This window comes from Kitasatospora sp. GAS1066B (assembly GCF_041262605.1).
Lineage (GTDB): Bacteria > Actinomycetota > Actinomycetes > Streptomycetales > Streptomycetaceae > Kitasatospora.
Genome location: NZ_JBGCCO010000011.1, coordinates 171,501 through 228,642, shown reverse-complemented (window position 1 = coordinate 228,642; position 57,142 = coordinate 171,501). Strand labels below are relative to the sequence as shown.

Annotated in this window: 53 protein-coding genes and 1 tRNA gene (1 of these 54 running past the window's edge); 13 read left to right on the top strand and 41 right to left on the bottom strand. The window is 71.9% G+C overall.

From position 1 onward, the window contains the following. Positions 1-309: 309 nt before the first annotated feature. Entirely contained in the window at positions 310-963 is a 654-nt protein-coding gene (locus ABH937_RS15245) for a TetR/AcrR family transcriptional regulator (protein ID WP_280687390.1), read from the top strand. 91 nt (positions 964-1,054) lie between these two features. On the opposite strand, the gene ABH937_RS15240 is transcribed toward ABH937_RS15245, so the two are convergent. From ABH937_RS15240 to ABH937_RS15225, 4 genes are all read right to left on the bottom strand, one after another. Next, positions 1,055-2,740, bottom strand: a complete 1,686-nt coding sequence (locus ABH937_RS15240; RefSeq protein WP_280687391.1) for a methylmalonyl-CoA mutase — start codon at positions 2,738-2,740, stop codon at positions 1,055-1,057. Between the two features lie 163 nt (positions 2,741-2,903). Further along, complete coding sequence (locus ABH937_RS15235; protein ID WP_280687392.1) at positions 2,904-3,245, bottom strand: DUF3817 domain-containing protein; 342 nt, start codon at positions 3,243-3,245, stop codon at positions 2,904-2,906. Positions 3,246-3,308: 63 nt separating this feature from the next. Next, positions 3,309-3,833 carry a MarR family transcriptional regulator gene (locus tag ABH937_RS15230; protein ID WP_280687393.1) on the bottom strand — a complete coding sequence of 175 codons (525 nt, stop codon included), beginning with the start codon at positions 3,831-3,833 and terminating at the stop codon, positions 3,309-3,311. 66 nt (positions 3,834-3,899) lie between these two features. Then, entirely contained in the window at positions 3,900-4,211 is a 312-nt protein-coding gene (locus tag ABH937_RS15225; protein WP_280687394.1) for a DUF3817 domain-containing protein, read from the bottom strand. A 225-nt stretch (positions 4,212-4,436) separates the two neighbouring features. Between ABH937_RS15225 and ABH937_RS15220 the strand changes: the two genes are divergently transcribed. Together ABH937_RS15220 and ABH937_RS15215 are read left to right on the top strand one after the other, a co-directional pair. After that, entirely contained in the window at positions 4,437-5,246 is an 810-nt protein-coding gene (locus ABH937_RS15220) for a DUF2127 domain-containing protein (protein ID WP_280687395.1), read from the top strand. Between the two features lie 32 nt (positions 5,247-5,278). Beyond that, on the top strand, positions 5,279-5,794 hold the full coding sequence (locus ABH937_RS15215; RefSeq protein WP_280687396.1) for a MarR family winged helix-turn-helix transcriptional regulator: 516 nt from the start codon (positions 5,279-5,281) through the stop codon (positions 5,792-5,794). Between the two features lie 8 nt (positions 5,795-5,802). Here ABH937_RS15215 and meaB read toward each other — a convergent pair whose 3' ends face one another. Continuing rightward, positions 5,803-6,768, bottom strand: a complete 966-nt coding sequence (meaB, locus tag ABH937_RS15210) for a methylmalonyl Co-A mutase-associated GTPase MeaB (protein WP_280687397.1) — start codon at positions 6,766-6,768, stop codon at positions 5,803-5,805. Positions 6,769-6,840: 72 nt separating this feature from the next. Then, the gene (locus ABH937_RS15205; RefSeq protein ID WP_280687398.1) at positions 6,841-8,046 is read right to left on the bottom strand and encodes an acetyl-CoA C-acetyltransferase; all 1,206 of its coding nucleotides are present in this window, start codon (positions 8,044-8,046) and stop codon (positions 6,841-6,843) included. Between the two features lie 209 nt (positions 8,047-8,255). Here ABH937_RS15205 and mce point away from each other — a divergent pair, with 209 nt between their 5' ends. The 3 genes from mce to ABH937_RS15190 all read left to right on the top strand — a co-directional run bounded on the left by mce (position 8,256) and on the right by ABH937_RS15190 (position 14,722). Then, a complete protein-coding gene (gene mce / locus ABH937_RS15200; protein ID WP_280687399.1) occupies positions 8,256-8,693 on the top strand; it encodes a methylmalonyl-CoA epimerase in 438 nt (145 codons plus the stop codon). A gap of 387 nt (positions 8,694-9,080) precedes the next feature. Beyond that, complete coding sequence (locus ABH937_RS15195; RefSeq protein WP_370218440.1) at positions 9,081-13,685, top strand: hypothetical protein; 4,605 nt, start codon at positions 9,081-9,083, stop codon at positions 13,683-13,685. 107 nt (positions 13,686-13,792) lie between these two features. Next, the gene (locus tag ABH937_RS15190) at positions 13,793-14,722 is read left to right on the top strand and encodes a cellulose-binding protein (RefSeq protein ID WP_280687401.1); all 930 of its coding nucleotides are present in this window, start codon (positions 13,793-13,795) and stop codon (positions 14,720-14,722) included. 81 nt (positions 14,723-14,803) lie between these two features. On the opposite strand, the gene ABH937_RS15185 is transcribed toward ABH937_RS15190, so the two are convergent. Beyond that, a complete protein-coding gene (locus ABH937_RS15185; protein ID WP_370218438.1) occupies positions 14,804-15,571 on the bottom strand; it encodes an alpha/beta fold hydrolase in 768 nt (255 codons plus the stop codon). Between the two features lie 104 nt (positions 15,572-15,675). Between ABH937_RS15185 and ABH937_RS15180 the strand changes: the two genes are divergently transcribed. Then, on the top strand, positions 15,676-16,689 hold the full coding sequence (locus ABH937_RS15180; RefSeq protein ID WP_370218436.1) for an ABC transporter ATP-binding protein: 1,014 nt from the start codon (positions 15,676-15,678) through the stop codon (positions 16,687-16,689). Position 16,690: 1 nt separating this feature from the next. Then, positions 16,691-17,458 carry an ABC transporter permease subunit gene (locus tag ABH937_RS15175; protein ID WP_280687993.1) on the top strand — a complete coding sequence of 256 codons (768 nt, stop codon included), beginning with the start codon at positions 16,691-16,693 and terminating at the stop codon, positions 17,456-17,458. Between the two features lie 7 nt (positions 17,459-17,465). Here the strand turns inward: ABH937_RS15175 and ABH937_RS15170 are convergent, their stop codons facing one another. Then, positions 17,466-17,786, bottom strand: a complete 321-nt coding sequence (locus ABH937_RS15170) for an ATP/GTP-binding protein (RefSeq protein WP_280687404.1) — start codon at positions 17,784-17,786, stop codon at positions 17,466-17,468. Positions 17,787-18,218: 432 nt separating this feature from the next. Here ABH937_RS15170 and ABH937_RS15165 point away from each other — a divergent pair, with 432 nt between their 5' ends. After that, entirely contained in the window at positions 18,219-19,361 is a 1,143-nt protein-coding gene (locus tag ABH937_RS15165; protein WP_370218453.1) for an LLM class flavin-dependent oxidoreductase, read from the top strand. A gap of 73 nt (positions 19,362-19,434) precedes the next feature. Here the strand turns inward: ABH937_RS15165 and ABH937_RS15160 are convergent, their stop codons facing one another. After that, positions 19,435-19,827 carry an SCO5389 family protein gene (locus ABH937_RS15160; RefSeq protein WP_280687405.1) on the bottom strand — a complete coding sequence of 131 codons (393 nt, stop codon included), beginning with the start codon at positions 19,825-19,827 and terminating at the stop codon, positions 19,435-19,437. A 708-nt stretch (positions 19,828-20,535) separates the two neighbouring features. On the opposite strand from ABH937_RS15160, the gene nucS reads away from it, so the two are divergent. Beyond that, positions 20,536-21,195 (top strand): endonuclease NucS, encoded by a 660-nt coding sequence (nucS, locus tag ABH937_RS15155; protein ID WP_280687406.1) that lies wholly within the window; start codon positions 20,536-20,538, stop codon positions 21,193-21,195. 7 nt (positions 21,196-21,202) lie between these two features. Here nucS and ABH937_RS15150 read toward each other — a convergent pair whose 3' ends face one another. From ABH937_RS15150 to ABH937_RS15000, 31 genes are all read right to left on the bottom strand, one after another. Beyond that, positions 21,203-23,542, bottom strand: coding sequence for an ATP-binding protein (locus ABH937_RS15150; RefSeq protein WP_370218434.1), 2,340 nt, complete (start codon positions 23,540-23,542; stop codon positions 21,203-21,205). Between the two features lie 234 nt (positions 23,543-23,776). Continuing rightward, positions 23,777-24,163, bottom strand: coding sequence for an STAS domain-containing protein (locus ABH937_RS15145; protein WP_280687997.1), 387 nt, complete (start codon positions 24,161-24,163; stop codon positions 23,777-23,779). 229 nt (positions 24,164-24,392) lie between these two features. Further along, positions 24,393-25,265: a 3-hydroxyacyl-CoA dehydrogenase family protein gene (locus ABH937_RS15140; RefSeq protein WP_280687408.1), complete on the bottom strand. Its 873-nt coding sequence runs from the start codon at positions 25,263-25,265 to the stop codon at positions 24,393-24,395. 160 nt (positions 25,266-25,425) lie between these two features. Then, positions 25,426-26,091: a response regulator gene (locus ABH937_RS15135; RefSeq protein WP_370218432.1), complete on the bottom strand. Its 666-nt coding sequence runs from the start codon at positions 26,089-26,091 to the stop codon at positions 25,426-25,428. Further along, positions 26,088-27,308, bottom strand: coding sequence for a sensor histidine kinase (locus ABH937_RS15130; RefSeq protein WP_370218430.1), 1,221 nt, complete (start codon positions 27,306-27,308; stop codon positions 26,088-26,090). Before ABH937_RS15130 ends, ABH937_RS15135 begins: the two co-directional genes overlap by 4 nt. An 84-nt stretch (positions 27,309-27,392) precedes the next feature. Then, positions 27,393-27,965 (bottom strand): cob(I)yrinic acid a,c-diamide adenosyltransferase, encoded by a 573-nt coding sequence (locus tag ABH937_RS15125; RefSeq protein WP_280687411.1) that lies wholly within the window; start codon positions 27,963-27,965, stop codon positions 27,393-27,395. 32 nt (positions 27,966-27,997) lie between these two features. Then, positions 27,998-28,498, bottom strand: coding sequence for a DUF2550 domain-containing protein (locus ABH937_RS15120; RefSeq protein ID WP_280687412.1), 501 nt, complete (start codon positions 28,496-28,498; stop codon positions 27,998-28,000). 157 nt (positions 28,499-28,655) lie between these two features. Next, positions 28,656-29,033 (bottom strand): F0F1 ATP synthase subunit epsilon, encoded by a 378-nt coding sequence (locus ABH937_RS15115; RefSeq protein ID WP_280687413.1) that lies wholly within the window; start codon positions 29,031-29,033, stop codon positions 28,656-28,658. 183 nt (positions 29,034-29,216) lie between these two features. After that, a complete protein-coding gene (atpD, locus tag ABH937_RS15110; protein WP_280687414.1) occupies positions 29,217-30,671 on the bottom strand; it encodes a F0F1 ATP synthase subunit beta in 1,455 nt (484 codons plus the stop codon). A gap of 2 nt (positions 30,672-30,673) precedes the next feature. Then, positions 30,674-31,588, bottom strand: coding sequence for a F0F1 ATP synthase subunit gamma (locus ABH937_RS15105; protein WP_280687415.1), 915 nt, complete (start codon positions 31,586-31,588; stop codon positions 30,674-30,676). Between the two features lie 32 nt (positions 31,589-31,620). Then, entirely contained in the window at positions 31,621-33,195 is a 1,575-nt protein-coding gene (gene atpA, locus ABH937_RS15100; protein WP_280687416.1) for a F0F1 ATP synthase subunit alpha, read from the bottom strand. A gap of 164 nt (positions 33,196-33,359) precedes the next feature. Then, entirely contained in the window at positions 33,360-34,175 is an 816-nt protein-coding gene (locus tag ABH937_RS15095; RefSeq protein WP_280687417.1) for a F0F1 ATP synthase subunit delta, read from the bottom strand. Next, positions 34,172-34,723 (bottom strand): F0F1 ATP synthase subunit B, encoded by a 552-nt coding sequence (locus ABH937_RS15090; RefSeq protein WP_280687418.1) that lies wholly within the window; start codon positions 34,721-34,723, stop codon positions 34,172-34,174. The genes ABH937_RS15095 and ABH937_RS15090 overlap by 4 nt, the downstream gene beginning before the upstream one ends. Before the next feature lie 35 nt (positions 34,724-34,758). Then, positions 34,759-34,998, bottom strand: a complete 240-nt coding sequence (gene atpE, locus ABH937_RS15085; protein ID WP_280687419.1) for an ATP synthase F0 subunit C — start codon at positions 34,996-34,998, stop codon at positions 34,759-34,761. Positions 34,999-35,086: 88 nt separating this feature from the next. Then, complete coding sequence (gene atpB / locus ABH937_RS15080) at positions 35,087-35,902, bottom strand: F0F1 ATP synthase subunit A (RefSeq protein WP_280687420.1); 816 nt, start codon at positions 35,900-35,902, stop codon at positions 35,087-35,089. Positions 35,903-36,202: 300 nt separating this feature from the next. Beyond that, positions 36,203-36,646, bottom strand: coding sequence for a hypothetical protein (locus ABH937_RS15075; protein ID WP_280687421.1), 444 nt, complete (start codon positions 36,644-36,646; stop codon positions 36,203-36,205). A 362-nt stretch (positions 36,647-37,008) separates the two neighbouring features. Continuing rightward, a complete protein-coding gene (locus ABH937_RS15070; protein WP_280687422.1) occupies positions 37,009-38,364 on the bottom strand; it encodes an MraY family glycosyltransferase in 1,356 nt (451 codons plus the stop codon). Positions 38,365-38,496: 132 nt separating this feature from the next. Continuing rightward, the gene (gene glyA / locus ABH937_RS15065) at positions 38,497-39,780 is read right to left on the bottom strand and encodes a serine hydroxymethyltransferase (protein ID WP_280687423.1); all 1,284 of its coding nucleotides are present in this window, start codon (positions 39,778-39,780) and stop codon (positions 38,497-38,499) included. A gap of 38 nt (positions 39,781-39,818) precedes the next feature. Then, the gene (locus tag ABH937_RS15060; protein WP_280687998.1) at positions 39,819-40,487 is read right to left on the bottom strand and encodes a protein-tyrosine-phosphatase; all 669 of its coding nucleotides are present in this window, start codon (positions 40,485-40,487) and stop codon (positions 39,819-39,821) included. A gap of 20 nt (positions 40,488-40,507) precedes the next feature. After that, positions 40,508-41,155, bottom strand: coding sequence for an L-threonylcarbamoyladenylate synthase (locus ABH937_RS15055; RefSeq protein ID WP_280687424.1), 648 nt, complete (start codon positions 41,153-41,155; stop codon positions 40,508-40,510). A gap of 99 nt (positions 41,156-41,254) precedes the next feature. Continuing rightward, positions 41,255-42,121, bottom strand: coding sequence for a peptide chain release factor N(5)-glutamine methyltransferase (prmC, locus tag ABH937_RS15050; RefSeq protein ID WP_280687425.1), 867 nt, complete (start codon positions 42,119-42,121; stop codon positions 41,255-41,257). 23 nt (positions 42,122-42,144) lie between these two features. Next, positions 42,145-43,221: a peptide chain release factor 1 gene (prfA, locus tag ABH937_RS15045; protein WP_280687426.1), complete on the bottom strand. Its 1,077-nt coding sequence runs from the start codon at positions 43,219-43,221 to the stop codon at positions 42,145-42,147. Between the two features lie 172 nt (positions 43,222-43,393). Further along, positions 43,394-43,618, bottom strand: a complete 225-nt coding sequence (rpmE, locus tag ABH937_RS15040; protein ID WP_280687427.1) for a 50S ribosomal protein L31 — start codon at positions 43,616-43,618, stop codon at positions 43,394-43,396. A 134-nt stretch (positions 43,619-43,752) separates the two neighbouring features. After that, positions 43,753-44,880 (bottom strand): LCP family protein, encoded by a 1,128-nt coding sequence (locus ABH937_RS15035; protein ID WP_370218425.1) that lies wholly within the window; start codon positions 44,878-44,880, stop codon positions 43,753-43,755. A gap of 175 nt (positions 44,881-45,055) precedes the next feature. Beyond that, positions 45,056-47,182 (bottom strand): transcription termination factor Rho, encoded by a 2,127-nt coding sequence (rho, locus tag ABH937_RS15030; RefSeq protein WP_370218423.1) that lies wholly within the window; start codon positions 47,180-47,182, stop codon positions 45,056-45,058. 632 nt (positions 47,183-47,814) lie between these two features. Continuing rightward, positions 47,815-48,732, bottom strand: a complete 918-nt coding sequence (gene thrB, locus ABH937_RS15025) for a homoserine kinase (RefSeq protein WP_280687430.1) — start codon at positions 48,730-48,732, stop codon at positions 47,815-47,817. Positions 48,733-49,169: 437 nt separating this feature from the next. Further along, entirely contained in the window at positions 49,170-50,261 is a 1,092-nt protein-coding gene (gene thrC / locus ABH937_RS15020; RefSeq protein ID WP_280687431.1) for a threonine synthase, read from the bottom strand. 7 nt (positions 50,262-50,268) lie between these two features. Continuing rightward, entirely contained in the window at positions 50,269-51,561 is a 1,293-nt protein-coding gene (locus tag ABH937_RS15015) for a homoserine dehydrogenase (protein WP_280687432.1), read from the bottom strand. Between the two features lie 126 nt (positions 51,562-51,687). Then, on the bottom strand, positions 51,688-53,088 hold the full coding sequence (gene lysA / locus ABH937_RS15010) for a diaminopimelate decarboxylase (protein ID WP_280687433.1): 1,401 nt from the start codon (positions 53,086-53,088) through the stop codon (positions 51,688-51,690). 63 nt (positions 53,089-53,151) lie between these two features. Continuing rightward, positions 53,152-54,813, bottom strand: a complete 1,662-nt coding sequence (gene argS / locus ABH937_RS15005; RefSeq protein ID WP_280687434.1) for an arginine--tRNA ligase — start codon at positions 54,811-54,813, stop codon at positions 53,152-53,154. Positions 54,814-54,896: 83 nt separating this feature from the next. Further along, complete coding sequence (locus tag ABH937_RS15000) at positions 54,897-55,328, bottom strand: response regulator (RefSeq protein WP_280687435.1); 432 nt, start codon at positions 55,326-55,328, stop codon at positions 54,897-54,899. Between the two features lie 136 nt (positions 55,329-55,464). On the opposite strand from ABH937_RS15000, the gene ABH937_RS14995 reads away from it, so the two are divergent. Then, positions 55,465-55,536: transfer RNA gene (locus ABH937_RS14995), tRNA-Arg, on the top strand. Positions 55,537-55,647: 111 nt separating this feature from the next. Here ABH937_RS14995 and ABH937_RS14990 read toward each other — a convergent pair. Next, positions 55,648-56,271, bottom strand: a complete 624-nt coding sequence (locus tag ABH937_RS14990) for a hypothetical protein (RefSeq protein ID WP_280687436.1) — start codon at positions 56,269-56,271, stop codon at positions 55,648-55,650. Positions 56,272-56,416: 145 nt separating this feature from the next. Between ABH937_RS14990 and ABH937_RS14985 the strand changes: the two genes are divergently transcribed. Further along, entirely contained in the window at positions 56,417-56,737 is a 321-nt protein-coding gene (locus ABH937_RS14985) for a putative quinol monooxygenase (protein WP_280687437.1), read from the top strand. Continuing rightward, a protein-coding gene (locus tag ABH937_RS14980; RefSeq protein WP_280687438.1) for a helix-turn-helix transcriptional regulator crosses the window boundary here: on the top strand, positions 56,734-57,142 show its start. Its footprint extends 830 nt past the window's final position; only the first 409 of its 1,239 coding nucleotides appear in the window; its start codon is at positions 56,734-56,736; its stop codon lies beyond the right edge, outside the window. Before ABH937_RS14985 ends, ABH937_RS14980 begins: the two co-directional genes overlap by 4 nt.

Genomic DNA, 57,142 nt, shown 5'->3' with positions numbered 1-57,142 from the left:
GCGCCGAGCCCCGGTTGAAGCGCCTTGCGCCGGCTCCGCTCCCCTACAGTGCGGAGCCGGCAGGCCGGTAGTCGATCTCCTCAGCGGCGCGGATCCCCACCCGCGCCCCGCACCCGCCCCTCCCACAGGGCCGGCGCGTGGTCGCCGCTCTATTCGCTACAGGTCGTAGCGTATCTGGCCCACGCCCCCACGATGCAAGCCCCGCTTGCCTGTCAACCACGTGATGTGAGCCACTTTTCTTGTGGTCCAACTGTCGATACGGTTGCAGTCCCCACCCAAGCTACTCGTCAGTACATGCAAGGAGGCCCGGTGGCCCCCACCCAGCAGCCGGCCCAGTCCCCCGTCCCGTCCCGCGTCCCGTCCCGCACCAAAGGCCGCCCGCGCAGCGCCGCCGCGGACCAGGCGATCCTCGACGCGACCCGGGAGGCGCTGGCCGAACTCGGCTGGGGCGGGCTGACCATGGGCCACGTCGCGATCCGGGCCGGCGTCGCCAAGACCACCCTGTACCGCCGCTGGCCGTCCAAGAACGAGCTGGTGGTCGACGCCGTGGCCAGCCTCTTCGACGAGCTGGCGGTGGCCGACCTGGGCAGCCTGCAGGCCGACATCGAGGACGTGGTCGCCCAGTTCGCCGCCGTGCTGGCCCGCCCCGAGAGCCAGGCCGCGCTGCTCGCCGTCTTCGCCGAGGGCAGCCGCGACCCGCAGCTGCGGCAGCGGATCCGCGAGCACATCGTCGACCCGCAGAAGGTCCTGGTGCACCAGGGCCTGGCGCACGCGCTGGCCCGCGGTGAACTGACCGCCGAGGCCGACCCGGTGGCCGGCGCCGAGCAGATCGACGTCATCTTCGACACCATCGCAGGCGCGGTCGAGCACCGGATGCTGGTGATCGGCGAGCCGGTCACCCCGCGGTGGATCCGCCGCTTCAGCGACCTGCTGCTCAACCCCGGCCTGTACCAGAGCTGCTGAGCCCGGGCGGGGCGGACGGCGAAGACGGCGAAGCCGCCGGGTGCATCCCGCACCCGGCGGCTTCGCGGCCGGCCGGTAACAGTCCGGGGGTTCAGAAGCCGGCCGGCTCCCGGTAGACCCCCCACTCGGCGCGCAGCGCGTCGCAGATCTCGCCGAGCGTGGCCTCGGCCCGCACCGCCCGCAGCATCGGCGGGATCATGTTCGACCCCTCGCGCGCTGCCGCCAGCATCGCGTCCAGACCGGCCCGCACCGCCGCCTCGTCCCGCCCGGCCTTGCGCGCGCCCAGCGCCCGCACCTGCTCGCGCTCCACCTCGTGGCTGACCCGGAGGATCTCCAGCTCCCTGGTCACCGACTTCGGGAAGCAGTTGACCCCGACCACCCGCTTCTCGCCCTTCTCCACCGCCTGCTGGTACTGGAAGGCGGCCTCGGCGATCTCGCCGGTGAAGAAGCCGTCCTCGATCCCGCGCAGGATGCCGGCCGTCATCGGGCCGATCTCGTGGTCCGGGCTGCCCTTGGCCAGGATCCTCGCGAAGATCTCCTCGGCCTGTGCCTCGATCCGGTCGGTCAGCGCCTCGACGTACCAGGAACCGCCGAGCGGGTCGGCCACGTTGGCCACCCCGGTCTCCTCCATCAGCACCTGCTGGGTGCGCAGCGCGATCTCGGCGGCCTGCTCGGAGGGCAGCGCGAGGGTCTCGTCCAGCGCGTTGGTGTGCAGCGAGTTGGTGCCGCCGAGCACCGCCGAGAGCGCCTCGACGGCGGTGCGCACCACGTTGTTGTAGGGCTGCTGGGCGGTCAGCGAGACCCCGGCGGTCTGGGTGTGGAAGCGCAACCACTGCGCCTTGTCCGTCTTGGCGCCGTAGGCCTCGCGCAGCCAGCGGGCCCAGATCCGGCGCGCGGCGCGGAACTTGGCGATCTCCTCGAAGAAGTCCAGGTGGGCGTCGAAGAAGAAGGACAGACCGGGGGCGAAGACGTCCACATCCAGGCCGCGGGAGAGGCCCAGCTCGACGTAGGCGAAGCCGTCGGCCAGCGTGTAGGCGAGCTCCTGCGCGGCCGTCGCCCCGGCCTCGCGGATGTGGTAGCCGGAGACCGAGAGCGGCTTGTAGGCGGGGATGCCCTCGGCGCAGTACTCCATCAGGTCGCCGATCAGGCGCAGGTGCGGCTCGGGGGCGAAGAGCCACTCCTTCTGCGCGATGTACTCCTTGAAGATATCCGTCTGCAGGGTGCCGTTGAGCACCGACGGGTCGACGCCCTGCCGCTCGGCGGCCACCAGGTACATGCAGAAGATCGGCACGGCCGGGCCGCTGATCGTCATCGAGGTGGTGACCTCGCCCAGCGGGATGCCCTTGAAGAGCACCTCCATGTCGGCGGCCGAGTCGATCGCGACCCCGCAGTGGCCGACCTCGCCCAGCGAGCGGGCGTCGTCGGAGTCGTAGCCCATCAGGGTCGGCATGTCGAAGGCCACCGAGAGGCCGCCGCCGCCGGCCTCCAGGATCATCCGGTAGCGCTCGTTGGTCTGCTCGGCGTTGCCGAAGCCGGCGAACTGCCGGATGGTCCAGGTCCGGCCGCGGTAGCCGGTGGGGTGCAGGCCACGGGTGTACGGGTACTCGCCCGGCCAGCCGATCCGCTCGAACCCCTCGTAGGCCTGACCGGCCGGCGGGCCGTAGACCGGCTCCACCGCGTCGCCGGACAGGGTGGTGAAGTCGGCGTCCCGCTTGCGGGCGCTGTCGAAGCGCTGCTGCCAACGCTGCCTGCCGCGCTCGATGTCCTCGGCGTCCATGGGGCTCAGCTCCCGCTCGGTTCTCGATGGTAGGACGTTCTGGAAATTTACTCGGACGTCCTACTACTTGTCGATGCCGACCCGACGTGAAGCGGCCGCGAAAACGCCGAAGGCCCCACCGGTGCGGTGGGGCCTTCGGCGACGAGGGGTCGGACGACCGGGGTCAGGCGCTGATCGGCTGCTTGCCCTCGGCCGGCGCGAAGAGCGGCGCGAGCTCGCGCGAGACCTTGCGCTCCACGAAGAAGGCGGCGGTCGGCACGGTGCCGGCCAGCAGCATCCAGGCCAGCTTGCCGAGCGGCATCTTCGCCTTGCTGCCCAGGTCGAAGGCGAAGACCAGGTAGACCACGTACAGCCAGCCGTGCGCGATACCCACGACGGTGACGAACCCGTCCGCCCCGTTGACCTTGAGCAGGTACTTGGCGATCACACCGATGGTCAGCAGGATCAGCAGCACACCGGTCAGATACGCCAGGGCCCGGTAGCGGGTCAGCACACTCTGCTTCATGTTCGGGCCAGCCTTCGTTCTGTCACGGGGGTCGGACGGCTCATCCGAGGGTAGCCGCAGTTTTCACCCGGACTGCGCCGGGGGCTCGGCGAAGTCGCCCGCCGCCACCCGCAACGGCCTGAGCAGCTCGAACACCTGTCGGCACTGCTCCTCGTCGTAGGACTCCAGACCGAAATCGATCGCCATCAGCTCCCGGGTGGCCTGCTCGACCACCTCGCGACCGCGCGCGGTGATCGCGGCCAGCACGCCGCGGCCGTCCAGCGGGTTGGGACGACGGGAGACCAGGCCGGCCTTCTCCAGCCGGTCCACCGTGTTGGTCACGCTGGTCGGGTGCACCATCAGCCGCTCGCCGATCTTGGACAGCGACAGCTCGCCGGTGCGGCTGAAGGTGAGCAGCACCAGCGCCTCATAGCGGGCGAAGGTCAGCCCGTACGGCTTGACCACCGCGTCGACCCGGCCGAGCAGGATCTGCTGAGCCCGCATCACCGAGGTGATCGCGGCCATCGCGGGCACCTCGCCCCAGCGACGGGCCCACAGTTCGTCGGCACGGGCGATCGGGTCGAAGTCGAGCGCGAGGGGTTTGGCCACGTCCCACACCGTACCGGCGGGCCGCCCGGTGCTCGCCGGACGGCCCGCATCGTGGGATCAGTGGGATCAGGCGACGGCGGGCGCCAGTTCGCCGCGCTCCTCCTTGGCCAGCATCCGCTCGGCGAAGAAGCCGCCGGTGGGCAGCACCGACAGGACGAAGAGCAGCGCCACCCGCTTGAGGTCCCAGCGCTGCTTCTGCCAGGCCAGGCCCAGGAAGGCCACGTAGGCGAGGAAGAGCATCCCGTGGATCATGCCGAGCACCGGCACCGGGTTGAAGCTGGTGTTGTACTTGAAGATCATTCCGACCAGCAGAAGTATGAAGGACAGGCCCTCGGGGCCGGAGACGAGACGCAGGCGGTGGGCGGCGCTGTGCTGCATGACGGAGTACCTCACGGGTGACGGTGTCGCTTGTGAACGGGGGCACAAGCCGACGCCCATTATGTGCGCAGGACGCGCCGCGAACGGGACCGGGGTGCCCGAGCTCACACCCGACCCGGCACCCGACCCGACACCCCTGACGGACCGTCGGCGCCGCTCGCTATCCTGCTGCCGCGCGACCCGGCGGCCGGGCGCGCCCGTACCGATCGGGGGAGCTCCACCACCATGGCGAAGCGGGACTGGAACCGGCGCACCTGCGCCAAGCGTGGCCACATCACCTACGCGCCGAGCGAACCGGCCCTGCGCGGGCGGCTGCACGCCGCCACCGCGGCCGGCGAGGCCTGGCGCTGCCTGCGCTGCGGCGACTTCACGCTCGGCGCGCCACACGGCTCGGGGCCGGCCACCGGCGCACCGCTGGTGATGCGCGGCAAGGCGCTGCGCGACCTGTTCGTGCTGCGACTGCTGGCCGTCGAGCGGGGCGTGCGCGGCGTGCTGGGCATCCTGATCGCCTGGGCGGTGTGGAAGTTCTCCAACAGCCAGGACGCCCTGCACCAGCTCTTCGACCAGGACCTCACGATCTTCAAGCCGGTGGCCGACCACTTCCACTGGGACCTGGAGCACGCCTCGGTGGTCGACACCATCCGCAAGACCTTCGACTACAAGCACAACACGCTGGTCTACGTGGCCGGCGGCGTGCTGGCGTACTCGCTGATCGAGGCGGTGGAGGGCGTGGGCCTGTGGCTCGGCAAGCGCTGGGCGGAGTACCTCGCGGTGATCGCCACCGCCGCCTTCCTCCCGCTGGAGGGGTACGAGCTGCACGAGCACGCCAGTGCGATCAAGATCGCCACCACCGTGGTCAACGTGCTCGCGGTGCTCTGGATCCTGCTCTCCAAGCGCCTGTTCGGGCTGCGCGGCGGAGTCGAGGCCTTCGAGGCGGAGCGGCACTCGGCCTCGCTGCTCGAGGTCGAGCAGGCGGCTGGAGTGCAGCCCGCCCACGCCCAGTCGGTCCCGCTGGCCGGTCCTACAATATTGTAGAAAGTTGAACAATATCGGGTACCATGGTCGGTATGGACACCAACGCCACCGAGCCGACCGAGGTCCCGGCCGAGCCCACCACCGCGGACGCTCCCTGGCTGACGGCCCGGGAGCAACGGCTCTGGCGTGCCCATCTGGAGGTCAGCCGGCTGCTGGAGTACCAGCTCAGCCGCGAGTTGCAGCAGCACGACCTGGCGATCAACGACTACGAGATCCTGGTCGTGCTCTCCGAGGCCCCCGACCACCGGATGCGGATGACCGACCTGGCCACCGCCACCCTGCAGTCCAAGAGCCGGCTCTCCCACCAGATCACCCGGATGGAGAGCGCCGGCCTGGTGCTACGCCAGGAGTGCCCGGGCGACCGCCGGGGCCTGTACGCCCACCTCACCGAGGCGGGTTGGCAGACGCTGCGCCGGGCCGCGCCGGACCACGTGCGCAGCGTCCGCGCCCACTTCATCGACCGCCTCGACGAGCAGCAGCTCGACGCCATGTTCCAGGCACTGGGCCCGATCGCCGACCACCTGCGGGCGCTGCGCGGCCGGGTCTGACCTTCGGGTCAGCCGCCCTGGCGGTCGGTCAGCCCGGCCACCAGCTCGTCGGCCGCGCCGTACGGGTCCAGCCGGCCGGCCGCGACCTGCTCGGCCAGCGCACCCAGGTGACGGTCGCCGCTCAGGTCCCCGATCCGGGCCCGCAGCCGGGCCAGCGCGATCGCCTCGATCTCCTGGGCCGCCCGGCGCTGCCGGCGGGCCGTCAGCTCGCCGTGCTCCTCCAGCCAGGCGCGGTGCTTCTCCAGCGCCTCGACCACCTCGTCGACGCCCTCGCCACGGGCCGCCACCGTCTTGACGATCGGCGGGCGCCAGTCCCCCGGTTCGCGCGCCTCGCCGAGCCCGAGCATGTGGCTCAGCTCCCGGGCGGTGGCGTCCGCGCCGTCCCGGTCGGCCTTGTTGACCACGAAGAGGTCGCCGATCTCCAGGATCCCCGCCTTGGCGGCCTGGATCCCGTCACCCATCCCGGGCGCCAGCAGCACCACCGTGGTGTCCGCCTGCGCGGCCACCTCCACCTCGGACTGCCCGACCCCGACGGTCTCCACCAGGATCACCTCGCAGCCCGCCGCGTCCAGCACCCGCAGCGCCTGCGGGGCCGCCCAGGAGAGCCCGCCCAGGTGCCCGCGGGTGGCCATCGAGCGGATGAAGACCTCGGGATCGGTGGCGTGGTCCTGCATCCGCACCCGGTCGCCGAGCAGCGCGCCGCCGGAGAACGGCGAGGAGGGGTCCACCGCGAGCACCGCGACCCGCTTGCCGAGCCGCCGGTAGGCGGCCACCAGCGCCGAGGTGGAGGTCGACTTGCCGACCCCGGGCGAGCCGGTCAGGCCCACCGTGTAGGCCCGCCCGGTGTACGGCGCCAGCGCGGCCATCGCCTCGCGCAGCTCGGGCGCGGCGTTCTCGACCAGCGAGATCAGCCGGGCCACCGCCCGCGGGCGGCCGGCGCGCGCCTGCTCGACCAGGGTCGGCACGTCGATCATGGAGTCTCCTCACTCGAAACCCGAACGACCGGCGCCCCCTGCGTGCAGGGGGCGCCGGTCACTGACGCCTGATCAGGCCTGGGGCACCCGGATGATCAGGGCATCGCCCTGACCGCCGCCGCCGCAGAGCGCGGCCGCACCGATCCCACCGCCGCGCCGGCCCAGCTCCAGCGCCAGGTGCAGCACCACGCGGGCACCGGACATCCCGATCGGGTGGCCGAGCGCGATCGCGCCGCCGTTCACGTTGACCTTCTCCTCGGTGACACCGAGGTCCAGCATCGACTGGTGGGCGACGGCGGCGAAGGCCTCGTTGATCTCGATCAGGTCCAGGTCCTCGACCGCGATGCCCTCCTTGGCCACCGCGTGCTTGATCGCGTTGGACGGCTGCGACTGCAGCGAGTTGTCCGGGCCCGCCACGTTGCCGTGCGCGCCGATCTCGGCGATCCAGCTCAGGCCCAGCTCCTCGGCCTTGGCCCGGCTCATCACGACCACGGCGGCGGCGCCGTCGGAGATCTGCGAGGAGGTGCCGGCGGTGATCGTGCCGTCCTTGCTGAACGCCGGGCGCAGCTTGGCCAGGCCCTCGACCGTGGTGTCGGCCCGGATGCCCTCGTCCTGGCTGAACAGCACCGGCTCGCCCTTGCGCTGCGGGATCGCGACCGGCACGATCTCGGCCTCGAAGACGCCGTTCTTCTGCGCGGCGGCGGCCCGCTGGTGCGAGCGGGCCGCGATCTCGTCCTGCACCTCGCGGCCGATGCCCAAGCGGGTGTTGTGCTTCTCGGTCGACTCGCCCATCGGGATGTTCTCGTACGCGTCGGTCAGGCCGTCGTAGGCCATCGCGTCGAGCAGCTCGATCGCGCCGTACTTGTAGCCCTCACGGGACTTCGGCAGCAGGTGCGGGGCGTTGGTCATCGACTCCTGGCCACCGGCCACCACGATGTCGAACTCGCCGGCCCGGATCAGCTGGTCGGCCAGCGCGATCGCGTCCAGGCCGGAGAGGCAGACCTTGTTGATGGTCAGCGCCGGCACGCTCATCGGGATGCCGGCCTTCACGGCGGCCTGGCGGGCCGGGATCTGGCCGGCGCCGGCCTGCAGCACCTGACCCATGATCACGTACTGCACCTGGTCACCGGTCACGCCGGCCCGCTCGAGCGCGGCCTTGATCGCGAAGCCGCCCAGGTCGGCGCCGGAGAATCCCTTGAGCGAGCCGAGCAGCCGACCCATCGGGGTACGGGCGCCCGCGACGATCACGGAGGTGGAAGCGGTGGAAGCGGTAGGCATGGAACGAGCCCCTTCGCACGTCTTGGCCAGCGAGTCCTGCCGGGATCGAGCACGGCGACAGGGCCCGGGGGGAGGATGCAGCTCAATGTACTGACCCGTAACCCGGGCGTCACCGGAGCAACGGTGTGATCAGGCTCGCACGCGGCCCGGTGGCGCGACGCCCCGCATCTGCGCTGCACTGGTCCGACCCCAGCTTCAGGAGGCTCAGCGTGTTGACCCGGATCGACCACATCGGCATCGCCTGCTTCGACCTCGACAAGACCGTCGAGTTCTACCGTGCCACGTACGGCTTCGAGGTGTTCCACAGCGAGGTGAACGAGGAGCAGGGCGTCCGCGAGGCGATGCTCAAGATCAACGACACCGGTGACGGCGGCGCCTCCTACCTGCAGTTGCTGGAGCCGACCCGGGAGGACTCCACGGTTGCCAAGTGGCTGGCGAAGAACGGCGAGGGCGTGCACCACATCGCCTTCGGCACCGCGGACGTCGACGGTGTGGCGGCGGACGTCCGGAGCAAGGGCGTCCGGGTGCTGTACCCGGAGCCGCGGGTGGGCTCGATGGGCTCGCGGATCACCTTCCTGCACCCCAAGGACTGCGGCGGCGTGCTGACCGAGCTGGTCACTGCGGCCAAGTCGGACGAGGAGCACTGAGCGCCGCCCCGACCGGCCGGTAACCTGCGCCAGTGACGACCTCGGCGGTTACAGGTTCACCCCGGCCCACTACACTGCCCAGGGTCGCGGGGAGTCCATAGCCAGGGCACGGCTGAACAGACGCTGTTCTGATCTGTCACCATTCTCCAGAAGGCAAGAGTTCGCTCAGGAGTCCACCCGGTCGGCGGAGCGCGGTCCACCGCGCGCCCCACCGGACCATGGCTCCGACCGCGGCGGACGGCTCCAGGAACCCCTGGGCCGTCCCCCAGTCCCGGCCCCGTCCGGGACTGGCCGCGGATGTTAGGACCGTTGCTGCCGGCCGACCCGACGGGGTCGGCACGGCCGCTTGGGTCGAGGACGCGACCAGGAGATGGATGGGACCGCGCAGTGCGGGGCAACGACCGCTACGAGGTTGATGATCACCTCTCCCAGTTCGAGGCCGAGATGGAGCGGCTTCGCAAGGAGCGGGACAAGACCGTCGAGCATTCCGAGGACCTCGCCTACCAGGTGGAGGTGCTCCGGGCCAAGCTGCACGAATCCCGTCGGCAGCTGGCTCAGCCGCGCGCTTTCGACGCCGTCTCCGGGCAGGCCGAGCAGCTGCTGCGCACCGCGGAGCTGCAGGCCCAGCAGCTGCGCGCGGACGCCGAGCGGCAACTGCGCGAGTCGCAGGCGGCCACCCAGCGGCTGATGGCCGAGGCCGCCGAGCGCACCGCCCGGCTGGAAGCCGAGCTGCAGGCCCGCCGCCGCCAGCTCGAAGAGGAAATGGTCGAGCTGCGCCGGGCCGCCGAGCAGCACGTCAACGAGAACGTCAACTGGGCCGAGCAGACCCGCGCGGGCACCGAGCAGGAGGCCCAGCGCCTGCTGCAGGAGGCCCGGGCCGAGGCCGAGCGGATGATGGCCGCCACCCGGGCCGAGGCCGAGGCGCTGGCCGACCAGGCCCGCGCGCAGACCGCCGCCGACGTGGACGCCGCCCGCGGCGAGGCCCAGGCCGCCGCCGAGGCCGCGCTGCTGCGGGCCCAGACCGACGCCGAGCGACTGCTGCGCGCCGCCTCCGAGCAGGCCCAGCAGACCGTCGGCCAGGCCGAGGAGCTGCGCGGCAGTGCGGCCACCGAGGCCCAGCAGCAGCTCGCCGGGGCGCAGGCCGCCGCCGCCCAGCTGCAGGCCCAGGCGCTGGCCGCCGCCGAGCAGCGGGTGGCCGCCGCCCAGGCCGAGATCACCGAACTCAAGCAGCGGGCCGAGCAGGACCAGCGGCAGGCCGAGGCCGCCGCCGCCCGGGCCCAGGCCGAGATCGAGCGGCTGCGCACCGAGGCCGAGGCCGAGGCCGAGCGGGCCCGCCAGGAGTCCGCCGAACTGCGCGCGCAGGCCACCCAGGCCGCCGAGCAGTTGCAGGCGGAGGCGGTGGCCACCGCCACGCAGCGGGTCGCGGACGGCGAGGCCGCCAGCGAGCAGCGCTCGCAGACCGCCAAGGCCGAGGTCGCCCGGATGGTCGGCCGGGCCACCGAGGAGGCCGAGCGGGTCAAGGCCGCCGCGGCCGAGCTGCTCGACCGGGCGCAGACCGCGATGGCCCAGGCGACCGCCGCCAAGGCGGCCGCCGACGACGAGAACGACCGGCTGCGCACCGCCGCGGAGACCGTCGCCAACCAGCTGCGGGCCGAGGCCGAGGCCGCCATCGCCGAGCTGCGCGCCGCGGCGCTGGCCGAGGCCGCCGAGCTGCGGGCACAGGCCGAGGGCGCCGCCGAGGCGCTGCGCAACGATGCCCGCGAGCAGGGCCGGGCCGAGGGCGCCAAGGACGCCACCGTGCACCTGGCCAAGGCCGCCAAGAGCGCCGAGGAGGCGCTCGCCCGGGCCACCCAGGACGCGCAGGCCACGCTCGCCGAGGCCGCCGCCGAGGCGGAGCGGGTGCGGACCGAGGCCGCCGCCGAGGCCGAGCGGCTGCGCGAGCAGGCGCAGGCCGCCGTCGAGCAGGCGCAGAACGCCGCGCTGGACGACGCCGCCGGCATCCGGGCCCGGATGGAGGCCATGCAGGACGAGGCGGCCCGGCTGCGCGCCGAGGCCGAGGAGCTGCGCACCGGCGCGGCCACCGAGGCCGAGAAGGTGCGCGGCGAGGCGCGTCGGCAGGCCGTGGCGCAGATAGAGGAATCCGCGAAGAGCGCGGAGGAGCTGCTCACCAAGGCCAAGGCCGATTCGGACGAGCTGCGCGCGGGCGCGGCCGCCGAGGTCGAGCGGCTGCGCACCGAGGCCAAGGAGCAGGCCGCGCAGATGCAGGCGCGGGCCGAGCAGACGCTGGCCCGGGCCCGCGGCGAGGCCGAGAAGCTGGTCACCGGCACCCAGCAGCAGTCCAAGGACACGCTGGCCGCCGCCAAGGCCGCCGCCGCCGAGAACCGGGCCGCCGCCGAGCGGGAGACCGCCGACCTGCGCCGCCAGGCGGTCGAGTACGACCAGCGGGTGCGCGCCGAGGCCGAGGAGCTGGCCGGCGCGATCCAGGCGACCGCCCAGCAGGCCGCCGAGGAGCGCGAGGCGCAGGCCGTCGCCGAGGCCGAGCGGCTGCTGGCCGAGGCCGAGGCGACCGCGAACGCGCTGCGCGAGGAGGCCCACCGGGCCGCCGAGCAGGCGGCCGCGGACCTGCACCGTGAGCGCGAGGAGACCGCCGCCCGGCTGACCGCCGCGCAGCAGGCCCAGGAGCAGGCCCAGGCAGCCGCCGAGGAGCTGACCGAGCGCACCGACGCCGAGCTGGCCGAGCTGCGGGCGCAGGCCGAGCGCGAGACCGGCGAGTTGCGTGAGCGCACCGACGCCGAGGTCGCCGCCCTGCGCGCCGAGGCCGAGCGGGCGAGCGCCGAACTGCACGAGCAGGCCACCGAGTTCGACCAGCGGGTGCGCGCCGAGGCCGCTGCCTTCGACGAGCGGCTGCGGGCCGAGGCCGCCGAGTACGACCAGCGGGTGCGCGCCGCGGCCGAGGAGCAGGCCACCCGGGTGCGGGTCGAGGCCGAGGCCGCCGCCGATGCGCTGCGGACCCAGGCCGCCGAGCAGCTCGAGCAGGCCGGGGCGAGCGCCGAGCTGGCCGTGGCGCAGGCCGCCGAGGAGGCGACCGGCCTGCGGGCCGCCGCCGCCGAGGAGGCCGCCGCACTGCGCGTCGAGATCGCCGAGGCGCTGGAGCAGGCCCGGTTGGAGGCCGCCGAGGCCACGGCCGCCGCCACCGCCCGGGCGGCCGAGCTGGTGTCCGCCGCCGAGGACGAGGCGGCCACCGTCCGCCAGTCGGTGGCGGGGCTGCACGAGACCGCCGCCCAGCAGGTGGCCGAGCTGCGCGAGGCCACCGACGCCGAGGTCGCCGCCCTGCGCGCCGAGGCCGAGCGCGAGAGCACCGAGCTGCGGGCCCTCGCCGAGCGGGACGCCGCCGAACTGCGCGAGCAGGCCACCGCCGCGGCCGCGGCCGAGCGCGAGGCCGCCGAGCGCGAGGCGGCCCGGATCGCCGCCGAGGCGGAGACCTACCACGAGCAGCTGCGGGCGGAGGCGGACGCCTACGACAGCGGCCTGCGCGCCGAGGCCGAGCAGTACACGGCCCAGCTGCGGGCCGACACCGAGGCCGAGGTCGCCCGGATCACCACCGAGGCCCGCGACTACGACGCCGCACTGCGCGCCGAGGCCGAGACCCAGCTCACCGAGGCCCAGCAGGAGGCCCACCGGCGGCACGCCGAGGCGCAGGCGCGGGCTCAGCACACCGTGGCCGAGGCCGAGGAGCGCGGCGCGGCGATCCTGGCCGAGGCCGAGCAGTACGCGGCCCGGCTGCGCACCGAGGCGGAGGAGTACGCCTCGGCCACCCGCACGCTGGCCGAGGAGTACGAGGTGGCCACCCGCACGCGGGCCGACGCCTTCGACGCGAGCACCCGCGAGCAGGCCGAGCAGTTCGACACCGCCACCCGGGCCCAGGCGACCTCGGTGCTGGAGAAGGCCTTCGCCGATGCCGAGTCGCTCGGCGAGGAGGCCCAGACCACCGCGCTGGCCACCACCGCCGCCGCCGAGGAGCAGGCCGACGCCATGGTGGCCGCCGCCCGCAAGGAGACCGAGCGGCTGGTCGCGACGGGCGAGGCGGCCGGGCAGGCCGCGGTCGAGCGGGCCAGGGCGGATGCCGACGCGCTGCTCTCCGAGGCCCGCCGGGACGCCACCGCGATCCGCGAGCGCGCCGAAGAGTTGCGCGAGCGCACCGAGGCCGAGGTCGAGGCGCTGCACGAGCGTGCCCGCAAGGAGAACGCGCAGGCCATGAAGTCGGCCGGCGAGCGGGTGGACGCGCTGGTGACGGCGGCTCAGGAGCAGCTCACCGAGGCCGAGGAGCAGGCGGTGGCCGCCGTCGCCGAGGCCGAGGACCGAGCGGCCGCGCTGGTGGCGGCAGCCGAGGAGCGGGCCGCCGAGCTCACCTCCGAAGCATCCGCGGAGGCCAGCAAGGTCCGGATCTCCGCCGTGCGCAAGGCCGAAGGCCTGCTGAAGGAGGCCGAGCTGAAGCTCGCCGCCTCCACCACCAAGGCCGAGAAGCTGGCCGCCGAGGCCGATCAGCGGCTCAAGGCGGCCCAGGACGAGGCCGAGGAGCAGCTGGAGGCCGCCGCCGCCGAGGCCGCCAAGCGGCTGCGGGGCGCCGAGGAGACCGCGGCCGAGCAGCTGCGGCTCGCCGAGGAGGAGGCCGACCGGGTGGCGAACAACGCCCGGACCGAGGCCCAGCGGGTCACCGACGAAGGCCGGCGCGAGCTGGACGAACTGGTGCGCCGGCGCAAGGACATCAACACCGAGATCTCGCGCGTGCAGGACGTCCTGTCCGCGCTGGAAGCCTTCGAGGCGCCGTCCCCTGTGCAGCAGGCGGCGGCCCGGGAGGCGGCCGACTCGTCCGGGGGCGGTAAGCGCGGCGGGGGAGCCAACGGGGGGTCAAACGGGGGCTCCAAGGCGGGCGCTGGAGTGGGCGCCCCCCGATCGGGTGGTGGCAGGTCCGGAGGGACACCACCCGATTGAGCGGACATTGTCCGTCAGCCATAGGCTTTTTGCCTACGACACTCCGGTAACGTGTCAGGATTCCCTCAACCTCATCAGCGGTTTGACGACAGGAAGCCCAGAACCCCATGAGCGACAGTCACTCCCCTCACGGCTTCGACCTGGTGCGCCGTGGGTACGAGCGCGCCCAGGTCGACGAGCGGATCACCAAGCTGGTGGCCGACCGCGACAGCGCGTTGACCAGGATCAGCGCGCTGGAAAAGCGGATCGAGGAGCTCCACCTCGAGACGCAGAGCGCTCAGGCCCAGGTGGCGGACGCCGAGCCGTCCTACGCCGGTCTCGGCGCGCGGGTCGAGAAGATCCTGCGGCTGGCCGAGGAGGAGGCGAAGGACCTGCGCGACGAGGCGCACCGCGCCGCCGAGCAGCACCGCGAGCTGGCCGAGGCGGCCGCCCAGCAGGTCCGCTCCGAGGCGGAGAACTACGCCAAGGACCGCAAGGCGAAGGCCGAGGACGAGGGTCTGCGGATCGTCGACAAGGCCAAGAGCGACTCCGCCCAGCTGCGCGCCGAGGCCAACAAGGACGCGGTCAACAAGCGTGAGGAGGCGGAGGCCCTCTTCGAGGAGACCCGCACCAAGGCCGCCCAGGCCGCGCTGGAGTTCGAGACCAACCTGGCCAAGCGCCGCGAGCAGTCCGAGCGCGACCTGGCGGCCCGTCAGGCCAAGGCCGAGAAGCGCCTGGCCGAGATCGAGCACCGGGCCGAGCAGCTGCGCCTGGAGGCCGAGAAGCTGCGCACCGACGCCGAGCGCCGGGCCCGCCAGACGGTCGAGACGGCCCAGCGCCAGTCCGAGGACATCGTGGCCGACGCGAACGCCAAGGCCGACCGGATCCGCAGCGAGTCCGAGCGCGAGCTGGCGGCGCTGACCAACCGCCGCGACTCGATCAACGCCCAGCTGACCAACGTCCGCGAGATGCTGGCCACGCTGACCGGTGCCGCCGTCGCCGCGGCCACCCTGCCGGGCGACGACGCCCTCGGCGTGCCGGCCCAGCAGTCCCGCTGACCCAGCGGCACCGCTGATGCAGTGCCAGAACGGCGCCTGCCCCGTCTCCACGGGGCAGGCGCCGTTCTGCTGTGCCCAGCGCTACACCCGCCGCAGCAGCGCCGTCACCGCCGCGTTGAAGGCCGCCGGGGCCTCCAGCGCGCTCAGGTGCCCCACCCCCGGAATCACCGTCAGCTCGGCGTCCGGCAGGGCCATCGCCATCGCCTCCGCGTCCGCCACCGGGGTCAGCGCGTCGTACTCCCCCACCACCACCGTGGCCGGCACCCGCAGCCCTTCCAGGGTCGCGAAGGAGTCGGTCCTGGCCGCCATCGCGCGCTGCGCCCAGGCCACCCCCGCCGGGCCGGCCGCGCCGATCAGCGCCCGCACCTCGGCGATCAGTTCGCCGGTGGAGTCCGGGCCGAGCAGCGAGTCCTCGGTCTTCTCCTCCAGCAGCAGCGCCACGCTGTCCCTGGCCAGCACCGCCGCGGCGATCCGCTCCCGGTTGGCCAGCGCTGCCGGCGCGTCCGCACTCGCCTTGGTGTCGGCCAGCAGCAGCCCGGCCAGCCGGTCCGGGTGGCGGCGGGCGAAGGCCATCGCCAGGTAGCCGCCCATCGAGACCCCGCCGACCACCGCCGTGCGCACGCCCGCCGCGTCCAGCAGCCCGGCCAACTGGTCCGCCCAGCGCTCCAGCGAGGGCTCGCCGACCGGGGCCGGTGAGTCCCCGAAACCCGGCAGGTCGGGTGCCAGCACCCGGGCCGTGCCGAGCGCTCCGTCGAGCTGGGCGCGGTACATCCCGGCGTTGAGTGGGAATGCGTGCAGCAGGAGCAGCGGCGTGCCCGCGCCGCGGTCACGAAGAGCGAGATCGGTCATGGCGCCCACCGTAGGCGGCATCCCGAAGGGTCGCACAATCCGGACCCTTATGTCTGATTCGTCATAACCTGACGATGTATGAGAATCAGGAAGCAGGAGCGCCGATGATCGAGCTGCACGACCTGACCAAGCGGTACGGCGACAAGCTCGCCGTGGACGGACTCACCTTCCAGGTGCCCCGCGGCGTGGTGACCGGATTCCTCGGCCCCAACGGCGCCGGCAAGTCGACGACCATGCGCCTGATCCTCGACCTGGACCGCCCTACCGGCGGGCGGGTCACCATCGACGGCAAGGGCTACGGCCATCTCAACGAGCCGCTCAAGTACATCGGCGCGCTGCTGGAGGCGACGGCCGTGCACCCCGGCCGGACCGCCCACAACCACCTGCTCTGGCTGGCCCAGAGCAACCGGATCCCGGTCGGCCGGGTGGACGAGGTGCTCGCCCTGGTCGGCCTGACCGAGGTGGCGCACAAGCGGGCCCGCGGCTTCTCGCTCGGCATGCGCCAGCGGCTGGGCATCGCCTCGGCGCTGCTCGGCGACCCGGAGATCCTGATGTTCGACGAGCCGGTCAACGGGCTCGACCCCGAAGGCATCCTGTGGATCCGCAATCTGATGAAGCGACTGGCCACCGAGGGCCGGACCGTCTTCGTCTCCTCCCACCTGATGAGCGAGATGGCGCTGACCGCCGAGCACCTGGTGGTGATCGGCAAGGGCCGGCTGCTGGCCGACCTGCCGATGGCCGAGTTCATCGAACGCAACTCACGTTCGGTGGTCCGGCTGCGCACCCCGCACCCGGAACAGTTGCTGGACGCGCTGACCCGGCAGTCGATCACCGCCGTGCCCGGCCCCGACGGCTCGTTCGAGGTGTCCGGCGGCGACCCGGCCCAGCTCGGCGACCTGGCCGCCGCGCACGGTGTGACGCTGCACGAGCTGAGCCTGCAACGGGCCTCGCTGGAGGAGGCGTTCATGCAGATGACGGCGGACGCGGTGGAGTACCACGCGGGCCCCGCCGCCCGCCCGGGCGTCGATGCGGCGGGCGCCACCGGCACCTGGGGTGAGCAGTGGCAGCCGGCCGGCGGCCGCGGATCCGAGAAGAAGCAGCAGAAGGGTGCGAACTGAGATGGGCTCCTTCCCCGCGATCCTGCGCTCCGAGTGGACGAAGATCCGTACCGTCCGCTCCACCGTCTGGACCCTGGTCCTGGTCTTCCTGGTGACGGCCGCGCTCGGCGCGCTGCTCTCGCTGCTCACCAAGAACAACTTCGCCGACTTCCGCAAGAACGCGACCACGCCGTTCGACGCCACCGCGACCAGCCTCTCCGGCATCGCGCTCGGCGAGATCGCGATGATCGTCTTCGGCGTGCTGGCCATCGGCAACGAGTACAGCAGCGGGATGATCCGGGTCTCGCTGGCCGCCGTGCCGCAGCGCGGCACCCTGCTGACCGGCAAGGCCCTGGTGATCGGCGTGCTGGCGCTGCTGGTCTCGCTGCTGACCGCCTTCGTGACCTTCTTCCTCGGCCAGGCGCTGCTCGGTGACCACCGCACCACGCTGGGCTCGCCGCACGTGCTGCGCGCGGTCTTCGGGGCCGCGATCTTCCTGACCATGCTCTGCCTCTTCTCGGCCGGCGTGACGGCCATGCTGCACAACCAGACGCTGGCGCTGGGCATCCTGGTGCCGTTCTTCTTCCTGCTCTCGCCGATCCTGTCGGCCGTGCCGAAGGTCAAGAACGTGGCGCACTACTTCCCCGACTACGCCGGGCGGCAGATGCTGACGGTCTTCCCGGAGGCGAACACGCCCTACGGCTGGGTGGGCGGCTTCCTGGTCTGCGGCGCCTGGACGCTGGCGGCGCTGCTGGGCGGCGCGGCGGTGCTGAAGGGCCGGGACGCCTGACGGCCGGTCAGTAGCGGGGCGCCCCGCGGCCGCGCTGGATCGCCGAGCCGCGCCGCTCGCGGGCGCCCCAGCAGGCCCGGTGCCAGTGCCGGCGGTCCTCCACCCCACCGCCGTGGTCGGGCCAGGCCACCACATGGCCCGTCCCGGGCGGGATCTCCTGGTCGCAGCCGGGGCAGCGGTAGTACCGACCCGGGGTGCCGGCCACCGTCTGGACCACCCACTCCTCGCCCTGGTAGCTCTCCGTCCGGCGCAGCGAACCGCCGAGCGGGGCCGGTTGCCCGACGCTCCGATCGGCGGAGCTGCTGGTCCGGTTGCGGCGCGGAGACACGATGTTCACCTCTCGGTGGGGACGCGGTTCACTCTCCAGATTACGGTCGGCGAGCGGAGGGACCGGCAGCGCGTCGCCCCCGGACGCACAGCGACCTTTATCACGGCCCGGTCGGCCACCGGTGGGATTTCGGTGAGATCCACCCGTTCTTCAGTGAAATAGGCCGAGTTGAGTGCCAATGGCACATGACATGGGTTACTCACGTGGAGACAGAGCGGGGCTCGCAACAGCCTGCGCGCACCCGAGGAGGGCATTTCCGTGACCCAGACCAGCGCCACCGCCGGCGTCCACCCCGGCCCTGACGCCGACCACGCGCCACGCACCGACCGGACCGGCCGCGGCCACCGGACACCCCTGGCCGACCGGCCGCTCACGCTGCCCCCGGCACCCGCCGCCGAGCGCGGTGGCAGCCATCCGGCGGCCCAGGACACCATCCGGGTCGGTGCCTTCCTGCTGTCGGCCCAGTTCCCCGGCCAGTGCCACGCCCAGGCCCTGGAGCGGACGGTGGCGGCCACCATGGCCGCGGAACGGGCCGGGCTGGACGCCGTCTGGCTGGCCGAGCACCACTTCGTGCCGTACGGGGTCTGCCCGAACGCCGCCACCCTGGCCGCGCTGCTGCTCGGCCGGACCCGGCGGATCCAGCTCGGCACCGCCGTGAGCGTGCTCTCCACCACGCACCCGGTGGCGCTCGGCGAGCAGGCCGCGCTGCTGCACCTCACCTCGGGCGGCCGCTTCACCGTCGGTGTCGGGCGCGGCGGGCCCTGGATCGACCTGGCGGTCTTCGGCGGCGGGGTGGCCGCCTACGAGGAGGGCTTCGCCGAGCGCCTCGACCTGCTGCTGAACTTCCTGCGCGGCTCCCGGGTGCGCGGCGACGGCCCGCAGTTCAACTTCCCCGAGGTCCCGGTGGTCCCCCGGGCGGTGGAGCCGACCCGGCTGGGCGGGCGTGAACTGGCCGACTGGCTGGGCCTGCAGGCCGAGCCCGCGCTGCGCTTCCCGCGCCAGCGCACCGAACAGTCCACCGCCCCCTCGGCCGGTGACCCGAGCGCCGCCGGGCCGCCCGTGGTGGTCGCCTGCACCTCGCCCGCCAGCGTCGAACTGGCCGCCCGGCGCGGGCTGCCGATGCTGCTCGGGATGCACTCGGGGGACGAGGACAAGCAGTTGATGCTCAGCGCCTACCGGACCGCCTGGCGGGCCTGCGGGCGCGGCGAGGAGCAGTTGGCCCGGGTGGAGCGCGAGCACGTGGCGGCCGGGGTGGCGCAGGTGGCCGACCGCACCCCGGCGGCGCGGGCCACCCTGCTGCGGGCGATGCCCGGCTGGTTCGAGTACGGGCTCGGCGCGCACCGCACGGTGGACGGGCGGGAGCGCAAGATGCGCGATCCGCACGCGTACACCGAGTTGCTCTGCGACCTGCACGCGGTGGGCACCCCGCGGCAGTGTGCGGACCGGCTGCTCAGCACCGCCGAGCGGACCGGGATCCGGCGCTTCGCGCTGCTCGCCGAGGGCTCGGGCGACCACGTGGGCACCCTGGAGAACATCGCCCGGCTCGGTGCCGAGGTGCTGCCCCAGCTGAGCTGAGCGGCCGCTCTGACGGCCGGTCAGCGCGATCGGCCGCCACCGACGAAACGTGGCGGCCGATCGCGCTGACGGCTCAACAGTCGCGCAGTTCCGGCGACTGGTTCAGCAACTGGGCCCGGACCGAGGTGAACCGCCGGTGGCGCTCCTCGGCCTCGTAGCCCGGACCGAAGACCGCCACCCGGTGGCAGTTCTGGAAGGCCAGCTTGACCCCGAAGTGCCGTTGCAGGGCACCGCGGATGGCGTCACTCGCCATCGCCCGCAGCAACTGGCCGCGCGCCTGCTCGCTCGGTGGCGGGACCTGATTGTCCGCGAAGCCGGTGCCGTCGACCCCCATCTGGGCGACGAGCGAGCTGATCAGGTCCCAGGCATAAGGCAGGGACGTACGGACGCAGTCGACGAACTCCCGCTCGTCGACCTCGCCTCGCTCGGCCTTCTCCAGAAGGGCCGGTGAGACGTCGAGCGACATGGGTTCTCCTCTCGCGGTCCACCGCGCGCACCTCGCGCGGGTGGTGGTGCCAAGTGCGGATGGTGCCAGGTGCGATTGGTGCGATTGCTTCGTTCGGTGCGATTGGCAGGACTGGTGCGGATTGTGCTGATCCGGTGCGTTCGATTCCGTGCCGTGCTCAGTCGGTTGACCCCGGTCAGGGGCGCGCCGGTCGGACCCGGCGTGGGGCGGTACCGCAGCGGTCGGCGCCCCTGACAGGGCGGACGCGGCTGTGACCAGGTTGGCAGCCCAGGACCGACAAAACTCGTGAATGTCACAATTGCCGTTGAACTAGGCGCCAACGCGGCCAGAATGGCTGAAACCACTCCGGTGATGGCGTTACCGGCCCATCTCCACACTCCATCCCCGTTTGGCTACGCGGGCGTTCGAAGGCGTCACCCAACGTAGCGGTCTGCGCGCACAGACGCCAGACTTCGGGAGCCACAGACTCCCGGGTTCCCATGGTTCGCCCGCTTCTACTCCCCGGCACGCCTCTCGGATCGACTCGCTTCAATTGGCTCCGCCTGCCCCGATCGTTCGACCGCGCGTCTCGCCGAAGCGCCCTGGAGTGCCGGGAATCCCGTCCGCGGTTGAACACCTGCCGGGAACATTGACGCACCGAGCGTTGTTCTACGGTCACCTCACGTGATCGCGCTCGAGGGCCGCTCGGGAGCGCCTAGGCTTGCCCCCATGCGTCTTGTCATCGCCCGTTGCTCCGTCGACTACGCCGGTCGACTCTCCGCCCACCTGCCCTCCGCGACCCGGCTGATCCTGGTCAAGGCCGACGGAAGCGTGAGCATCCACGCCGACGACCGCGCCTACAAGCCGCTGAACTGGATGTCTCCGCCGTGCAGCCTCAAGGAGGGTGACGGCTCGTGGACGGTGGTGAACAAGGCGGGCGAGAAGCTGATCATCACGCTGGAGGAGGTCCTGCACGACTCCTCCCACGAGCTGGGCGTCGACCCCGGCCTGATCAAGGACGGGGTCGAGGCACACCTGCAGGAGTTGCTGGCCGACCGGATGGAGGTGCTCGGCGCCGGCTGGTCGCTGGTCCGCCGGGAGTACCCGACCGCCATCGGCCCGGTCGACATCCTGTGCCGGGACGCGGCGGGCGCCAGCGTCGCGGTGGAGATCAAGCGCCGCGGCGAGATCGACGGCGTCGAGCAACTGACGCGCTACCTGGAACTGCTCAACCGCGACCCGCTGCTCGCCCCGGTCAAGGGCATCTTCGCCGCGCAGGAGATCAAGCCCCAGGCCCGGGTCCTGGCCACGGACCGGGGGATCGACTGCGTGGTGCTGGACTACGACGCGCTGCGCGGGATCGACGACGACAAGCTGAAGCTGTTCTGATCCTCCGTCAGGTGCCGGCCGGCGGGGGCGACTGCGTCGAACTGGACGCCGTGGTGGTCGGTGACGGCGGCGGCGTCGAGCTGGGCGGCGTGGTGGTCGGTGACGGCGGCGGCGTCGTACTGGGCGCCTTGGTGGTCGGTGACGGCGGCGGCGCGGCCGGGGTGGTCGGCACCGGCGGCGGCGCCCACGGGGTGGTCGGCCCCGGCTGTCCCGGGGCCGGCTGAGCCGAACTGCCGGTCGCCGAGCTGCTCGGGCGCGCCGTCGGCGTCGCCGTGCGCCCCTTCGAGGCGCTGGCGCTCGGGCTGACCGACACCGAGGCGGAGGCGGCGGGCGACGCGGATCCGGACGCGCTGCCGGACGCGGACGCCGTCCCCGGGGCCGACCCGCTGCCGCCGGCCGACGCGGTCGGCACGGCGCCACCCGAGCCCCCCACGTTCAGCATGTTCCCGCTCACACCCGTGCCGCCGCCCGTCGGAGCGGCACCGCCCCCGGAGACGCCGAGCGCCACCGCCGTGCCCACCGCGCTCAGCGCGACGAACCCGCCGACGGCCAGCAGCGCGTTCCGCCGCGACCAGCCGCGCAGCAGTCCGGCCGGCGGCCAGGAGCGCTGGGCCAGCACCCGGATCACCGGGCGACGGATCGCCTGGGTCTCGGCCTCCGGCTCCACCGGCTCCCGCTCGGCCTCCTGAAGCAGCGTCAGCAGCCGACGCGAGGCCGCCAGTTGCCGGCTGTCCCCGGCCGCCCCGCGCAGCCCGCAGGCCGCCTCCAGCGCGCTCCTGGCCGCCGCCTGGGCCGCCGGGTCGCCGTCCGCCAGACAGAGCCGGTACGCCCCCAGCTCGTGCTGGAACCAGGCCTCCTCACGCGAGTGCCCGCTCTGCCGGGCCACCCCGAGCCCGAGCTCCAGCACCTGCCGCCAGGCGCCCCAGCGCAGCGTCAGGGCGAGCGCGGGGGCCGCCGCACGGGCCAGGTGCAGCACCGCGTCGGTGCGACCCGCGGTCCGGTCGGCTTGCAGCGCGCCCAGCACCACCTCCGCCTCGGCGGCGATCTGCGCGGTGCTCACCGAGCCGTGGCCGACCCACCAGGAGAAGTGCTGCGCCGCACCCTGGGTGCTCCGCTCGTCGGGGCCCCAGTGCGCCGCGAGCGCCTTCAGCACGCCCGCGGTGAGCCGGTGGTGGCCGCCGATCGACTCGGCGAGCCCGCACTCCGCCAGCTCGCGCAGCGCGCTCTCGCCGTGGTCGACATCGATCAGCGCGGGCAGGTGCGGCGCGGTCGGGCACTCGCCGCCCAGCGCCACGGCCAGCCGCAGCACGGCCTCGGCCGCCCCGCTGAGGCCCTCGATCAGCAGCAGCGTGGGCGCGGCGGCCTCGGCCACCGTGGGCAGCGGCACCGAGGCGCGCAGCTCGGCCTCGCGCACCGCCGGGTCCTGGTCCGCCGGGGCGCCGTCCGGGGCGCCGCCGAACAGCCGCTGCCGGTCCTCCTCGGCCGCCAGCAGGGTGTCCACCACCAGGTCGCGCCGGCGCAGCAGCGCGGCGGCCTGGACGAAGCGCAGCGGCAGGCCCTGGGACTCGAACCAGAGGTCGACCGCCCAGGCCCGCTCGGCCTCGTCCAGCAGCCGCCCGGCCAGCCGTGCGGTGAGCGCCAGGCAGGCGGGCCTGGTCAGCCCGCCGATCGTGTGGTCCTCCAGCCGTGAGTCGGGCGGCAGCACGCCGGCCGCACCGGCCGCCGGCGCCACCACGAAGGCGCACTCGGGGGCGCGGGCCAGCAGCTCCTCCAGCTCGGGGCCGCGCTGGGCGATCTCGTCGATCACCACGATCGCGCCCACCCCGGCCAGCAGCTCGGGCAGTTGGGCGCGGTCGGGCCGGAAGCCGGGCGCCTGGTAGGCGGCCGCGAAGAGGTCCTGCAGTAGGTCGTCGGCGTCCCGCCGGTGGCCGCAGAGCTGGATCACGCCGTGCGGGGCCAGCTCGCCCGCGCCCGCGACCACCGCGGCCAGCAGCGCGCTGCGCCCGGACCCCGGCTCGCCGAGCAGCCGGATCGAGCGGCCCTCGGCCAGCTTGCCGAGCAGCTGGGCGACCTCGGCCTCGCGGTCCAGCAGCGGCAGGTCGCCGGGGCCCGAGCCGAGGGCCAGCGGACCGACCGCCGGGGTCGGCCCCGGGCCGGCGGCGGCGCGGCCGACCTGGCGCTGCCCGCCGGTCGGCCGGCGACGCGGCGCAGGACGGTACTCGGGCGGGCAGGGCTGGATGTCGGCGCCGTCCGGGCCGCCGACGGTCACCAGGTAGCGCCCGGCGACGAGGTCGCCCGATCGCCCGCGCAGATTCTCCTGCCCGACATCACCGGATGGCTGTGCCACGATGTGCTCCGCCTGTGCTCCGCCGGGCGGCCACCGGCCGCCGGCCGCCTTGAGGGACCGGACCGCCGCAGCGCAGTCAGTGCGCGTTCGACGGCCGACGGACCGTCGCACCGCTCGCGGCGGCATCGCTCCGGCGGGGCCGGCGGCGAATCGAACGGTCCTGTCGAGCGCAGACTCTCGCACATCCGGGCCCCGCCGTGCAGAGCCGACCCCGGTCCGTTACCCGGCCGGGACTCAGTGCAGTGGCGCGATCACCGAGGGCAGCGCCGGCTGGCCCGGCGCGCCGCCCGGCAGGGTGGCCCCGCACGGGTCGGCCACCGCACCCTCCACCGCGAGGATCCGGTGCAGCCGGGTGGCCACCAGCAGCCGCTGCAGCTGCGGCGGCACCTCCCGCAGCACCAGGCGGCGGCCGAGCCGGCCGGCCCGCCGATGGGTGCCCATGATGACGCCCAGCCCGGTGGCGTCCCAGGAGTCCAGCGCCCGTAGGTCGAGCACCAGGTCTCCGGTGCTGCCGTCGTCGACCGCCTGGTGCAGCCGGGCCCGCGCGTCGGCCGCGCCTCGCACGTCCAGCCGGCCTTCCAGGGCCAGGACAGTGTGCCCGCCGAACCCGGGGTACGCCACGATGCGCACGCTGTCCTCCTTCAGGTCTGAGAGCCCCACCATCTGACGCCGGACCAGCGGTCCAGGTTGCTGCTCCCCGGGCCGATCTGAAGCAACTTCACTCGTCCGAGGGAATATACGCAGCCGCACCTGGGGCGCACGCTCGATTACCGCGCAAATCACCCATCTGCGGCACATGCCGTGAGCAAGCTCACCCGCGCCCCCGTACAGGGAGCGGGGTGGGCCGCCCTCAGGCCTTGTGGTTGTAGAAGCCCTGGCCGCTCTTGCGGCCCAGGTCCCCCGCCGTGACCATCCGGGCCATGATCTCGGGAGCGGCGAACTTCTCGTCCTGGGTCTCCTCGTAGATGTTCCGCGCGGCGTGCAGCAGGATGTCCACGCCGGTCAGGTCGGCGGTCTGCAGCGGGCCCATCGGGTGGCCGAAGCCCAGGCGGCAGGCGGTGTCGATGTCCTCGGCGGTGGCCACCCCGGACTCGTAGAGCTTGGCGGCCTCCACCACCAGCGCGGTGATCAGGCGGGTGGTGATGAAGCCGGCCACGTCACGGTTGACCACGACCACCTCCTTGCCCACCCCCTCGGCGAAGGCGCGCGCGGTGGCCAGCGCGGCGTCGCTGGTCTTGTAGCCGCGGACCAGCTCGACCAGGCGCATCAGCGGCACCGGCGAGAAGAAGTGCACGCCGACCACGGACTCCGGGCGCTCGGTGACGGCGGCGATCCGGGTGATCGGGATGGCCGAGGTGTTGCTGCCCAGCACCGCGCCGTCCTTGGCCAGCTTGTCCAGCTCGCGGAAGACGGCCTCCTTGACCTCCAACTGCTCGAAGACGGCCTCGATCACGATGTCCGCCTCGCCGATCGCGGCCAGGTCGGTGGTGGTGGTGATCCGGCCGAGCGCGGCGGTGGCCTCGTCGGCGGTGAGCTTGCCCTTGCTGACGAACTTCTCGTACGAGGCCTCGATGGCGTCCAGGCCGCGCCGCAGCGCCTGCTCGGTGACGTCCCGCAGCACCACCGGGTGACCGGCCTGCGCGGACACCTGCGCGATGCCCGCGCCCATGAGTCCGGCGCCGATCACGGCGATCTGCTGACGCTGCGTGGGTACGTTGCTCATGGCTGCTTCTCCCGAAGTCCCGTCCAGGCGTGCTCCGGGGCAGGGTTCTCCCCCGACCTTCGGCCGGGAGGTACGCCCGATGCCGGGAGCCGCGCCGCTCACCGCTCGGACTGTAGTGCCCCGGGCCGGGCCGTGGGGTGATTGGCGGGTGTGATCTGTGTCAGGCCCCAGGGCGCTCCGGGACGGCGGGCAGCACCACACCCAAGTCCTGGGCCAGGATCGCCGCCTGGACCCGGCTGCGCAGCTCCAGCTTGGCCAGGATCCGGCTCACGTGGGTCTTGGTGGTGGCCTCCGCCATGGCCAGCCGGCGGGCGATCTGCCCGTTGCTCAGCCCCGCGCCGATCCCCGCGAACACCTCGCGCTCGCGCTGGGTCAGGGTGGCCAGCCCGGCCGGATCGCCGCGCTCGGGCCGGGCGAAGGTGCTGATCAGCCGTCGGGTGACGGACGGCGCGAGCATGCCGTCGCCGCGCGCCACCGTGCGGATGCCCTCGATCAGGGTCTCCGCCTCCAGGTCCTTGAGCAGGAAGCCGGCCGCGCCGGCCCGCAGCGCGCCGTGCACGTACTCGTCGAGGTCGAAGGTGGTCAGCACCAGCACCTGGGCGGCGCCGGCGGCGGTGATCCGCCGGGTCGCCGCGACACCGTCCAGCCGGGGCATCTGAACGTCCATCAGCACCACGTCGGGGCGCAGCTCCAGCGCCAGGCTGACGGCCTGTTCGCCGTCGGCCGCCTCGCCGACCACCGAGAAGTCCGGTTCGGCCCGCAGGATCATCACCAGGGCGGCCCGGACCGCCGCCTGATCCTCCGCCACCAGGATCCGGATCGTCATCTGCGCTCCCCCTCGTCCACCGCGGCCGGCCCCACCGGCAGCACCGCGCGTACCCGCCACAACTCGCCCACCGGGCCGGCCTCGAAGCTACCGCCGAGCAGCTGGGCCCGCTCCCCCATGCCGACCAGACCCGCCCTGGCGCCGGGCAGCGTGCGGCCCGCGTCGGGCCGGTACGGGCTGTCCACCGCGATCTCCACCCGCTCCGGGCAACTGGACAGCCGCAGCCGCACGGTGCCGCGCCCGGCGTGCTTGAGCGCGTTGGTGAGCGACTCCTGGACGATCCGGTAGGCGGCCAGGTCGACCGGCGCGGGCAGTTCGCCGTGGTCGCCGTCCAGCGAGGTCTCGAAGTCCAGCCCGGCGGCCGGCCCGGCGGCCCGGGCCTGGGCCAGCAGGCTGTCCAAGGCGTCCAGCCGGGGCGCCCGATGGTCGGCGGGGAGCTCCTGGTCGGCCCGCAACAGGCCGATCATGCGACGCATCTCGGCCAACCCCTGCACGCTGTTCTCCCGGATCACCGCGAGCGCGGCCACCAGCGGATCCTCCTGCGGACGCTGCTGGCGGCGGGCCAGCGACTGCGCGCCGGTGGCGTGGATGGCGATCGCCGAGAGGTGGTTGGCCACCACGTCGTGCAGCTCGCGGGCCATCCGGGCCCGCTCGGCGGCCACCGCGCCGCGCCGGTCCAGCTCGGCCAGCAGCGTGGTCTGCTCGGCCCGCAGCCGCTCGGTCTCGGCCTGGTCGCGGTGTCTGCGGACCAGCACGGCGGTCCAGACCGGGGCGAGGAAGATCAGCGCCGCCCAGACCACCGCCCCCAGCGCGTTGCCGATCGTGGTGTGGCTCGCGATGACACCGGCGATCGCCAGGGTCATGCCCGCCCCGGTCAGCTGCAGGACCAGCGGCGTGCGGCGCGGGCCGTAGAGGGTGCCGGCGTAGAGCAGGTCGGTGTACATGATCACGGTGGCCGTCAGGATCCCGCCGAACGTCCCGGCCAGGAAGATCAGGCCGCCGAGCGTGACCGTCAGGATCGGCCGGCGGCGCCGGAACAGTTCCAGCACCGCCATCGCCAGCAGGGAGGCCAGCCGCAGCCAGGGCGAGACGTGCTCGCCCTCGTTGTACGCGTGGCCGGCGAGCATCAGCAGCCCGCCGCAGAGGCCGGACGCGGCGATCGCCAGGTCGACCTGGCGCGGCGTGAGGTGGAGCGGGGTGAGGCGGAGCGGTAGCACGGCCCCATCCCACCACTTCGCCGCGTCCGTTGGCTGTACATCGAAGGTTGCAGCCTGCGCTCCACCCTTGCGACGAGGGACCGACTAGCGGTTCTCCCCCGGCACCCAGAGCACGTCCCCGCGCTCCTTGTTGGCCGTCCTGGCCAGGATGAAGAGCAGATCGGAGAGCCGGTTGAGGTACTTGGCGGTCAGCGGGTTGACGCTCTCCCCGTGCTCCTCGATCGCCGCCCAGGTGGCCCGCTCCGCCCGCCGCACCACGGTGCAGGCCAGGTGCAGGTAGGCCGCCCCGGGGGTGCCGCCCGGCAGGATGAAGCTGCGCAGCTTCTCCAACTCGGCGTTGTAGCGGTCGCAGTCGGCTTCCAGCCGGTCGATGTAGCCCTGCTCGACCCGCAGCGGCGGGTACTTGGGGTCCGCCACCACCGGGGTGGACAGGTCGGCCCCGACGTCGAAGAGGTCGTTCTGGATCCGGGTCAGCACCGCGACCAGGTCCTCGGCCAGCGCCCCGGCGGCGATCGCCACCCCGAGCGCGGCGTTGGCCTCGTTGGCGTCCGCGTAGGCGAGCAGTCGCGGATCGGTCTTGGTCGTGCGGCTCATGTCACCGAGCGCGGTGGTGCCGTCATCGCCGGTGCGGGTGTAGATGCGCGTGAGGTTGACCATGGGACGAAGCCTACTCAGGCCTCTCCGGCCGACTACGCGACGTTGACCCGCTGCCCGGGCGGGGCCGCCTCCAGCCAGGCGAGGAAGCCGGTGAGCGCGTCGTCGCTCATCGCCAGCTCCAGCGGGACGCCGTTGTGCAGGCAGCGCAGCACGACGGAGTTGGAGAGCAGGGCGAGTTCCTCCTGGCCCTCGGGGTAGCGGCGGCCGAGCACCTCGATCTCGCGGCGGGGCAGCACCTTGCGGGGGCGGGGGGCGTAGGAGAAGACCCGGAACCACTCGATGTGGTCGCCGCTGTAGCGCCCGATACCGAAAACCCACCCCTTGCCGTCGGTCGCGGGGACCGGGGCTGAGGTGGGCTGTCCGTTCTCGTCGAGATCGGGGAGGGTCGAGGCGTCGGCCGGCATTTTCAGGCGGTAACTGCAGTCGAAGGTGCCGCCGACCCGCTGGATGAGGCGGCGGCGTACCGCGAACGCCACCAGGCCGACCACCCCCAGGGCCACGACCGCCGCGCACACCACAAGGGCGAGGACCATGCTCACCGACCTCCTCGCTACCCGCATCCCCGTTTTGCCGGTCGTATCAACGAAACAACGGCACTGTCCCTACCAACCGATACGACAGTCCCGGGGTCACGCTCACGCGTCCCCGGGACCGTCGGTCAAACCATTGTGCGAACCGCTGTGCGAAACCTCAGGCGGCCTTGCGGCCGGCCGCGACGAGGCGAACCTCGGCGCGCCGCTCGGCGTGCGCGTCGCTCTCGCTCTTGGCGAGCTCCAGCGCACGCTCCGCGCGGTTCACATCGATCTCGTCGGCCAGCTCGGCGATCTCCGCGAGCAGAGACAGCTTGTTGTCGGCGAACGAGATGAAGCCACCGTGCACGGCGGCGATGACGGTGCCGCCATCGGTCGTGCGGATGGTGACCGGGCCGGACTCCAGCACGCTCAGCACCGGGGTGTGACCCGGCATGATGCCGGTGTCACCGGAAGCCGTGCGGGCGACAACGATGGTGGCCGCACCGGACCACACCTTGCGGTCGGCTGCGACCAGCTCGACGTGCAGCTCAGCCAACGTGGGCTCCTAGGCTCTTGCAACGCCCGATTTCTCGGGAGTTTCGGTAAGAATAACGGGCTCGCACCCCTGGCATGAAACGAGGAGCGCGGAGATGACCGGAATCACAGCCCTCGTGCCATGAGGGGTGGTCCCCAGGATGCGGGAACCACCCCTCATGGTCACTCACGGCTGAGCGGCCGGTTACTTCTTGGCCAGCTCGGCGATGTTCTTCTCGAGGTCCTCGATGCCACCGCACATGAAGAAGGCCTGCTCCGGAGCGGAGTCGTACTTGCCGTCCGCGATGCGGTTGAAGGCCTCGATGGTCTCCGACAGCGGCACGGTCGAACCCTCGACACCGGTGAACTGCTTCGCCACGTAGGTGTTCTGCGAGAGGAAGCGCTCGATCCGGCGGGCCCGCTGCACCGTGATCTTGTCCTCTTCGGACAGCTCGTCGATGCCGAGGATCGCGATGATGTCCTGCAGGTCCTTGTACTTCTGCAGGATGCCCTTGATGCGCATCGCCGTGTCGTAGTGGTCCTGCGCGATGTAGCGCGGGTCCAGGATGCGGGACGTGGAGTCCAGCGGGTCGACGGCCGGGTAGATGCCCTTCTCCGAGATCGGGCGCGACAGCACGGTGGTCGCGTCCAGGTGGGCGAAGGTGGTGGCCGGGGCCGGGTCGGTCAGGTCGTCCGCGGGGACGTAGATCGCCTGCATCGAGGTGATCGAGTGACCGCGGGTCGAGGTGATGCGCTCCTGCAGGAGGCCCATCTCGTCGGCCAGGTTCGGCTGGTAACCCACCGCGGAGGGCATCCGGCCGAGCAGGGTCGACACCTCGGAACCGGCCTGGGTGAACCGGAAGATGTTGTCGATGAAGAGCAGCACGTCCTGGCTCATCACATCGCGGAAGTACTCCGCCATGGTCAGCGCGGACAGGGCGACCCGCAGGCGGGTGCCCGGCGGCTCGTCCATCTGGCCGAAGACCAGCGCGGTCTTGTCCAGAACGTTGGAGTCGATCATCTCCTGGATCAGGTCGTTGCCCTCACGGGTACGCTCCCCGACGCCGGCGAAGACCGAGACGCCACCGAAGTTGGCGGCGACGCGGTAGATCATCTCCTGGATCAGCACGGTCTTGCCGACACCGGCACCACCGAACAGGCCGATCTTGCCACCACGCACGTACGGGGTGAGCAGGTCGATGACCTTGATGCCGGTCTCGAACATCTCGGTCTTCGACTCGAGGTCCGCGAAGTTCGGCGCCTTGCGGTGGATCGGCCAGCGCGTGGTGACCTGGGCGTTGAACTCCGCCGGGTCCGCGTTGAGCACGTCACCGAGGGCGTTGAAGACCTTGCCCTTGGTGATCTCGCCGACCGGGACGGAGATCGGGGAGCCGGTGTCGGAGACCGCGGCACCGCGGACCAGGCCGTCGGTCGGCTGCATCGAGATGGCCTTGACCAGGCCGTCGCCCAGGTGCTGGGCGACCTCGAGGGTCAGCGTCTTCTTGCCCGAGCCGTCGGGGTTGTCCACCTCGACGTGCAGGGCGTTGAACATGTCCGGAATGGCGTCGACGGGGAACTCCACGTCGACGACCGGGCCGATGACCCGGGCGACGCGGCCCGTGGCCAGTCCGGCGCCCGTCGGCTCAACAGTGGTGGTCATACTCATTCGCTCCCCGCGCTAGCGTCGGCCAGCGCGTTGGCGCCACCGACGATCTCGCTGATTTCCTGGGTGATCTCGGCCTGACGGGCCGAGTTGGCAAGCCGCGTCAGCGACTTGATGAGCTCGCCGGCATTGTCGGTCGCGCTCTTCATGGCACGCCGGCGGGCGGCGTGCTCGGAAGCGGCCGACTGCAGCAGCGCGTTGTAGATCCGGCTCTCCACGTACCGCGGCAGCAGGGCGTCCAGGACGCCCTCCGCCGACGGCTCGAAGTCGTAGAGCGGGAAGATCTCCGTCTTGGCCGGCTTGTCGTCGCTGAGCTGGACCTCGTCCAGCTTCAGCGGCAGCAGCCGGGCGTCGACGGCGGTCTGCGTCAGCATCGACAGGAACTTCGTCGAGACCAGGTGCAGCTCGTCCACCCCGCCGGTCTCGGCCGTGAAGGCCTCGATCAGCGTGGCGGCCACCGTCTTGGCGTCGCCGTAGGTCGGCTTGTCCGAGAAGCCCGTCCACGACTGCGCGACCGGCAGGTTGCGGAAGCCGTAGTACTGGACACCCTTGCGACCCGCGATGTAGGTGACCACCTCCTTGCCCTCAGCCTTCAGCCGGGCGGTCAGCGCGACCGCCTGCTTGATGGCGTTGGTGGAGTAGCCGCCGGCCAGACCGCGGTCGGCCGTCAGCAGCAGGACCGCGGCCCGGCTCGCGTTCGGCTTCTCGTGGGTGAGCGGGTGCTTGGCGTTGGACCGGGTGGCCACCGCCGTCACCGCCCGGGTCAGCTCATCGGCGTACGGAGTGGAGGCGGCCACCGCGCGCTGCGCCTTGACGATGCGCGACGCGGAGATCATCTCCATCGCCTTGGTGATCTTCTTCGTCGCGGTGACAGAGCGGATCCGGCGCTTGTAGACCCGAAGCTGTGCTCCCATGGGTCGTTACGTCCTTTCCCTCGCTACCGGACTCAGGCCTGCTCGGAGAGCAGCTTGCCATCAGCCGTCGTGAAGCCCAGCTTGAAGGCCGTGATCGCCTCGGTCAGCGCGTCGACCGTGCCGTCCTCCAGCTTCGAGGTCTCCACGATGCCGCTGAGGACCGGCTTGTGCTCGATCCGCAGGAAGTCGAGGAACTCGCGCTCGAAGCGGCGGATGTCGGCGACCGGGACGTCGTCCAGCTTGCCGGTGGTGCCGGCCCAGATGGAGACGACCTGCTCCTCGACCGGGAACGGCTGGTACTGACCCTGCTTCAGCAGCTCGACCATGCGGGCGCCGCGCTCCAGCTGGGACTTGGAGGCCGCGTCCAGGTCGGAACCGAAGGCGGCGAACGCCTCCAGCTCGCGGTACTGGGCGAGGTCCAGGCGCAGCCGGCCGGCCACCGACTTCATGGCCTTGATCTGGGCGGAGCCACCGACGCGGGAGACCGAGATGCCGACGTTCACGGCCGGGCGGATGCCGGCGTTGAACAGGTCGGACTCCAGGAAGCACTGGCCGTCGGTGATCGAGATGACGTTGGTCGGGATGTACGCCGAGACGTCGTTGGCCTTGGTCTCGATGATCGGCAGGCCGGTCATCGAGCCGGCACCCAGCTCGTCGGAGAGCTTGGCGCAGCGCTCCAGCAGGCGGGAGTGCAGGTAGAAGACGTCACCCGGGTAGGCCTCGCGGCCCGGCGGACGGCGCAGCAGCAGGGAGACGGAGCGGTAGGCCTCGGCCTGCTTCGACAGGTCGTCGAAGATGATCAGGACGTGCTTGCCGTCGTACATCCACTCCTGGCCGATGGCCGAACCGGTGTACGGGGCCAGGTACTTGAAGCCGGCCGGGTCGGAGGCGGGAGCGGCCACGATGGTGGTGTACTCCAGCGCGCCGGCCTCCTCCAGGGCGCCGCGGACGGCGGCGATGGTGGAGCCCTTCTGGCCGACGGCGACGTAGATGCAGCGGACCTGCTTCTTCGGGTCGCCGGAGCGCCAGTTGTCCTTCTGGTTGATGATCGTGTCGATCGCCACCGCGGTCTTGCCGGTCTGGCGGTCGCCGATGATCAGCTGGCGCTGGCCGCGGCCGATCGGGGTCATCGCGTCGATCGCCTTGATGCCGGTCTGCATCGGCTCGTGCACCGACTTGCGGACCATGACACCGGGGGCCTGCAGCTCCAGGGCGCGGCGGCCGGTGGCGGTGATCTCGCCCAGGCCGTCGATCGGGGCGCCCAGCGGGTCCACGACACGGCCGAGGTAGCCGTCGCCGACCGGCACCGAGAGGATCTCGCCGGTGCGGTGCACCGTCTGACCCTCCTCGATCCCGCTGAACTCACCGAGGATGACGACACCGATCTCGCGGGTGTCGAGGTTCAGCGCGAGGCCGAGGGTGCCGTCCTCGAACTTCAGCAGCTCGTTGGCCATGACCGAGGGCAGACCCTCGACATGGGCGATACCGTCCGCCGCGCCAGTGACCGTGCCGACCTCTTCACGCGAGGCGGCGTCCGGCTGGTACGACTGGACGAAGTCGGCCAGTGCGGACCGGATCTCCTCCGGCCGGATCGTAAGCTCCGCCATCAGGCTTCCCTGCTCTCCTAGGTTGCGATCCTCGGCCCGCCCAAGGAGGGCCGCAAGTATTCGATCCTCGGCCGGTGCTGTTGGACCGGCCGTTCGTATGTGCCGGCTGTCCCGTGGGATGGGACCGGCGCCCGACCGAGGGTCGGATGTGCTGTGCGGGTGGCTCAGCCTTCGAGGGCCTGGCGAGCGCCTTCGAGGCGGCTCGACACGGTGCCGTCGATGATCTCGTCACCGATCTGCACCCGGACACCGCCGACGACCTCGGGGTCGACGTCGATGTTCAGGAGCACCGCCCGGCCGTACAGCTTGGCCAGCGCGCCGGCGAGGCGCTGCTTCTGGCCGTCGCTCAACGGGACCGCGGTGGTGACCAGGGCCACCACGCGGTCACGGCGGTCGGCGGCGAGCTTGGAGTAGGACTCCAGGCCCTGCTCCAGGCTACGACCACGCGGGTGGGTGACCAGAGAAGTGACCAGACGGACGGTGCCCGGCAGGGCCCGGTCGCCGAGCAGCTTCTTGACCAGCCCCGCCTTGGCGGCGGCGGTGGCCTTCGGCTCGGTCAGCGCGGCGCGCAGCTCGTGCGAGCCGGCCACGATCCGGCCGAACCGGAAGAGCTCGTCCTCCAGGTCGTCCAGCTTGCCCGCCTGCTCCGCGGCGATGACCTCGGCGTAGGCGGCCAGCTGCTCGACCGAGTCGACCAGGTCGCGCGAACCGGACCAGCGGGACCGGGCCAGGCCGGCGACCAGGTCGACGGTCTCGCCCGACACCTGGCCACCGAGCAGCGAGGTGACCAGCCCGGCCTTGTCCTGACCGGACCGCGAGGGGTCGGTCAGGACCCGGCGCAGCGAGACCTCGCGGTCCAGCAGCACCGTGACGGAGCCGAGCTCCTCGGCGAGCTTGGCCGCGTCCACCGAGGTGTTGTCGGTCAGGCTGTCGAGGTTCTCGCGACCCGCGGCGAGTGCTTCGCGGCTGGCGCCGATCACTTGGCGACCGCCGCGCTCGCGTCGGCCTTGGCCTCCAGGTCACCGAGGAAGCGGTCGATCACGCCGCTCTGCCGGGCGTGGTCCTCCAGGGACTCACCCACGATGCGGGAGGCCAGCTGCGAAGCGAGCGACCCCACGTCCTGGCGCAGGGCGGCAGTCGCCTGCTTCTTGTCGGCCTCGATCTGCGCGTGGCCGGCCGCGACGATGGCCTCGCGCTGGCGCTGGCCCTCCTCGCGCATCTCGCCGATCAGGGCAGCGCCCTGCTCGCGAGCGTGCTCGGTGATCCGAGCGGCCTCGTGACGCGCCTCGGCGAGCTCGGCGCGGTACTGCTCAAGCAGGGCCTGAGCCTCGGCCTGTGCGGCCTCGGCGCGCTCCATGCCGCCCTCGATCTGGTCCCGGCGCTCCGCCAGCACCTTCTCGATGCTGGGGAGGAGCTTCTTGCCGAGCAGACCGAAGACCACGAAGAAGCAGATCAGGCCGATGATGAGCTCAGGCGTCTTGGGGATGAGGGGGTTGAAATCCTCAGCCGCCAACATCGTGAGCGACATATCTGGACCTTCCGTCCGGTGGGGTAACGGCAGGATTACTTGGTGCCGTAGACGAACGGCATGACGATGCCGATCAGGGCGAGCGCCTCGGTCAGCGCGAACCCGATGAACATGTTCGAGCGGATCAGGTTGGCAGCCTCGGGCTGGCGGGCCATGGCCTGCACACCGTTGCCGAAGATCAGACCGACACCGATGCCGGGGCCGATCGCGGCGAGACCGTAGCCGACCGACGCGATGGAGCCGTTGACCGAAGCGAGGTGCTCGACGAGTGCCATCTCTTGTGTCCTTTGCAGGGTGGTGAGCCGGTGGTGGTTGGCCACCGGACGATTCAGAGGGGAGGTGTGGCCGAGGGCCGCAACCGGCTCAGTGCGCTTCTTCCAGCGCACCGGCGATGTAGCTGCTGGCCAGCGTCACGAAGATGTAGGCCTGCAGGAACTGGACCAGCAACTCGAACGCGGTCAGGCCCAGGGTCACCACGAACGAGGTGGTCCCGTACAGCGCGCCCAGGCTCGGGCTCAGCAGGTACCAGGTCGCGACGGAGAAGACCACGATCAGCAGGTGGCCGGCGAACATGTTGGCGAACGCACGGACTGCGAGCGTGAACGGCCGCACGAAGATGTTCGAGAAGAACTCGATCGGGACCAGGATGAACATGACCCAGCCCGGGACGCCCGACGGCCAGCAGAGGTTCTTCAGGCCGCCGACGAAGCCGTGCTTCTTGAAGGTCAGGCTCATGTAGGTGAGCCAGCAGACCAGGGCAAGACCGGCCGGCCAGGCGATCACCGCGGTGACCGGGAACTGGGCGAACGGGATCACGGACATGATGTTCATGATCCACACGAAGAAGAAGATCGAGACCATCATCGGGACGTACTTCTCGCCCTTTTTACCGATGTTCTCGAACACGATCGCGCGCTTGACGAAGTCGTAGCCGATCTCACCGACCAGCTGGAGCTTGCCCGGCAGCACCTTGGGCTTGGCGAACGCGGCCCAGAAGAAGCCGATCACCAGCAGGGCGCAGATCATCGACAGCAGCATCGGCTTGTTGAAGCCGAAGCCCGCGACCGTGAAGATCGGGTGGAACTGGAACTCGTTCAGGCCGGGGGCCGGGAAGCCGCAGCCGGAGAACAGGTGGCAGCCCCCAGAGGCAAGCGGCTGCGTGAGCTGGTCAGCACTCACCACGGACTCCTTCGTCGTGACGCATGGTTACGGCAACCTCGGTGTGTCGGCGCGGCCTGCGGCCACGGAGCGGCACTGGAACTTGATGGGTTTCTCGGGGACCCGGCGCGCCGGCACAAGATGTCGGCGCGGGATCTTTCAAGACTGCACGAGTCCGGGGGGCGATCCGTCCGGTCGGTGTGCACGCACCGCTCGGCGGGACCTGGCCGCTTCCCGTACTCCGTTGTTGCGACGGACGATAGCAGCCTGTCAGGACCGCATAAACACCGCCCCCCTCGCGAGGGGGACAGCAACCACTGATCACTGTTGACGCTCCGACTTCGACGGATCGTCAGACTTCCGCTGGGCGGAATCGTTCTCGACGTAGAAGATCTTGGCCTTGAGCGAGGCGCGCACCGAACCGGCGGTCCAGATCAGCGCGCAGCCGAGCAGCGTGAAGCCGAAGACCTTGGTGTCGAAGAGTGTCGTGTCCTTGAACACCGCGAGAACGATGCCCACCGCGATGATCTGGGTCATGTACACCAGGAGCGCGGCGGCCATCATCATCTGCGGGTTGTTCCTGGTCAGCCGGTCCAACGCCCACTGACCGAAGCTGAAGAACCCCATCACCAACAGGGTCGCGACCAGGGCGCCGATCAGCCCCTTGCTCCCCACCACAGCGGCGGAGATCGCGACAGCGAGCACACCGGCGACCGCAGTGGGGATTGCGGCGCCGCGGATGATCCGGGCGTCGTGGGACGGCATGTCGGCAACTCCGGCGGCATGTCGAGGACGGGGGACTGCTCAGCAGAAAGACGAGAACAAGGATGGCGCACCGGTGCGGGGACACCGGACCGAGTGAGACGGCCGCGAGACCGGCCGGCGAGCGGCCGGGGCTGGTCGACGCAGACCCACTGGGGACGGAAGTCCTTCACCACTGGGTCTTTCGGCGTGTTCTCGGTACTCGTGAACGGTATCACAAACTATTTGATGAGAGCTTTACCATGTTCGTGTGGCCCCTGTCACACCGATGGCCCAGCAGTGCCGCCGAACGGGTGAAGCAGATGGAGCAAGGAAGTTGAGGCTACGTCAGCTCGGTGACAGCACCGCCGCCGCCGGCGCCGCGGTCAGCGCTGCGGGTGCTCGCCGACCGCGCTCGCGCCGGTGCCCAGCCGGCCGAGCAGCTCCTGGTCGTTCATCGAGAGCTCGGCCATCGCGGGCAGCTCCTCGTACAGCGGGCCGACCGGCGCCGCGCTCGGGGCGCTCGGCGCCTGCTGCGGCTCGGCCACCCGCGCGGCCGCGGCCCGGGCGCCCTTGCGGTAGCGCGGCGGCACGAAGGACTGCACGGCGGCCGGCGCCTTGGGGCGGAACCACGGCAGCAGCAGCACCACGATGCCGACCAGGCAGAACCCGGCACAGGTCAGCACCACGGTGCGGCCGGTGTCGGTGAACGAGAAGGCCACCGTGCCGAAGGCGATCAGCGCGGCCCAGAAGTACATGATCAGCACCGCGCGGCTGTGCGAGTGGCCGATCTCCAGCAGCCGGTGGTGCAGGTGCTGCTTGTCGGCGGCGAACGGCGAGCGCCCGGCCCAGGTGCGGCGCACCACCGCGAGCAGCAGGTCGGCCAGTGGCAGCGCGATCACCGCCAGCGGCAGCAGCAGCGGGATGTAGATCGGCACCAGGATGTGGGTGGTGACCGTCTGCGAACCGCCGGCCTGGGCGGTGATCAGGTCGGGGTCGACGCGGCCGGTCACCGAGATCGCCGAGACGGCCAGCATCAGGCCCAGCATCATCGAGCCGGAGTCGCCCATGAAGATCCGGGCCGGGTGCAGGTTGTGCGGCAGGAAACCCAGGCACATGCCGATCAGCAGGGCGCTGAACAGCACGGCGGGCGCCGCCTCGCTGATCGAGTAGACGTACCAGAGCCGGTAGGAGTAGAGGAAGAAGGCCAGCGCGGCGATGCACACCATGCCGCCGGCCAGCCCGTCCAGTCCGTCGATGAAGTTCACCGCGTTGACCATGACGACCACCAGGGCGACCGAGATCACCATGCCCAGGGTCGGGCTGAGCGCGACCGGGCCGACCCCGGGGACCGGGATCGAGATGACGGTGATGCCCTGATAGACCATCACGCCGGCGGCGATCATCTGGCCGCCCAGCTTCACCAGCGCGTCCACGCCCCACTTGTCGTCCAGCACGCCGAGCACCCACATGATGCCGACGCCGGAGAGCAGTGCCTTGATGTCGGAGGAGTCCTGGTGGAACACCTTGCCGAGGTTGTTCAGCTGGAAGGCCACCAGCAGCCCGGCGCAGAGACCGCCGAACATGGCGATGCCGCCCAGCCGCGGGGTCGGCTCGCGGTGCACGTCGCGCGCCCGGACCGGCGGCATCGCGCCGGCGATGATCGCGAACTTGCGGACGGGGCCGACCAGCAGGTAGGTGACGGCAGCCGTGCAGAAGACCACGAGCAGGTACTCACGCACCGCCGGCCTCCTTCCGCGCGCGCAGCCGGGTACGTACGGAAGGTACTTCCGCACGGCTGAGGGGTTCGAGGTGCGTCGCCACGGCACCCACCTTATTGAGTCGGACGAGCGTGGCGTGCATCGCGGTTCGGTCTAACGGTCGCCGGTTGCCCCGAACTCGCCGACCAGCTCCCGCACCCGGGCCGCCGCCGGGGCCGGCGCACCCCCGCTGAGCAGGGCTCCGATCAGTTCGCCGACCTCCGCGAGCTCGCCGGCGCCGAGTCCGAGGGCGGCCGCCGCGCCGGTGCCGAGTCGGATTCCCGAGGTCTCCGCGGCCGGCGCCGGGTCGAAGGGCACCGCGCACTTGCCGAGCAGCAGGCCCGCCGCCGCGCAGCGCCGCTCGGCCTGCGCCCCGGTGAGCCCCAGCGGGGCCACGTCGGCGGTCACCAGGTGGGTGTCGGTGCCACCGGTCAGCGGGCGGGCACCGGCCCGCTCGAGGGCGGCCGCCAGGCCGCGTGCGCCGTCCACCGCGCGCCGGATGTACGCGCCGAACTCCGGCGTGCCCGCCTGCGCGAACGCGACCGCCTTGGCCGCCACCTCGTTCATCGCCGCGCCGCCCTGGGTGAACGGGAAGACCGCCCGGTCCACCCGATCGGCCAGTTCCGCGGTGCAGAGCAGCAGCCCGCCGCGCGGGCCGCGCAGCAGCTTGTGGGTGGCGGCCACCACCACGTCCGCGTACGGCACCGGGGAGGGCACCACGCCCGCGGCGACCAGACCGGTGATCTGCGCGGCCGTGGCGACCAGGTAGGCGTCCGCCTCGTCGGCGATCTCCCGGAAGGCCGCCCAGTCCAGCTGCCGGGGGTAGGAGATCGAGCCGGCGATGATCGCCTTCGGCCGGTGCGTCCTGGCCAGCTCGCGGACCTGGTCGAGGTCGACCAGCCCGTCCGCCTCGCGCACCCCGTAGCCGATCACGTCGAACCAGCGGCCGGAGAAGTTGGACCGCGAACCGCAGGACAGGTGCCCGCCGTGCTCCAGCGACATCGCGAGCACCGTGTCGCCCGGCCGCAGCAGCGCCGCGAAGGCCGCCAGCATCGCCGAAGTCCCGGACCTGGGCTGGACGTTGGCGTGATCGGCGGCGAACAGTGCGCGGGCCCGGGAGATCGCCAGCAGCTCGGTGGCATCCGCCACGGCGCAGCCCGTGTGGTGCCGGTGGCCGGGATAGCCCTCGGCGTACTTGTCGATCAGCGGGCCGGCCAGTGCGGCGCGGACGGCCTCGGTGGCGAGGTTCTCCCCCGCCAGCAGCTGCAGGCTGTTCGCCCGCCGCTCGGCCTCCGCCGAGAGCAGGTCGGCCAGTTCGGGATCGGCCGCGCGCAGCGCCGTCGGGGGCTCCCAGACGTGGCGTGCTTCGAGACCGTGCGCGGCATCGGTGAGGGTCATGGCGGCGCTCCGGGGCCGTTCGGGCGGTGGAGTCCAGCCTAGGACCGCCAGGGCCGCTGGGCCTGATGACGCGGAGCCGGTACGCCCGTCAGGGCGGTCACCACCGGGTCGAGCGCGTGGAATATCTCCTCGCCGCAGTTGCGGAACATGCCGATCGGCGCACCGTACGGGTCGCCCACCTCGTCCGCCTCCGGCGAGGAGGCCAGCAACCAGCCGCGCAGCGCGGCGGCCGCCCGGACCAGGGCGCGGGCCCGCTCGGTGACCTCGGCCCCCGAGCCCACCTCGGGCAGGGTGGCCGGGTCTATCGACCGGACCAGCCGGGTGAACTCCTTGAGCGTGAAGGTGCGCAGGCCCGCCGCGTGCCCCATCGAGATCACCTGGGCGCGGTGGTCCAGGGTCGCGGTGAGCACCAGGTCGGCCTCCACCACGTGCTCGTCGAGCAGCTCGCGTCCGGCGAAGTTTCGGCTGTCCACGCCGTACTCACCGAGCACGGTGGCCGCGTGCGCCTCCATCGGCGCGCCCTCGTGCCCCCAGGTCCCGGCGCTCTCCACCACGATCCGCCCGGCCGCCCGCTCGCTGAGCCGGGTGTCCAGCTCATGACGGGTCAGCCGCTCGGCGATCGGCGAGCGGCAGACGTTGCCGGTGCAGACGAAGAGGATCCGGAAGTAGTCGGAGGGGCGCGGGGAGACGGCGACGTAGGAGGGCAGCCGGTCGTGGAGCGAGGCCGTCAACTGCCGGCCTCCAGGTCGGGGACGACCTCCCTCAGCTGCTCGATGCTCACGGCACCCGCGCGCAGCAGGACCGGCACCTTGCCGGTGACGTCGACGATGCTGGAGGCCAGGCCGTGCTCGGCCGTGCCGCCGTCCAGGTAGATCGCCACCGAGTCGCCCAGCTGGGACTCGGCGTCCTCGCAGTGGGCCGGGGCCGGCTGGCCCGACTTGTTGGCACTGGAGACGGCCAGCGGGCCGGTGGTGTTGAGCAGTTCGATGGCGACCGGGTGCAGCGGCATCCGGACCGCGACGGTGCCGCGGGTCTCCCCCAGGTCCCAGCGCAGCGAGGGCTGGTGCTTGGCCACCAGGGTCAGGCCGCCCGGCCAGAAGGCGTCGACCAGCTCCCAGGCCTGCTCCGAGAAGTCGGTGACCAGACCGTGCAGCGTGGTGGGCGAGCCGACCAGCACCGGCGAGGGCATGCTGCGGCCCCGGCCCTTGGCGGCCAGCAGACCGGCGACGGCCTCCGGGTTGAAGGCGTCCGCACCGAGCCCGTAGACGGTGTCGGTCGGCAGCACGACCAGCTCGCCCCGGCGGATCGCCGAGGCGGCCTCGCGCAGCCCGGTTGCACGGTCGCCTGCGTCTGCACAGTCGTAACGGCGGCTCATCGGAGCAGTCCCCTCTTCGGAGTCACGGTGGAGTCTGAAGTCACGGCGAAGTCTGAAGTCACAGCGAGGTCTTGCGGGCTGTCGTACTGCGCTTATGGTTCACGACCTCGCCCTTCGGGCTGTCGTGAAACGCGGCCGGCCGTTGAGATCCCGGTGGTCGGCCGTGTCCGTCCAGCCGCCCTCCTCGTTGAAGATCCACGGCACCTGCCCGCCCTGGGTGTCCGCGTGCTCGATCACTACCGCGCCGCCGGGGCGCAGCAGCCGGGCCGCCACCCGTTCGATGCCGCGGATCACGACCAGGCCGTCCTCACCGGAGAAGAGCGACATCTGCGGGTCGTGGTCGCGGGCCTCGGGCGCCACGTACTCCCACTCGGTCAGCGGGATGTACGGCGGGTTGCTGATCACCAGGTCGAAGCGGCCGTCCCAGGAGCGGTCGTCGGCGAAGGCCTCGGTGGCGTCACCGGCGTGCAGGGTGATCCGGTCGCGGTCGGGGCTGGCCTCGATGTTGCGGCGGGTGTAGCGCAGCGCGCCCTCGTCCAGCTCGAAGGCGTGCACCGTGGAGCGGGGCAGTTCCTGGGCCAGGGCGAGGGCGATCGCGCCGGAGCCGGAGCACAGGTCGACCACCAGCGGCTCGGCCACGTCCATCTCGCGGACGGCCTCTATCGCCCACTCCACGACCGTCTCGGTCTCCGGGCGCGGCACGAAGACACCGGGGCCCACTTCGAGCTCCAGGTAGCGGAAGAAGGCCCGCCCGGTGATGTGCTGCAGCGGCTCGCGGGCCTCGCGGCGCGAGATCGCCTCCCAGTAGCGGGCGTCGAAGTCGGCGTCCGGCACGGTGTGCAGCTGGCTGCGCTTGACGTGGTGGATGTGTGCGGCGAGCTCCTCCGCGTCGAAGCGCGGCGACGGCACGCCGGCCGCGGCCAACCGCTGGGTGGCCTGGGCCACCTCGGCGAGCAGCAGGTTCATCCGTACGTACCCCTCTGCGGTGGTTACTGCTCTTGCGCCGCGGCGAGCTTCGCGGCGGCGTCGGCGTCCACGGCGGACTGGATCAGCGCGTTCAGGTCGCCGTCGAGGACCTGGTCCAGGTTGTACGCCTTGAAGCCGGTGCGGTGGTCCGAGATGCGGTTCTCGGGGAAGTTGTACGTCCGGATCCGCTCGGAGCGGTCGACCGTGCGGACCTGGCTGCGCCGGGCGTCGGAGGCCTCCTGCTCGGCGGCCTCCACCGCTGCGGCCAGCAGTCGCGACCGCAGGATGCGCATCGCCGACTCCTTGTTCTGCAGCTGGCTCTTCTCGTTCTGGCAGGAGGCCACGATACCGGTCGGCACGTGGGTGATCCGGACCGCGGAGTCGGTGGTGTTGACCGACTGGCCGCCGGGGCCCGAGGAGCGGTAGACGTCGATCCGCAGGTCGTTCTGGTGGATCTCGACCTCGACCTCCTCGGCCTCCGGGGTGACCAGCACGCCGGCGGCGGAGGTGTGGATCCGGCCCTGCGACTCGGTGGCGGGGACCCGCTGCACCCGGTGCACGCCGCCCTCGTACTTGAGGCGGGCCCAGACGCCCTGGCCGGGCTCGGTCATGCCTCTGGTCTTCACGGCGACCGAGACGTCCTTGTAGCCGCCGAGGTCGGACTCGTTGGCGTCGATGATCTCGGTCTTCCAGCCCACCCGCTCGGCGAACCGCAGGTACATCCGCAGCAGGTCGCCGGCGAACAGCGCGGACTCCTCGCCGCCCTCGCCCGCCTTGACCTCCAGGATGACGTCCTTCTCGTCGTTGGGGTCACGCGGCACCAGCAGCAGCCGCAGTTCCTCGGTCAGCTCGCCCTGCCGCTTCTCGGCGGCCTTCGCCTCGGCCAGGAAGTCGGGGTCCTCGGCCGCGAACTCGCGGGCCGCGACGATGTCCTCGCCGGCCTGCCGCCAGGCCCGGTAGGTGCGGGTGATCGGGGTCAGCTCGGCGTACCGCTTGGACAGCTTGCGGGCGTTGGCCTGGTCCGCGTGCACCGACGGGTCGGCCAGCCGCTCTTCGAGGGCGGCGTGCTCGATGAGGAGCTCTTCGACTGCCTCGAACATGGGGGTTGGCCTACTTCCCGTGGGTACCGGTGTGGGGGGTGGGGAACCTGCTGGAGACTGCTGGGCCTGCTGGACCTGCTCGCACGGCGGGGAACCGCCGGAGACGCCAACGGCGCCGGCCCGGACGCCCCCGCGTGAAGCGGGGACGCCAGAGACCGGCGCCGCGTGAGCGCTAGGACCGGTTGCCGCTGAGGCCCTTGCCGAAGCGGGCCTCGAAGCGGGCCACGCGGCCACCGGTGTCGAGGATCTTCTGCTTGCCGGTGTAGAACGGGTGGCAGGCCGAGCACACCTCGGCGCGGATCACGCCGGAGGTCTCGGTGGAACGGGTGGTGAACTCGTTGCCACAGGTGCAGGTCACGTTGGTGACCACGTACGTGGGGTGAACGTCGGGCTTCAAGGGATGCTCCTAGGTATCGGGAGGGCACCGGGTCGGCGGCGTGTTGCCGCACGTGAACCGGGACCGACGGACCAGTCTGCCAGCACTGACCGCTTCTTCCCAAACCGGTGGGGCCCCGGGGATATTCCGCCGCCTCAGGAGTGGGCCGCGGACGGCCCCGCGGCGCCGGCGGCGGCCGAGCTCCTGGGATCGGCGGGGTTGACCGGCTGGCTGCTGACGATCGCCTGCGGCACGCCCTGGTCGACCCGCAGCGCGGTCCACACCTGCCCGGCCTGCGGCTGCTGGGCCACCACCCGGTTCGGGTCACTGGGCGCGGTGACCACCGGCATGGTGACCATGGTCAGCTGGTTGGTGCCGATCCCCTTGAGCTCCTCGCCCAGGCCGGTCAGCGCGCTCACCGAGGCCAGTTGGGAGTCGGTGGTGATGGACTTGGTCAGGCTGTCGCCGATGGTGAAGAGCTTGGCCGGGTTGCCGAACATCCCGATCGAGCCGATCTGCCTGATGATCGACTTCACCATCTCCTTCTGCAGCTCGATCCGGCCCAGGTCGCTGCCGTCCCCCACGCCGTGCCGGGTGCGCACGAAGGCCAGTGCCTGGTCGCCGCCCAGGTGGGCGGTGCCCGCCTTGAGGTCCAGGCCGCTGTCCTGGTCGTGGATGTCCACCGAGGTGGTCACGGTGACGCCGCCGATCGCGTTGATGAAGTTCGCGAAGCCGGCGAAGTCGATCTCGACGAAGTGGTTCATCCGCAACCCGGTGAGCTGCTCGGTGGTCTTCACCGCGCAGGCCGCGCCGCCGACCTCGAAGGCGCTGTTGTACATCGCACCGGTGGCGGCGGGCACCGGGCTGCCGTTGGCGGCGGTGCAGGCGGGCCGGTTCACCAGGGTGTCACGCGGGATCGAGACCACGGTGGCGGCCGAGTGGCTCTGGTTGACGTGCACCACCATCGCGGTGTCCGAGCGGGCGGTGCCGTCGGTCGCACCGCCGGCCAGCGAGCCGTTCGCCCCCGACCGCGAGTCGGAGCCGAGCACCAGCACGTTGAACGAGCCGTTGGTGGGGGCCGAGGGGCGATTGCTGCCGAGCTGGGAGTCGATGTCGACGCTCTTGATGTTCGAGTTCCACCTCCAGTACACGTAGCCGGCCGTGCCGGCGCCGGCCAGCACCAGGGCCAGGGCGGTGAAGCCCGTCGCCCGCAGCACTCTGGCCCTGCGGGTGCGCACCTTGCGGCGCCTGCCCGGGGTGGGGTTCTGCTCTGCCTCGGCCATCGGTCCAGGTCCTCACGTCGGTCGGCCGCGCTGGCTGACCTTTTGAGGATAGATGAGGCATTAGGGCCTTATGTCCCTTTCCTGTCACAGGCCCCTCCGGTCCCACCGCACGCACGAACGCCGCGGGCGGCCACTGGAACCCAGTGGCCGCCCGCGGCGCTGATCCGAGGGACCGTCAGTCACCCGACCCCGGCGTGGTCTTGGCGATCTGCATCAGGAACTCGGCGTTGGACTTGGTCTGCTTCATCTTGTCCAGCAGCAGCTCGATCGCCTGCTGCGAGTCGAGCGCGTGCAGCACCCGACGCAGCTTCCAGGTGATCGCCAGCTCCTCGCTGCCGAGCAGGATCTCCTCCTTGCGGGTGCTGGACGCGTCCACGTCCACCGCCGGGAAGATCCGCTTGTCGGCGAGCTTGCGGTCCAGCCGCAGCTCCATGTTGCCGGTGCCCTTGAACTCCTCGAAGACCACCTCGTCGGCCCGCGAGCCGGTCTCCACCAGGGCGGTGGCCAGGATGGTCAGCGAGCCGCCGTTCTCGATGTTGCGCGCGGCGCCGAAGAACTTCTTCGGCGGGTAGAGCGCGGTCGAGTCGACACCACCGGACAGGATGCGGCCGGAGGCGGGGGCGGCCAGGTTGTAGGCACGGCCCAGACGGGTGATCGAGTCGAGCAGGATCACCACGTCGTGGCCCAGCTCCACCAGGCGCTTGGCGCGCTCGATGGCCAGCTCGGCGACCACGGTGTGGTCCTCGGCCGGACGGTCGAAGGTCGAGGAGATGACCTCGCCCTTGACCGAGCGCTGCATGTCGGTGACCTCTTCCGGACGCTCGTCGACCAGGACGACCATCAGGTGGCACTCGGGGTTGTTGCGGGTGATCGCGTTGGCGATCGCCTGCATGATCATCGTCTTGCCGGTCTTCGGCGGGGCGACGATCAGACCACGCTGGCCCTTGCCGATCGGCGACACCAGGTCGATGATCCGGGTGGTCAGCACGCCCGGGTCGGTCTCCAGGCGCAGCCGCTCCTGCGGGTAGAGCGGGGTGAGCTTGCCGAACTCGGGGCGGTTGCGGCCGCTCTCCGGGTCCATGCCGTTCACCGAGTCCAGCCGCACCATGGCGTTGAACTTCTCGCGGCGCTCGCCGTCACGCGGCTGGCGCACCGCGCCGGTGATCGCGTCACCCTTGCGCAGGCCGTTCTTGCGGACCTGGGCGAGCGAGACGTAGACGTCGTTCGAGCCCGGCAGGTAGCCGGAGGTGCGCACGAAGGCGTAGTTGTCCAGGATGTCCAGGATGCCCGCGACGGGGATCAGCACATCGTCGTCGCCCACCTGCGGCTCGGCCACGGCGCCCTCGAAGCCGTCGCGGCGCCCGCCACGGCGGTTGCGGTCGCGGTAGCGGCCACGGCGGCCGCGGCGACCGTCGCCGAACTCGTCGTCGTCGTAGCCGCCTTGCTGGGCGGCGGGCTGCTGCTGGGCGGCGGCGGGCTGCTGGGCGGCCGGCTGCTGGGCACCCTGCTGGCCACCGTCCCGGCGGTCGGCGCGGTCCCGGCGGCTGCGCCGGTCACGGCGCGACTCGCGACCGTCGGCGCTCTCGCCCTCAGCGCTCTCGGTGCGATCAGCACGATCGGCGCGGTCCGTGCGGTCCGTGCGGTCCGTGCGGGTCTCGGTGCGCTGCTCGCCGCGGTCGCGGCGCTCACGGCGGTCGCGGCGGCCATCGCGCTGCTCGTCGCGGCTCTCGGAGCCGCGGGTCTGCTCGGTGCGGGTCTCGGTGCGCGCCTCGGCCGGCTCGGCGGCGGTCTCCGCACCCACCGCGGTGGAGACGGGGGCCTCGACGGCGGTGGGGGCGGTGGGGGCACCGGCCGCGGCGGTGGCCCGGCGGCGGCCGCGCTCGGCCCGCGCCGGAGCGGTGGTGTCGGGGGCGGCCTGGCCCGGGATCTCGATCTGGGCAGGCGCCTCGGCGACGGCCGCGGCAGCGGTGGCCCGGGTCCGGCGGGCCGGCTTCTCGGCCGGCTCGGCGGCGGGGGTGCTCTCCTTGGCGGCCGCCTTGGCCGGCGCCGGAGCGCCGGCGGAGGCGAGCAGCGGGTCGCCGCCGCTCTTCTCCTTGATGGCCTCGATGAGCTGGCTCTTGCGCATCCGCCCGGTGCCGCTGATGCCGAGCGTCGAGGCGAGCTTCTGAAGCTCGGCCAGGACCAGACCGTCAAGGCCTGCGGCAGCGGTGCGGCGGCGCTTGACCGGCGCCGCGGGGGCGGCGGGCGTGTCCGTCGCGTCGGCGTCCGGGCGCGCGCCCATCAGATCGGTGGTGTCGCTCACTAAGGGTCCTTCCCTGGAGCGGACGTCGGCCTGTCTGGCTCGGCGACCGGTTGTGCTGTCTGACCTGCGCTCTGCTGTGCACAGGTCCGATGCGGTGGTCCCTCCACCACGGCGGGGCCGGCTGGGGGGAGAGGTGCGAAGTGCGGTGCACGAGGCACGGTGGTGCGAAAGGCACGGCGGGCGGCCAGTTGGAACAGCACCGCATGCCGACCGCGCTGCCTGCGAAACCCGGGCCCCCGTCGCGTGACGGTCTCCCGCGCTCCGCCCGTTCGGGCCTCAGCTGGAGGCCGGCCCAGGCGGGTGAGGGTCAGGGATCCGACACGGCTTCGGGATGCGGCCGCAATCGCGCAGGCAGGCTGCGTACGCGCTGTGGCGGGCTCCCGGAGAATCGTGGTCCCCGACAACGCCGTGATCCCGCGGCAGCGGGCTCAGAGGAGGGGGACGCGGTGCACCGGGCCCCACGGGGCGCCTGATGCAGCATTGAGGTTAACACTACCGACCCCCTCACACATTCCCCAGCCTGGTGCTTGCCAATCGTGTCCCTCCCGCCGGCCGGACGCCCGCCCAATTGGGCGCACGGCCGTGCGGTCGCCGACCGTGCCGGTAGCGCACGGCCTGGCCTGCGGCAACGGTCATCCGTCCAACGGCAGGACGCCCGCTCCGTCACGGTCGAGCCGAAGCCGGTGGGCTGCGAACGACTCGCCTGCGAACTGCAGCAGCTTGTCCGCGCCGGCCTCGTCGCTCAGCGCGAGCACGGTCGGACCCGCACCGGAGATCACCGCCGGCACGCCCTCCGAGCGCAGCGCGGCCACCAGGGCGGCGCTGTCCGGCATCGCGGCGGCGCGGTAGTCCTGGTGCAGCCGGTCCTCGGTGGCGGCCAGCAGCAGCCCCGGGCGCCTGGTCAGCGCCTCCACGAGCAGTGCGGAGCGGCCGGCGTTGGCGGCCGCGTCGGCCAGCGGGACGGTCTTCGGCAGCAGGCCGCGGGCGGTCTCGGTGAGCACCTCGGTGCTCGGGATGAAGACCACCGGGACCACCTCGGCGGCCGGGTCCAGCCGGACCGCCCTGGCGCTGTCCTCGTCGGTCCAGGCGATGGTGAACCCGCCCGCCAGGCAGGCGGCGACATTGTCCGGGTGGCCCTCCAACTCGGAGGCGAGAGCCAGCATCGCGGCGTCGTCGAGGGCGGCGGGGCCACCGATGGTGACGGCGCGGGCGGCGACGATGCCCGCGCAGATGGCGGCCGAGGAGGAACCCAGGCCACGCCCGTGCGGTATCCGGTTGGCGCAGACCACCTCGAGGCCGCGCGGCTGCCCGCCGAGCCGGTCGAAGGCCGCACGCATCGCGCGGACCACCAGGTGACGCTCGTCGCGGGCGAGCGTCTCGGCGCCCTCCCCCGCGATGTCCACGGTCAGCCCCGAGTCGGCGACCCGGACCACGATGTCGTCGTAGAGGCCCAGAGCGAGTCCGAAGGCGTCGAAGCCCGGGCCCAGGTTGGCGCTGGTCGCGGGGACCCGCACCCGGACGGCGGCGGCACGGAACGCGGGAGGGGCCATGCGGTGGACTCTCCTGAGGAGTGAGGCAGGCCCGTCATGGGGCCCTGCGGTGGTACGGCGGTGGGGGGTGTCAGTGCGCTGCGTGCGGCTCAGGCCCGCCCCGCGGGGCAACGGCCGAGCCATTGGCATGTGCCACACCGCCAGGGTTCAGCGTATCGAAGAGAGGTTCCACAGCGGTACACCCCGCTCCCTCTCGATCTACCGTGTTGCAGGTTATGGCCGGAATCCGGCCCGAATCGGCGTCACAAACGGACATCGCAGGTGCGTCACACTTGCAGTAGAAGGACAACGCAAACAACAACGAAAGCGACAGTGGGGCAGTTACTCACCCGCTTCGGGACAGTCGGTCGTACACCCCTTTCGGGGCATCCGCCCGACGCGTCGGATGGGCCGGTCCCGTGGGACCGGCCCATCCGGTGCACTCGCCCGACGGGGCGTCAGTCCAGCAGCCCCAGCCGCGCGGCGGCCGCCTCGGCGCTGACCGGGACCACGTGCGGCTGCGGCGCGCCGGCCACCGCCCAGTCGGGGTCCTTGAGGCCGTTGCCGGTCACCGTGCAGACGATCCGCTGGCCCGGGTCGACCAGTCCGGCCTCCGCCTTGGCCAGCAGGCCGGCCACGCTGGCGGCCGACGAGGGCTCCACGAAGACACCCTCACGCGCCGCCAACATCCGGTAGGCGGCCAGGATCTGACGATCGGTCACCTTGTCGATCAGCCCGCCCGACTCGTCCCGGGCGGCCTCCGCGAAGGCCCAGGAGGCCGGGTTGCCGATCCGGATCGCGGTGGCGATGGTCTGCGGCTTGAGCACCGGGGCGCCGTCCACGATCGGGGCCGAGCCGGAGGCCTGGAAGCCCCACATCCGGGGCTTGCGGGTGGCCAGGCCGTCCGCCGCGTACTCGCGGTAGCCCTTCCAGTAGGCGGTGATGTTGCCCGCGTTGCCGACCGGCAGGACGTGGATGTCGGGGGCGTCGCCGAGCATGTCGACGATCTCGAAGGCGGCCGTCTTCTGGCCCTCGATGCGCACCGGGTTGACCGAGTTCACCAGCGCGACAGGGTAGTTCTCGGACAGTTCACGCGCGAGGGTGAGGCAGTCGTCGAAGTTTCCGTCCACCTGGAGGATCTTCGAGCCGTGCACCAGCGCCTGGCCCATCTTGCCGAGCGCGATCTTGCCCTGCGGCACCAGCACCGCGCAGACCATGCCGGCCCGCACCGCGTAGGCGGCCGCCGAGGCCGAGGTGTTGCCGGTGGAGGCGCAGATCACGGCCTGGGCTCCGTCGGCCTTCGCCTTGGAGATCGCCATCGTCATGCCCCGGTCCTTGAAGGAGCCGGTCGGATTGGCGCCCTCGACCTTGAGGTAGACGTCGCAGCCGGTCCGCTCGGAGAGCACCTGGGCGGGGACCAGGGGGGTGCCGCCCTCCAGCAGGGTGACCACCGGCGTGCTCGCGTTCACCGGCAGGCGGTCGCGGTACTCCTCGATGATTCCGCGCCACTGGTGGGTCCGGCCACCGACCTTGTCGATCACAGCGTTCATGGCTGTTTCATTCCCCTTCAACCCGCATGATGCTGGCCACATCCCGCACGCTGTCCAGCGCGCGGAGCTTGTCCACGGTCGCCGACAGGGCGGCGTCGGTGGCCCGGTGGGTCACCACGACCAGCGAGGCGTCGCCGTCGCGGCCCTGCTGGCGCACCGTGTCGATGGACACCCCGTGCTCGGCGAAGACCGAGGCCACCTGGGCCAGCACGCCCGCGCGGTCGTCCACGTCCAGGCTGACGTGGTAGCGGGTGATCACCTGGTCCATCGGCTTGGCGGGCAGCTGGGTGTAGACCGAGTGCCCCGGGCCGGTCGCGCCGTTGAGCTTGTTGCGGCAGACCGCGACCAGGTCGCCGAGCACCGCGGAGGCGGTCGGCGCGCCGCCCGCGCCCGGACCGTAGAACATCAGCCGGCCGGCCGCCTCGGCCTCGACGAAGACCGCGTTGTAGGCCTCGCGGACCGAGGCCAGCGGGTGGCTGAGCGGGATCATCGCCGGGTGCACCCGGGCGGTGACCGACTCGCCGTCCACCGCGCGCTCGCAGATCGCCAGCAGCTTGACCACGCAGCCCATCGCCTTGGCGCTGGCGATGTCGGCGGCGGTCACCTCGGTGAGGCCCTCGCGGTAGACGTCGGCGGCGGTGACCTTGGTGTGGAAGGCGATGCCGGCCAGGATCGCGGCCTTGGCGGCGGCGTCGAAACCCTCCACGTCGGCGGTCGGGTCGGCCTCGGCGTAGCCGAGCGCGGTGGCCTCCTCCAGCGCCTCCGAGTACCCGGCGCCGGTGGAGTCCATCTTGTCGAGGATGAAGTTGGTGGTGCCGTTGACGATGCCGAGCACCCGGTTCACCCGGTCGCCGGCCAGCGACTCGCGCAGCGGGCGGATCAGCGGGATCGCGCCGGCCACCGCGGCCTCGTAGTACAGGTCCACCCCGGCCTCGGCGGCGGCACTGTGCAGCTCGGCGCCGTCCTTGGCGAGCAGCGCCTTGTTGGCGCTGACCACCGAGGCGCCGTGCTCGAAGGCGGCGAGGATGAGGTGCTTGGACGGCTCGATCCCGCCGACCACCTCGATCACCACGTCGATGTCGCCGCGCCCCACCAGCGCCTCGGCGTCGGTGGTGATCAGGTGCTCGGGAACGCCCGGACGGGGACGGCCCGCCCGGCGGACCGCGATGCCGGCCAGCTCGACCGGCGCGCCGATCCGCGCGGCGAGGTCGGCGGCGTCTGTCGTCATGATGCGCGCCACCTCGGAGCCCACCACACCACAGCCCAGCAACGCCACCTTCAGCGGCCGCGTACGCATCATCCGACTCCGCTCATCCATCTCGTTTCCGGCGGCATTCAGACGAGCCGCCGGACTTCGGCTTGTTCCAGTCTCGGGGACGATGCGGAAAGATCTACTGGCGTCTCAAGATTCGAGACGAGATTTCCGTCATCCGATATCGAGGCGCAGGAGATCCTCTTCCGTCTCGCGCCGCACGATCACCCGGGCCGTGCCCTGCGCGACCGCCAGCACCGGCGGCCGCAGCGCGTGGTTGTAGTTGCTCGCCATCGAACGGCAGTAGGCGCCGGTGGCCGGCACCGCGATCAGGTCACCGGGGGTCAGATCGGCGGGCAGGAAGGCGTCCCGGACCACGATGTCGCCGGACTCGCAGTGCTTGCCGACCACCCGCACCAGCATCGGCTCGGCCTCGCTGGTCCTGGAGACCAGGGCCACCGAGTAGTCGGCGTCGTAGAGCGCGGTACGGATGTTGTCGGACATCCCGCCGTCCACGCTGACATACGTGCGCAGGCCTGGCAGCGGCTTGACGGTGCCGACCTGGTAGAGCGTGAACGCGGTCGGCCCGACGATCGCCCGGCCCGGCTCCACGCTCAGGCGCGGGGTGGCGAGCCGCTTGGCCGCGCACTCGCGCCGGACGATCTCGGCCAGCGCGGTGGCGATCTCCGCCGGCTCGCGCGGGTCGTCCTCGCTGGTGTAGGCGATGCCCAGGCCGCCACCGAGGTCGATCTCGGGCAGCTCGACGCCGTACTCGTCACGGATCTCGGCCAGCAGCGCGACCACCCGGTGGGCGGCGACCTCGAAGGCGGCGGTGTCGAAGATCTGCGAGCCGATGTGCGAGTGCAGGCCGCGCAGCTCCAGGCCGGGCCGGGCCAGCACGTCCCGGACCGCCCGCGCGGCCGAGCCCTGGGCGAGCGAGAAGCCGAACTTCTGGTCCTCGTGCGCGGTGGCGATGAACTCGTGGGTGTGCGCCTCGACGCCCACCGTCACCCGGATCAGCACCGGCTGCCGCACACCCTGGCGCTCGGCGATCTCCGCCAGCCGCCCGATCTCCGCGGTGGAGTCGACCACGATGTGGCCGACCCCCGCCTTGACGGCCTGCTCAAGCTCGGCGACCGACTTGTTGTTGCCGTGCAGCGCGATCCGCTCCGGCGGCATCCCGCCGGCCAACGCCACCGCCAGCTCGCCCGGGCTGCACACGTCGAGGCTCAGCCCCTCCTCCTGCAACCAGCGGACCACCGCCTTGGAGAGGAAGGCCTTGCCCGCGTAGTAGACGTCCGCCGCCACGCCCTCGGCGCCGAACGCGCGGTGCCAGGCCCGGGCCCGGGCCCGGAAGTCGGCCTCGTCCACCACGTAGGCCGGGGTGCCGAACTCGGCGGCGAGCGCCGTGACCGTGATCCCGCCGACGGTGGCCACCCCGCTCGCGTCACGGGCGACCGTGCGGGACCAGACCTTGGGGTCCAGCGCGTTCAGGTCGCTCGGCGGCGCCAGGTAGTGGCCCTCGGGCAGCACGTCACCGTGCCGGGGACCTGCGGGGTGCGCGGAGCGGCTCATGGTGCGGCGCTCTCTCTCGTCGGGGTGCGCGGGTGCCGGCGACCGGCACCCGCGCGGTGGTTGCTACATCCGCTCGGGCGCGGAGACCCCGAGCAGGGCCAGGCCGTTGGCCAGGACGGTCTTGGTCGCCTCGACCAGCCAGAGCCGGGCGCGGTGGGTGTCGGTCAGCTCCTCGTCGCCCTTGGGCAGGAACTGGCAGTTCTCGTACAGCCGGTGGTACCGGCCGGCCAGGTCCTCCAGGTAGCGGGCCACGTGGTGGGGCTCGCGGTGCTGGCCGGCCTTGGCGACCACGCGCGGGAACTCGCCCAGCGCGCCGAGCATGTCGTTCTCCCACTCGGTGGCGAGCAGCTCGGGCTTGAACTCGGCGGCCGTGCCCTTGTCGACGCCCAGCTGCACGGCCTTGCGCGCCACCCCGCACATCCGGGTGTGCGCGTACTGCACGTAGTACACCGGGTTCTCGTTGGTCTGGCTGGTCAGCACGTTGATGTCGAGCGTGATGGTGGAGTCGGTGGAGGAGCGGCTCAGCGTGTAGCGGGCCGCGTCCACGCCGATCCAGTCGACCACGTCGTCGATGGTGATGATGTTGCCGGCCCGCTTGGACATGCGGACCTCCTCACCATCGCGCAGCATCTTGACGAACTGGCCGATCTTGACCTCGATGTTGCGGTTCATGTCGTCGCCCGCGCAGGCCGCGATGGCCTTGAGCCGGTTGACATAGCCGTGGTGGTCGGCGCCCAGCATGTAGACGCTGACCTCGGAACCGCGGTCGCGCTTGGAGAGGTAGTAGGCGGCGTCGGCGGCGAAGTAGGTGGTCTCGCCGTCGGCCTTGATCAGGACGCGGTCCTTGTCGTCGCCGAAGTCCGTGGTGCGCAGCCAGATCGCGCCGTCCTGGTCGAAGACGTGGCCCTGCTCGCGCAGCCGCTCGATCGCCTTCTCCACGGCGCCGGAGTCGTGCAGCGACTTCTCCGAGAACCAGGTGTCGAAGTGGGTGCCGAACTCGTCCATCGAGCGCTTGATCTCGGCCACCATCAACTGCAGGCCGTGCACCCGGAAGGCCTGGAGCTGCTCGTCCTCGGGCAGCTCCAGGATGCCCGGGACGCCGTCGGTGATCGCCTTGGCGATGTCCACGATGTACTCGCCGACGTAACCGTCGGCCGGCACCGGCCGGCCGTTCGCGGCGGCCTGCAGCGAGGCGGCGAACTTGGAGATCTGCACGCCGGCGTCGTTCAGGTAGTACTCGGTGGTGACGTCCGCGCCGGTGGCCTTGAGGATGCGCGCCAGCGAGTCGCCGACGGCCGCCCAGCGGACGCCGCCGATGTGGATCGGCCCCGTCGGGTTGGCGGAGACGAACTCCAGGTTGATCTTCAGGCCCTTGAGCGCCTCGTTGCGCCCGTACGCCTGGCCGGTCTCGACGATGCTCCGGGCCAGCTCGCCCTGGGTGGCGGCGTCCAGCGTGATGTTGAGGAAGCCCGGACCGGCGATGTCCACCTTGGCGACGCCGGGCAGCTCTCGCAGGCGGGCGGCGACCAGCTCGGCGACCGCGCGCGGCGGCTTGCCGGCCGGCTTGGCGAGCTGGAGCGCCACGTTGGTGGCGTAGTCGCCGTGGTCGCGGTTCTTGGGTCGCTCGACCGTCACCGTCTCGGGGACGTCGACGGACAGTTCGCCCGCCTCGACGGCGGCGCGCACGGCGACCTGGACTGCGTGGGAGAGCTCTGCGGGTGTCACGCGCCCAAGCCTAGGCGAGAGGGGGCACCGGACCGCCACTCGGTTTACCGGTTGAGACTCGCGGGTCGCACCCGGGCCGTTCGCTACAGGCGAACATCCCCGCCGCCGAAGGTCATCCCGCCGTTGCGCCCGTGCTCCTTGATGGCCATCAGCCGGTGCACCAGCGCCACCAGATCCGCCGGATCGAAGGGCTTGCCGAGATACCCGTCCACCCCGACCGACTCCCCCCGGTCCAGATCCGCCGGCGTGCAGGCACTCACGATCGCGATCGGCAGCCGTGCGGTGGAGGACTCCGCTCGCAACCGCGCCGCCGTCCGCAGCCCGTCCAGCCGCGGCATCATCACATCCAGCGTCACCACATCGGGCCGCACCCGCCGGACGACTTCCAGGCACTCGGCGCCGTCGGCCGCGGTCACCACCTCGAAGCCCTCCAGCTCCAGGTTGACCCTGATCAGCTGACGGATCACCTCGCTGTCGTCCACCACGAGGACCCGCCCGGACACGCCTCCCGACACCTCTCGAGGGTAAGACGACCGAGGGGCGCGCGTCCGGGCTTTGCCGAGGTCGGGGAGAAACCCCTGCACGGAGCACGCCGCCGAGCTGGTAATGTTCTTCCCGTCGCAGCGATGCGGCGCAAGCAGGACAGAGCAGGCCCCCGTAGCTCAGGGGATAGAGCACCGCCCTCCGGAGGCGGGTGCGTAGGTTCGAATCCTACCGGGGGCACTTCGCGAGAAGTGCTGATCGAGGCCCAGGTCAAGCGACCTGGGCCTTCGTCATGTCCGGGGCCTTCGAGAAGTCGGGCGGGTCGACGTCTCAGTCGCAGCTGACGAGAGATCAGGCCGCTCTGCTCAACCGGAGGTCGACGAACGAGCAGTCGCGCAGAACTCGGACCAGCTGGGTGGCGAGTACCCAGCGGGCGCGCGGCTCCTGGGGTGTGGTGATGACGTCGGTAACGGCCGTAGGGGCGGGCCGGCCGGGACGGTAGAGGCTGCCGTACACGCCGCACGTCCCGAACTCCCGCGCTCGCACGGCCACGCAACCGCCCCGCAGGTGCGGGCAGCGCCGGGCCGCGATGTCCGCACAGCCGAGGCAGACCGGCGGGTGGGTGGCGGCCATGCCCTCGGGCCAGCCGGGCCAGTCGGTGCGGTCGTCCTTGAGCAACCAGAGGGCACCGTCCTCGGCGCGGTCGGCCGGCTCGCCGCAGACCTGGCAGAGCAGCGCCCGCATCGCCCGCCGCTGGCGCCCGAGGTGCACCCGCCCGAAGTCCGGCCGCCCGCGCCCGGGACCGAGCGTCATGCGGGCCCACAGGATGCCGTCGGCGTCGCGGTCATGCGGCGCCTCGTCGAGGTAGGCGATGCCGCCCGCGGGGTGGGCGACCACCTCGTAGCGGGCGTACTGCTCGGCGCTCCAGGCGGTGATGTAGGGAACGGCGTTCGATCGCGTGATGCCTTCGACCATCGGGTCCTCCGCTATGACGGGCGTAGCTCTCAGTAGCAGCTTCACCACAAGCTACTAACAGAGATTCTGCGAGTCAACAGAGAAACTGTGAGTAGTAGAATCTCTGCGTTTCTGGGATGCTGGCGACGACCACTAGGGAGGTTCAATGAGCAACGGTTTCGGTCTGGTTGTCCGCTTCGAGCTGCGCGGCCAGGAGGCAGCGGCCGGGTTCGACGAGCTGGTGGCACGAACGATCCCCGGCATCAAGGAACATGAGGCAGGCACACTCGCGTACGTCGTACATTCCGTGCCAGAGGAGCCGCACGTCCGCGTCTTCTACGAGCTGTACGCCGACCGAGCAGCCTTCGACGCTCACGAGCGACAGCCGCACACCATGGCCTTCCTGGCCGAGCGGGAGCAGTACCTGAGCGCGGTTCAGGTGACCTTCCTCCAGGCCGAGACGGGCAAGGGGCCGGTACCCGCGTGAGCACCCCCGAGGAACGGCGCGCCTTTGGCAAGCGGGTAGCCGAACTGCGGAAGCGACGTGGCCTGACACAGGACGAGTTGGCCGGCGCGCTCGGCCGGACGGCCAGTTGGCTGTCCCAGGTGGAACGCGGAGTTCAGCCCGTCAACCGCCTTGATGTGCTCCGTCTGCTGGCCGACGGGCTCGGCGTATCCCTGGAGGCCCTTCGCCCAGACGCGCTCACGGACCCGCCGGTCCCTGCACTCCCCGAACCGACCGAGCCGAACGACCTGGACCAGGCCCGGCTGTTGATCTCCGGGCATCCAGCGCCGGACATCCTGCTCGGCGATCATCCGATGTCCATGCCGGCTGATCTGTCGAACCTGCGGGCCACCGTCCACCGCGTCTGGGAACTGACCCACGAGAGCC

Coding starts and splice junctions, on each gene's coding strand:
- ABH937_RS15240 (WP_280687391.1), bottom strand. CDS start 2,740: ATGGACGCCGAGGACATCGAGCGCGGCAGGCAGCGTTGGCAGCAGCGC.
- ABH937_RS15235 (WP_280687392.1), bottom strand. CDS start 3,245: ATGAAGCAGAGTGTGCTGACCCGCTACCGGGCCCTGGCGTATCTGACC.
- ABH937_RS15225 (WP_280687394.1), bottom strand. CDS start 4,211: ATGCAGCACAGCGCCGCCCACCGCCTGCGTCTCGTCTCCGGCCCCGAG.
- ABH937_RS15220 (WP_280687395.1), top strand. CDS start 4,437: ATGGCGAAGCGGGACTGGAACCGGCGCACCTGCGCCAAGCGTGGCCAC.
- ABH937_RS15215 (WP_280687396.1), top strand. CDS start 5,279: ATGGACACCAACGCCACCGAGCCGACCGAGGTCCCGGCCGAGCCCACC.
- meaB (WP_280687397.1), bottom strand. CDS start 6,768: ATGATCGACGTGCCGACCCTGGTCGAGCAGGCGCGCGCCGGCCGCCCG.
- ABH937_RS15205 (WP_280687398.1), bottom strand. CDS start 8,046: ATGCCTACCGCTTCCACCGCTTCCACCTCCGTGATCGTCGCGGGCGCC.
- ABH937_RS15190 (WP_280687401.1), top strand. CDS start 13,793: ATGAGCGACAGTCACTCCCCTCACGGCTTCGACCTGGTGCGCCGTGGG.
- ABH937_RS15185 (WP_370218438.1), bottom strand. CDS start 15,571: ATGACCGATCTCGCTCTTCGTGACCGCGGCGCGGGCACGCCGCTGCTC.
- ABH937_RS15180 (WP_370218436.1), top strand. CDS start 15,676: ATGATCGAGCTGCACGACCTGACCAAGCGGTACGGCGACAAGCTCGCC.
- ABH937_RS15175 (WP_280687993.1), top strand. CDS start 16,691: ATGGGCTCCTTCCCCGCGATCCTGCGCTCCGAGTGGACGAAGATCCGT.
- ABH937_RS15160 (WP_280687405.1), bottom strand. CDS start 19,827: ATGTCGCTCGACGTCTCACCGGCCCTTCTGGAGAAGGCCGAGCGAGGC.
- nucS (WP_280687406.1), top strand. CDS start 20,536: ATGCGTCTTGTCATCGCCCGTTGCTCCGTCGACTACGCCGGTCGACTC.
- ABH937_RS15140 (WP_280687408.1), bottom strand. CDS start 25,265: ATGAGCAACGTACCCACGCAGCGTCAGCAGATCGCCGTGATCGGCGCC.
- ABH937_RS15135 (WP_370218432.1), bottom strand. CDS start 26,091: ATGACGATCCGGATCCTGGTGGCGGAGGATCAGGCGGCGGTCCGGGCC.
- ABH937_RS15125 (WP_280687411.1), bottom strand. CDS start 27,965: ATGGTCAACCTCACGCGCATCTACACCCGCACCGGCGATGACGGCACC.
- ABH937_RS15120 (WP_280687412.1), bottom strand. CDS start 28,498: ATGGTCCTCGCCCTTGTGGTGTGCGCGGCGGTCGTGGCCCTGGGGGTG.
- atpD (WP_280687414.1), bottom strand. CDS start 30,671: ATGACCACCACTGTTGAGCCGACGGGCGCCGGACTGGCCACGGGCCGC.
- ABH937_RS15105 (WP_280687415.1), bottom strand. CDS start 31,588: ATGGGAGCACAGCTTCGGGTCTACAAGCGCCGGATCCGCTCTGTCACC.
- atpA (WP_280687416.1), bottom strand. CDS start 33,195: ATGGCGGAGCTTACGATCCGGCCGGAGGAGATCCGGTCCGCACTGGCC.
- ABH937_RS15090 (WP_280687418.1), bottom strand. CDS start 34,723: ATGTCGCTCACGATGTTGGCGGCTGAGGATTTCAACCCCCTCATCCCC.
- atpE (WP_280687419.1), bottom strand. CDS start 34,998: ATGGCACTCGTCGAGCACCTCGCTTCGGTCAACGGCTCCATCGCGTCG.
- ABH937_RS15075 (WP_280687421.1), bottom strand. CDS start 36,646: ATGCCGTCCCACGACGCCCGGATCATCCGCGGCGCCGCAATCCCCACT.
- glyA (WP_280687423.1), bottom strand. CDS start 39,780: ATGACCCTCACCGATGCCGCGCACGGTCTCGAAGCACGCCACGTCTGG.
- ABH937_RS15055 (WP_280687424.1), bottom strand. CDS start 41,155: ATGAGCCGCCGTTACGACTGTGCAGACGCAGGCGACCGTGCAACCGGG.
- prmC (WP_280687425.1), bottom strand. CDS start 42,121: ATGAACCTGCTGCTCGCCGAGGTGGCCCAGGCCACCCAGCGGTTGGCC.
- prfA (WP_280687426.1), bottom strand. CDS start 43,221: ATGTTCGAGGCAGTCGAAGAGCTCCTCATCGAGCACGCCGCCCTCGAA.
- ABH937_RS15035 (WP_370218425.1), bottom strand. CDS start 44,880: ATGGCCGAGGCAGAGCAGAACCCCACCCCGGGCAGGCGCCGCAAGGTG.
- thrB (WP_280687430.1), bottom strand. CDS start 48,732: ATGGCCCCTCCCGCGTTCCGTGCCGCCGCCGTCCGGGTGCGGGTCCCC.
- thrC (WP_280687431.1), bottom strand. CDS start 50,261: ATGAACGCTGTGATCGACAAGGTCGGTGGCCGGACCCACCAGTGGCGC.
- ABH937_RS15015 (WP_280687432.1), bottom strand. CDS start 51,561: ATGATGCGTACGCGGCCGCTGAAGGTGGCGTTGCTGGGCTGTGGTGTG.
- lysA (WP_280687433.1), bottom strand. CDS start 53,088: ATGAGCCGCTCCGCGCACCCCGCAGGTCCCCGGCACGGTGACGTGCTG.
- ABH937_RS14990 (WP_280687436.1), bottom strand. CDS start 56,271: ATGGTCGAAGGCATCACGCGATCGAACGCCGTTCCCTACATCACCGCC.
- ABH937_RS14985 (WP_280687437.1), top strand. CDS start 56,417: ATGAGCAACGGTTTCGGTCTGGTTGTCCGCTTCGAGCTGCGCGGCCAG.